Annotated in this window: 55 protein-coding genes (1 of these 55 only partly in view); 26 read left to right on the forward strand and 29 right to left on the reverse strand. The window is 64.3% G+C overall.

Annotated features, from left to right (window positions below; translation table 11 throughout):
• Window positions 1-133: 133 nt before the first annotated feature.
• The 7 genes from CH292_RS25165 to CH292_RS25195 form a co-directional block, all read right to left on the reverse strand.
• Window positions 134-1537: an NAD(P)/FAD-dependent oxidoreductase gene (locus CH292_RS25165; RefSeq protein ID WP_094655967.1), complete on the reverse strand. Its 1404-nt coding sequence runs from the start codon at window positions 1535-1537 to the stop codon at window positions 134-136.
• A 168-nt stretch (window positions 1538-1705) separates the two neighbouring features.
• A complete protein-coding gene (locus tag CH292_RS25170; RefSeq protein WP_094655968.1) occupies window positions 1706-2506 on the reverse strand; it encodes an HpcH/HpaI aldolase/citrate lyase family protein in 801 nt (266 codons plus the stop codon).
• Window positions 2491-3276: a 2-oxo-hept-4-ene-1,7-dioate hydratase gene (gene hpaH / locus CH292_RS25175; protein WP_094655969.1), complete on the reverse strand. Its 786-nt coding sequence runs from the start codon at window positions 3274-3276 to the stop codon at window positions 2491-2493. The genes CH292_RS25170 and hpaH overlap by 16 nt, the downstream gene beginning before the upstream one ends.
• 34 nt (window positions 3277-3310) lie before the next feature.
• A complete protein-coding gene (gene hpaD, locus CH292_RS25180) occupies window positions 3311-4462 on the reverse strand; it encodes a 3,4-dihydroxyphenylacetate 2,3-dioxygenase (RefSeq protein ID WP_094655970.1) in 1152 nt (383 codons plus the stop codon).
• A gap of 46 nt (window positions 4463-4508) precedes the next feature.
• Window positions 4509-6041, reverse strand: a complete 1533-nt coding sequence (gene hpaE / locus CH292_RS25185; protein ID WP_094655971.1) for a 5-carboxymethyl-2-hydroxymuconate semialdehyde dehydrogenase — start codon at window positions 6039-6041, stop codon at window positions 4509-4511.
• Window positions 6042-6074: 33 nt separating this feature from the next.
• Window positions 6075-6773 (reverse strand): GntR family transcriptional regulator, encoded by a 699-nt coding sequence (locus CH292_RS25190; protein ID WP_094655972.1) that lies wholly within the window; start codon window positions 6771-6773, stop codon window positions 6075-6077.
• Entirely contained in the window at window positions 6770-8239 is a 1470-nt protein-coding gene (locus tag CH292_RS25195; protein ID WP_094656006.1) for a fumarylacetoacetate hydrolase family protein, read from the reverse strand. Before CH292_RS25195 ends, CH292_RS25190 begins: the two co-directional genes overlap by 4 nt.
• Window positions 8240-8516: 277 nt before the next feature.
• Between CH292_RS25195 and CH292_RS25200 the strand changes: the two genes are divergently transcribed.
• Window positions 8517-9986 carry an NAD-dependent succinate-semialdehyde dehydrogenase gene (locus CH292_RS25200; RefSeq protein WP_094655973.1) on the forward strand — a complete coding sequence of 490 codons (1470 nt, stop codon included), beginning with the start codon at window positions 8517-8519 and terminating at the stop codon, window positions 9984-9986.
• Between the two features lie 177 nt (window positions 9987-10163).
• Here the strand turns inward: CH292_RS25200 and CH292_RS25205 are convergent, their stop codons facing one another.
• Both CH292_RS25205 and CH292_RS25210 read right to left on the reverse strand, forming a co-directional pair.
• Window positions 10164-11465 (reverse strand): Glu/Leu/Phe/Val dehydrogenase, encoded by a 1302-nt coding sequence (locus tag CH292_RS25205; protein WP_094655974.1) that lies wholly within the window; start codon window positions 11463-11465, stop codon window positions 10164-10166.
• 81 nt (window positions 11466-11546) lie between these two features.
• Complete coding sequence (locus CH292_RS25210) at window positions 11547-12965, reverse strand: aldehyde dehydrogenase family protein (RefSeq protein ID WP_094655975.1); 1419 nt, start codon at window positions 12963-12965, stop codon at window positions 11547-11549.
• A 68-nt stretch (window positions 12966-13033) separates the two neighbouring features.
• Here CH292_RS25210 and hisC point away from each other — a divergent pair, with 68 nt between their 5' ends.
• Both hisC and CH292_RS25220 read left to right on the forward strand, forming a co-directional pair.
• Window positions 13034-14167, forward strand: coding sequence for a histidinol-phosphate transaminase (hisC, locus tag CH292_RS25215; RefSeq protein ID WP_143545790.1), 1134 nt, complete (start codon window positions 13034-13036; stop codon window positions 14165-14167).
• A 134-nt stretch (window positions 14168-14301) separates the two neighbouring features.
• Window positions 14302-15042 (forward strand): GntR family transcriptional regulator, encoded by a 741-nt coding sequence (locus CH292_RS25220; RefSeq protein ID WP_094655977.1) that lies wholly within the window; start codon window positions 14302-14304, stop codon window positions 15040-15042.
• Between the two features lie 26 nt (window positions 15043-15068).
• Here the strand turns inward: CH292_RS25220 and CH292_RS25225 are convergent, their stop codons facing one another.
• The 7 genes from CH292_RS25225 to CH292_RS25255 all read right to left on the reverse strand — a co-directional run bounded on the left by CH292_RS25225 (window position 15069) and on the right by CH292_RS25255 (window position 23805).
• Window positions 15069-16166 carry a hypothetical protein gene (locus tag CH292_RS25225; protein ID WP_094655978.1) on the reverse strand — a complete coding sequence of 366 codons (1098 nt, stop codon included), beginning with the start codon at window positions 16164-16166 and terminating at the stop codon, window positions 15069-15071.
• A gap of 462 nt (window positions 16167-16628) precedes the next feature.
• Window positions 16629-17477 carry an ATP-binding protein gene (locus tag CH292_RS25230; RefSeq protein WP_143545791.1) on the reverse strand — a complete coding sequence of 283 codons (849 nt, stop codon included), beginning with the start codon at window positions 17475-17477 and terminating at the stop codon, window positions 16629-16631.
• A 5-nt stretch (window positions 17478-17482) separates the two neighbouring features.
• Window positions 17483-19087 (reverse strand): thiamine pyrophosphate-dependent enzyme, encoded by a 1605-nt coding sequence (locus CH292_RS25235; protein ID WP_094655980.1) that lies wholly within the window; start codon window positions 19085-19087, stop codon window positions 17483-17485.
• On the reverse strand, window positions 19084-19962 hold the full coding sequence (locus tag CH292_RS25240) for an MBL fold metallo-hydrolase (RefSeq protein ID WP_094655981.1): 879 nt from the start codon (window positions 19960-19962) through the stop codon (window positions 19084-19086). The genes CH292_RS25235 and CH292_RS25240 overlap by 4 nt, the downstream gene beginning before the upstream one ends.
• 39 nt (window positions 19963-20001) lie before the next feature.
• Window positions 20002-20784 carry an SDR family NAD(P)-dependent oxidoreductase gene (locus tag CH292_RS25245; RefSeq protein ID WP_143545792.1) on the reverse strand — a complete coding sequence of 261 codons (783 nt, stop codon included), beginning with the start codon at window positions 20782-20784 and terminating at the stop codon, window positions 20002-20004.
• 52 nt (window positions 20785-20836) lie between these two features.
• On the reverse strand, window positions 20837-22168 hold the full coding sequence (locus CH292_RS25250; protein WP_094655983.1) for an MFS transporter: 1332 nt from the start codon (window positions 22166-22168) through the stop codon (window positions 20837-20839).
• Window positions 22169-22221: 53 nt separating this feature from the next.
• Window positions 22222-23805, reverse strand: coding sequence for an FAD-dependent oxidoreductase (locus CH292_RS25255; protein ID WP_094655984.1), 1584 nt, complete (start codon window positions 23803-23805; stop codon window positions 22222-22224).
• A gap of 490 nt (window positions 23806-24295) precedes the next feature.
• Here CH292_RS25255 and CH292_RS28690 point away from each other — a divergent pair, with 490 nt between their 5' ends.
• Window positions 24296-24934 (forward strand): hypothetical protein, encoded by a 639-nt coding sequence (locus CH292_RS28690; RefSeq protein WP_143545793.1) that lies wholly within the window; start codon window positions 24296-24298, stop codon window positions 24932-24934.
• Window positions 24935-25138: 204 nt separating this feature from the next.
• Here CH292_RS28690 and CH292_RS25265 read toward each other — a convergent pair whose 3' ends face one another.
• Window positions 25139-26170 (reverse strand): saccharopine dehydrogenase NADP-binding domain-containing protein, encoded by a 1032-nt coding sequence (locus CH292_RS25265; RefSeq protein ID WP_218830199.1) that lies wholly within the window; start codon window positions 26168-26170, stop codon window positions 25139-25141.
• A 3-nt stretch (window positions 26171-26173) separates the two neighbouring features.
• Here CH292_RS25265 and CH292_RS25270 point away from each other — a divergent pair, with 3 nt between their 5' ends.
• From CH292_RS25270 to CH292_RS25280, 3 genes are all read left to right on the forward strand, one after another.
• On the forward strand, window positions 26174-27133 hold the full coding sequence (locus tag CH292_RS25270) for a GlxA family transcriptional regulator (protein ID WP_094655986.1): 960 nt from the start codon (window positions 26174-26176) through the stop codon (window positions 27131-27133).
• A gap of 97 nt (window positions 27134-27230) precedes the next feature.
• Window positions 27231-27641, forward strand: a complete 411-nt coding sequence (locus CH292_RS25275) for a VOC family protein (RefSeq protein WP_094655987.1) — start codon at window positions 27231-27233, stop codon at window positions 27639-27641.
• Between the two features lie 322 nt (window positions 27642-27963).
• Window positions 27964-28863 (forward strand): hypothetical protein, encoded by a 900-nt coding sequence (locus CH292_RS25280; protein WP_094655988.1) that lies wholly within the window; start codon window positions 27964-27966, stop codon window positions 28861-28863.
• A gap of 412 nt (window positions 28864-29275) precedes the next feature.
• Here CH292_RS25280 and CH292_RS29035 read toward each other — a convergent pair whose 3' ends face one another.
• Window positions 29276-29449 (reverse strand): hypothetical protein, encoded by a 174-nt coding sequence (locus CH292_RS29035; RefSeq protein ID WP_179278079.1) that lies wholly within the window; start codon window positions 29447-29449, stop codon window positions 29276-29278.
• A gap of 7 nt (window positions 29450-29456) precedes the next feature.
• Entirely contained in the window at window positions 29457-29783 is a 327-nt protein-coding gene (locus CH292_RS25290) for a hypothetical protein (RefSeq protein WP_256978565.1), read from the reverse strand.
• Window positions 29784-29999: 216 nt separating this feature from the next.
• Between CH292_RS25290 and CH292_RS25295 the strand changes: the two genes are divergently transcribed.
• From CH292_RS25295 to CH292_RS25310, 4 genes are all read left to right on the forward strand, one after another.
• Window positions 30000-30446 (forward strand): Hsp20/alpha crystallin family protein, encoded by a 447-nt coding sequence (locus CH292_RS25295; RefSeq protein ID WP_179278080.1) that lies wholly within the window; start codon window positions 30000-30002, stop codon window positions 30444-30446.
• A gap of 129 nt (window positions 30447-30575) precedes the next feature.
• Entirely contained in the window at window positions 30576-30797 is a 222-nt protein-coding gene (locus CH292_RS25300; RefSeq protein ID WP_094655990.1) for a hypothetical protein, read from the forward strand.
• Window positions 30798-31009: 212 nt separating this feature from the next.
• On the forward strand, window positions 31010-31303 hold the full coding sequence (locus CH292_RS25305; RefSeq protein WP_143545794.1) for a hypothetical protein: 294 nt from the start codon (window positions 31010-31012) through the stop codon (window positions 31301-31303).
• Between the two features lie 266 nt (window positions 31304-31569).
• Window positions 31570-32373, forward strand: a complete 804-nt coding sequence (locus tag CH292_RS25310) for a GAF and ANTAR domain-containing protein (RefSeq protein WP_256978566.1) — start codon at window positions 31570-31572, stop codon at window positions 32371-32373.
• Between the two features lie 341 nt (window positions 32374-32714).
• Here CH292_RS25310 and CH292_RS25315 read toward each other — a convergent pair whose 3' ends face one another.
• From CH292_RS25315 to CH292_RS25335, 5 genes are all read right to left on the reverse strand, one after another.
• Entirely contained in the window at window positions 32715-33074 is a 360-nt protein-coding gene (locus tag CH292_RS25315; RefSeq protein WP_094655993.1) for a hypothetical protein, read from the reverse strand.
• 33 nt (window positions 33075-33107) lie between these two features.
• Window positions 33108-34871, reverse strand: coding sequence for a hypothetical protein (locus tag CH292_RS25320; protein WP_094655994.1), 1764 nt, complete (start codon window positions 34869-34871; stop codon window positions 33108-33110).
• 297 nt (window positions 34872-35168) lie between these two features.
• The gene (locus tag CH292_RS25325; RefSeq protein ID WP_033188236.1) at window positions 35169-35381 is read right to left on the reverse strand and encodes a hypothetical protein; all 213 of its coding nucleotides are present in this window, start codon (window positions 35379-35381) and stop codon (window positions 35169-35171) included.
• 115 nt (window positions 35382-35496) lie between these two features.
• Window positions 35497-36564 (reverse strand): acyl-CoA dehydrogenase family protein, encoded by a 1068-nt coding sequence (locus CH292_RS25330; protein ID WP_179278081.1) that lies wholly within the window; start codon window positions 36562-36564, stop codon window positions 35497-35499.
• 47 nt (window positions 36565-36611) lie between these two features.
• Complete coding sequence (locus CH292_RS25335; protein WP_094655995.1) at window positions 36612-37649, reverse strand: DUF3068 domain-containing protein; 1038 nt, start codon at window positions 37647-37649, stop codon at window positions 36612-36614.
• A 72-nt stretch (window positions 37650-37721) separates the two neighbouring features.
• Here CH292_RS25335 and CH292_RS25340 point away from each other — a divergent pair, with 72 nt between their 5' ends.
• Window positions 37722-38321, forward strand: a complete 600-nt coding sequence (locus CH292_RS25340; RefSeq protein ID WP_094656009.1) for an isoprenylcysteine carboxylmethyltransferase family protein — start codon at window positions 37722-37724, stop codon at window positions 38319-38321.
• On the opposite strand, the gene CH292_RS25345 is transcribed toward CH292_RS25340, so the two are convergent.
• The 5 genes from CH292_RS25345 to CH292_RS25365 all read right to left on the reverse strand — a co-directional run bounded on the left by CH292_RS25345 (window position 38311) and on the right by CH292_RS25365 (window position 41830).
• Window positions 38311-39255 carry a hypothetical protein gene (locus CH292_RS25345; protein ID WP_094653475.1) on the reverse strand — a complete coding sequence of 315 codons (945 nt, stop codon included), beginning with the start codon at window positions 39253-39255 and terminating at the stop codon, window positions 38311-38313. The genes CH292_RS25340 and CH292_RS25345 overlap by 11 nt on opposite strands.
• Window positions 39252-39863 (reverse strand): hypothetical protein, encoded by a 612-nt coding sequence (locus CH292_RS25350; RefSeq protein ID WP_094653474.1) that lies wholly within the window; start codon window positions 39861-39863, stop codon window positions 39252-39254. Before CH292_RS25350 ends, CH292_RS25345 begins: the two co-directional genes overlap by 4 nt.
• Window positions 39863-40315, reverse strand: a complete 453-nt coding sequence (locus CH292_RS25355) for a hypothetical protein (RefSeq protein WP_094653473.1) — start codon at window positions 40313-40315, stop codon at window positions 39863-39865. The genes CH292_RS25350 and CH292_RS25355 overlap by 1 nt, the downstream gene beginning before the upstream one ends.
• Before the next feature lie 92 nt (window positions 40316-40407).
• Window positions 40408-41094: a helix-turn-helix domain-containing protein gene (locus tag CH292_RS25360; protein ID WP_094653472.1), complete on the reverse strand. Its 687-nt coding sequence runs from the start codon at window positions 41092-41094 to the stop codon at window positions 40408-40410.
• A 259-nt stretch (window positions 41095-41353) separates the two neighbouring features.
• Entirely contained in the window at window positions 41354-41830 is a 477-nt protein-coding gene (locus CH292_RS25365) for a helix-turn-helix domain-containing protein (RefSeq protein ID WP_094653471.1), read from the reverse strand.
• Between the two features lie 1654 nt (window positions 41831-43484).
• Between CH292_RS25365 and CH292_RS25375 the strand changes: the two genes are divergently transcribed.
• The 14 genes from CH292_RS25375 to CH292_RS25440 all read left to right on the forward strand — a co-directional run.
• Window positions 43485-45035: a cutinase family protein gene (locus CH292_RS25375; protein ID WP_256978567.1), complete on the forward strand. Its 1551-nt coding sequence runs from the start codon at window positions 43485-43487 to the stop codon at window positions 45033-45035.
• Between the two features lie 27 nt (window positions 45036-45062).
• Window positions 45063-46277, forward strand: a complete 1215-nt coding sequence (locus CH292_RS25380) for a hypothetical protein (RefSeq protein WP_094655998.1) — start codon at window positions 45063-45065, stop codon at window positions 46275-46277.
• 165 nt (window positions 46278-46442) lie between these two features.
• Window positions 46443-47420: a hypothetical protein gene (locus CH292_RS25385; protein WP_094655999.1), complete on the forward strand. Its 978-nt coding sequence runs from the start codon at window positions 46443-46445 to the stop codon at window positions 47418-47420.
• Entirely contained in the window at window positions 47417-48361 is a 945-nt protein-coding gene (locus CH292_RS25390; RefSeq protein ID WP_143545795.1) for a hypothetical protein, read from the forward strand. The genes CH292_RS25385 and CH292_RS25390 overlap by 4 nt, the downstream gene beginning before the upstream one ends.
• Window positions 48358-48948 (forward strand): DUF6668 family protein, encoded by a 591-nt coding sequence (locus tag CH292_RS25395; RefSeq protein ID WP_094653465.1) that lies wholly within the window; start codon window positions 48358-48360, stop codon window positions 48946-48948. The genes CH292_RS25390 and CH292_RS25395 overlap by 4 nt, the downstream gene beginning before the upstream one ends.
• Entirely contained in the window at window positions 48945-49265 is a 321-nt protein-coding gene (locus tag CH292_RS25400; protein ID WP_094653464.1) for a hypothetical protein, read from the forward strand. The genes CH292_RS25395 and CH292_RS25400 overlap by 4 nt, the downstream gene beginning before the upstream one ends.
• A gap of 215 nt (window positions 49266-49480) precedes the next feature.
• The gene (locus CH292_RS25405) at window positions 49481-49774 is read left to right on the forward strand and encodes a hypothetical protein (RefSeq protein WP_008720862.1); all 294 of its coding nucleotides are present in this window, start codon (window positions 49481-49483) and stop codon (window positions 49772-49774) included.
• 21 nt (window positions 49775-49795) lie between these two features.
• A complete protein-coding gene (locus tag CH292_RS25410) occupies window positions 49796-50185 on the forward strand; it encodes a hypothetical protein (RefSeq protein WP_249300178.1) in 390 nt (129 codons plus the stop codon).
• Between the two features lie 48 nt (window positions 50186-50233).
• Window positions 50234-50923, forward strand: a complete 690-nt coding sequence (locus tag CH292_RS25415; RefSeq protein WP_094653463.1) for a hypothetical protein — start codon at window positions 50234-50236, stop codon at window positions 50921-50923.
• Window positions 50920-51801, forward strand: coding sequence for a hypothetical protein (locus CH292_RS25420; protein ID WP_094656001.1), 882 nt, complete (start codon window positions 50920-50922; stop codon window positions 51799-51801). The genes CH292_RS25415 and CH292_RS25420 overlap by 4 nt, the downstream gene beginning before the upstream one ends.
• Entirely contained in the window at window positions 51792-53363 is a 1572-nt protein-coding gene (locus CH292_RS25425; RefSeq protein ID WP_179278082.1) for a hypothetical protein, read from the forward strand. The genes CH292_RS25420 and CH292_RS25425 overlap by 10 nt, the downstream gene beginning before the upstream one ends.
• A gap of 103 nt (window positions 53364-53466) precedes the next feature.
• On the forward strand, window positions 53467-54960 hold the full coding sequence (locus CH292_RS25430) for an SCO6880 family protein (RefSeq protein ID WP_094656002.1): 1494 nt from the start codon (window positions 53467-53469) through the stop codon (window positions 54958-54960).
• Window positions 54961-55030: 70 nt separating this feature from the next.
• On the forward strand, window positions 55031-56941 hold the full coding sequence (locus tag CH292_RS25435) for an ATP-binding protein (RefSeq protein ID WP_094656003.1): 1911 nt from the start codon (window positions 55031-55033) through the stop codon (window positions 56939-56941).
• Window positions 56938-57204: the 5' portion of a hypothetical protein gene (locus CH292_RS25440; protein ID WP_256978568.1), read on the forward strand. 123 nt of this gene lie beyond the right edge of the window; 267 of the gene's 390 nt are visible here — the first part of the coding sequence; its start codon is at window positions 56938-56940; its stop codon lies off the right edge, out of view. Before CH292_RS25435 ends, CH292_RS25440 begins: the two co-directional genes overlap by 4 nt.

The raw sequence follows: 57204 nt of genomic DNA on the forward strand, positions 1-57204 counted from the left end.
AAGAGTCGATTGATGCCGTCAGCTTGAGGATACGTCTTTTGGCGACTTCGCATCACTACCTGGCCGCCGATACACCCACAGATCAGTCACAAGGGCCAGAGATCTTGACGGACTGGGTTGACATAAAACCGGCTTATCGGCGGCGTTGCGTCAAGTTGTCTTGACGGTGCGGTAACAAGTAGACCATCGCGGCTCGCGCGTCCACCTGTTGCTCGGTCATCGCAAGCTGGCCGCGGCTGCGGGAGAAGAACGCAGTAAGCCACGAGATGACTGTCGTCAAACGGCTACGAAAGCCGACGATGTACACCAGATGCACCAGCAGCCACATCATCCATGCAATGAAGCCGGTGATCTTGATGGGCCCGACCTCCGCGACGGCGCTGAACCGCGAGACCGTCGCCATGGAACCCTTGTCGAAGTACTTGAAGTCTTTGCGCGCGGGTGCGCCTCGGCCTTCGCGTACGGCTTCGACGCCTGCGGAGATGGCGCGAGCGGCGTAGCGTCCGCCCTGTATAGCGACCTGTGCGACGCCGGGGAGCTTGTCGAGGCTCATCATGTCGCCGACGACGAATACCTCGGGGTGGCCCGGGAGCGTCAGGTCTTTGTTCACCAGTACGCGCCCGGCACGGTCGACTTCGGCTCCTGACTGATCGGCGAGTTGCTTGCCGAGGGGGCTGGCTGCAACTCCTGCGGACCACACTTTGGTGCGAGCGGAGATGCGTCGGATGGTGCCGTCCCCATCCTTGACGGACAGGCCGTCGGCGTCGAGATCGGTAACCATCGCGCCGAGTTGGATGTCGACGCCCATCTTTCTCAGGCGCTTTGCAGCGGCCTGGCCGAGGGAATCCGAGAACGGCGGCAACACTTTCGGGGCGGCATCGAGCAGGATGATGCGAGCGCTGCGACTATCGATGTGGCGGTAGGTGCCGTCGAGAGTCTTGTGCGCGAGTTCGGCGATCTGCCCTGCCATCTCGACTCCGGTCGGTCCTGCTCCGACAACGACGAAAGTGAGCAGCTTCTCGATCTCGGCCGGGTCAGTGGCGAGTTCGGCTTGGTCGAATGCGCCGAGGATGCGGCCGCGGAGTTCGAGGGCGTCGTCGATGGTCTTCATTCCGGGTGCGTGTTCGGCGAAGTGGTCGTTGCCGAAGTACGACTGACTGGCACCGGCAGCGACGATAAGGCTGTCGTAACCGGTCTCGGTGATGCGCTCGAGGAACTGAGAGGCGACGATTCGGCTCTCGAGGTCGACCGAGGTGACGTCTCCGAGGATCACCGATGCGTTGTGTTGATCCTTGAGGATCATGCGAGTAGCGGGTGCGATCTCGCCGTCGGAGAGGATTCCGGTGGCCACCTGATACAGCAGCGGCTGGAACAAGTGGTGAGTGGTCTTGGCGATCAGCGTGACGTCGACGTTGGCCTTGCGTAGCTGTCTCGCGGCGAATAGACCACCGAATCCCGAGCCGATGATGACAACGTGGTGTCGGTGGACCCGCTTGGCTAACGCAGGTGTGAGTTCGGGAGTGGTCGGTACAGACATCGTTGTATGCCTTCGTGTCGGGTCGTCCAGAACGATCAGCCAACTCGGAAAACGTGTTGTCCACAGGGGTGCGGAGCTGACGGCCCGAACGTGATGGTCCTGTGTCCGCGTCGCAGCGCACGACCATGCCGAATGACAGGCCGGGCTCCGCCGTGCGGTCGCGGCTGGTCAATAGCTGTCGGGAACGTCCTGGCTGCTGTCGATGAAGCGTTCGGCCAGTGCTTCGGAACCTCGGGCCAGGATGGCCGCGTCGGCACCGACGAGTACGAACGTAGCCCCCGCATGAACGTAGGACTCGGCTTGTTCGGCGACGAATGCGTTGACTCCATATGGCTTTCCGGTGGATGCGATAGCCGTGAAAGCGTCGTTCACGGCGACCACGACGTCGGGATGGTTCTGTTGGCCGAGTAGACCCATCGAGGCCGACAGGTCACTGGGTCCGAGGAAGACACCGTCGATCCCCGGCGTTTCTGCGATCGCTGCCGCGTTGGCAACGCCTTCGGCGGTCTCGATCTGGACGAACACCGACACGTGGTCGGCTGCGCTCGCCAGATAACCCTCGACCCGATTCCAGCGCGCCGACCGCGCCAGCGCACTGCCGACACCGCGCCGGCCCACTGGTGGGTACTGCGCTGCGGCGGCCACCTCGCGTGCCTGCTCGGCGGTCGAGATCATCGGGACCAGGATGTTCTGAGCACCCAGGTCCAGCACCTGCTTGATGATCACCACGTCGGCGACGGGTACGCGCACCACCGGCGTCACCGGGTATGCCGATACCGCATAGATCTGTGCGAGAACCGATTCGAGACCGTTGGGCGCATGCTCCATGTCTATGAGCACCCAGTCCAGACCCGAGCCTGCCATGATCTCGGCGGCCACCGGGGATCCGGTGGTGATCCACCCGCCGTACAGCGGCCGGTCCGCCGCAGTCAAGGCGTCACGGAAGGTCGTGTTCAGTCGAAGCGGCATGAGATCGTCCCCATCGGTCCGTAATCAGCAAGCACACTGTCTCCCTTGTGCACCCACATCGGGCGGGTGAACGAGCCGGCCAACACGATCTCGCCGGCTTCGAGGCGATCGTCGTGCTGAGAGAGCTTGTTGGCCAACCACGCCACACCTGTCGCCGGGTGGTTCAACACCGCGGCAGCAACCCCGGACTCTTCGATCGTCTCGTTGCGGTAGAGCAGCGCTGAGATCCACCGCATGTCGACAGTGGCCGGGTCGGTCGGGTTGCCGCCGTAGACCATCGCACCCAGTGCGGCGTTGTCGCTGATGGTGTCGACGATGGTGCGGCCTTCCATCTCGATTCGCGAACTGAGAATTTCCAGGGCCGGCACGACGTACTCGGTTGCCTTGAGAACGTCGAAGATCGTTGCGCGGGGACCGGTCAGTGGGCTACCGAGTACGAACGCGAGCTCGACCTCGATTCGCACATTGGAGAAGCGTCCGTGCTCGATGACCGATCCGTTTTCGAAGACCTGGTCGTCGAAGATCGCACCGTAGTCGGGCTCGGTGATGCCGGTTGCGACCTGCATCACCTTGCTCGTCAAGCCGATCTTTCGGCCGACCAGGCGTCGACCGGACTCGACCTTGCGTCGACGCCACTCGTTCTGGACCGCGTACGAATCCTCGAAGTTCATGTTGGGATAGCGAGCAGTGAGCCGCGGAATCATCGTCCGCGTCCGTTCTGCTTCTTCGAGTTGGTCGGCGATGTCCGTGATGGTATTCGGGGGGAGCATGAATTCTCCTGTGCCGTAGGGGAATGCGTCGTTACTACAGCTGTGCGCCGAGCTTGAACTCGCCCTTCTTCCAGTCCGGCATCTCGTCGGTGTCCTCTTTGCGGGTGTACGAGAAGCCGTCCGCACCGATGGTGACGGCCATTTCGGAATCGTCGGTGCGTTCGATCACGGGCTTGGGGTTGCCGTCGAGATCCAGGACGATCGAGGCGTCGGTGTACCAGCTGGGGACAACCGGGGTGCCCCACCAGTCGCGGCGCTGGTTGTCGTGGACGTCCCAGGTGACGACCGGGTTGTCGGGATCGCCGGTGTAGTAGTCCTGGGTGTAGATCTCGATGCGGTGGCCGTCCGGGTCGCGGAGGTAGAGGTAGAAGGCATTGGAGACGCCGTGGCGTCCCGGGCCGCGCTCGATGTGGTCGGACATCCGCAGGGAGCCGAGTTTGTCGCAGATGGCGATGATGTTGTGCTTTTCGTGCGTCGCGAAGGCAACGTGGTGCATCCGTGGTCCATCGCCCCCGGTCATGGCGGTGTCGTGCACGGTGGACTTACGGCGCATCCAGGCCGCGTACGTCGTGCCGGCCTCGTCCTGGATGTCCTCGGTGACGCGGAATCCGAGGTCCTCCATGTACGCCACGGCGCGGGGGACGTCGGGGGTCACCTGGTTGAAGTGGTCCAGACGCACGAGCGCGCCCGGGGTGTACAGGTGGTAGTGCCACGCGAGCCGCTCGACGTGCTCGACGTCGTAGAAGAACTCGTACGGGAAGCCGAGGGGATCCTCGACGCGCACCGAATCACCGATGCCCCTGTTGTGTCCGTTGGGGTTTCGCTCCACGCGGCAGCCGAGTTCGGTGTAGAACGCGACGGCTTTGTCGAGATCCTCCGGGCTGCGTACCCGATAGGAGAACGCTGCTACACCGGCGACAGGGCCCTTGCGCAGGACCAGGTTGTGATGGATGAACTCCTCGAACGAGCGAAGGTAGACGGCGTTCTCGTCTTCCTCGGTCACGACGAGGTCGAGCACGTCGACGTAGAACTTGCGTGAACGCTCGAGGTCGGTGACGACCAATTCCATGTAGGCGCAGCGCAATACATCCGGGGGAGTGGCCCGCGGGGTGGGAACCGGGTTGGCCGAGCGAATCGGGCTGGTGCGCGTCACGACGGGCTCGGGCGCATCGGGGGTGATGGTCATGTCATGGTCCTTGTCGAAAGGTGAAGGGAGTCAGTGCTTGTCTGCGTCAGTGCTTGGCCGAGTCGGCTTTGCCGAAGGTCGGGTTGTGTACCTCGCCGAGCGTGATGTGCACGGCTTGCTGCTGGGTGTAGAAGTCGATGGAGCGGTAGCCACCCTCGTGCCCGAGCCCAGAAGCCTTGACGCCACCGAACGGGGTGCGTAGGTCGCGGACGTTGTTGGAGTTGAGCCACACCATGCCGGCATCGATGGCCTGGGCGAAGTTGTGCGAGCGCTTGAGGTCGTTGGTCCAGACATACGCTGCAAGACCGTATTTGACACCGTTCGCCAGTTCGAGCGCTTCGTCGTCGGTGTCGAACGGTGTGATCGCAACGACCGGTCCGAAGATCTCTTCCTGGAAGATGCGGGCGTCCGGTGAAACGTCAGCGAATACGGTGGGGGTCACGAAGTTGCCCTGGTCGAAGCCCTCGGCCCGGCCGCCGCCGGCAACGAGGCGCGCTTCGGTCTTGCCGATCTCGATGTAGCTCATCACCTTGTCGTAGTGCTCCGGGTGTACCAGCGCACCGACCTCGGTCGCGGGATCGTGCGGGTAGCCCACCTTCACCCGCTTGGCCTGTGCTGCATAACGTTCGACGAACTCGTCGTAGATGGACCGTTCGACGAGGATGCGGCTGCCCGCGGTGCAGCGTTCGCCGTTGAGGGAGAACACACCGAAAATGGTGGCGTCCACTGCCGCCTCGAGGTCGGCGTCGGCGAACACGATGACCGGGCTCTTGCCCCCGAGTTCCATCGACAGGCCCTTGAGGTAAGGGGCGGCGTTGCCGAAAATGAGCTGGCCGGTGCTGGATTCGCCGGTGAACGAGATCAACGGAACGTCGGGATGCTTGACGAGAGCGTCGCCTGCGTCTTCGCCGAGGCCGTTGACGAGGTTGAACACACCCTCGGGAAGGCCGGCTTCTTCGAAGATGCCCGCCCACAACGATGCCGACAGGGGAGTGAACTCGGCCGGCTTGAGCACGACGGTGTTGCCGGTGGCCAGCGCGGGGCCCAGCTTCCACGATTCGAGCATGAACGGGGTGTTCCATGGGGTGATCAGGCCGGCGACCCCGATGGGGGTGCGGTTGACGTAGTTGATCTGCCGTCCGGGGACCTTGTAGGTGTCGTCTGCCTGAGCCACGATGAGGTCTGCGAAGAAACGGAAGTTCTCGGCCGCGCGGCGAGCCTGACCGAGAGCCTGGGTGATGGGCAGGCCGGAGTCGAACGATTCCAGTTCGGCCAGACGCGCGTCGCGTGACTCGACGATGTCGGCGATGCGGTGCAGGATCCGGGAGCGTTCCCGCGGCAGCATCCGCGGCCACGGGCCGTCCTTGAATGCCTTTTGGGCGGCCTCGACAGCGCGGTCGATGTCGGATATCTTGCCGGCGGCGGCCTGCAGGTAGACCTCGTTGGACACGGGGTCGAGAACGTCGAAGGTGTCGCCGTCGATCGAATCGACGAATTTGCCGCCGATGTAGTGCTGGATCTTGCTGGGCAGGTCCGCCGGGGTGTGGCGGATGGAGGTGTCGTCGATGGTGTTCGTCATGTTCTTCTTCTCTCCAGCTCGTCGATAGGGGTGTCAGAAGGCCGGTAGGCCGGGTGTGTCGTGCGGGTGTTCGTGAACGAGGTAGGCGTCCAGCGTTGCCGAACGGTGTCGGCGCGCAGCTCGGTCGATGTCGTCGAGCGGTGCACCGGTTTCGATGAGCCGCACGATGTTTTCGTGCTCGCGGACCGATTCGCGTGCGCGACCAGGAACGAAGGAGAACGTCGATGCGCGCAGGTGCGCCAGCCGGGCCCACTCGGAGTCCACGAGGGAGACCATGCGCGGATTGACGCATTTGGTGAACAGGACGGCGTGGAACTGTTGATTGAGTGCGGTGAACTGACGCGGATCGAAGTGATCGAGGGACTCGATCATCTGTTCGTTGACTGCCCGGGCGCGGCGGATGTCGGTCTCGGACAGTCGGCGCGCGGCCATGGCGGTGGCGGCACCTTCGAGGACGGCCAGGGTGGCCATGGAGTCCCGGTACTGGGTGTCGTCTGCCATGGACACGTGCGCCCCGACGTTGCGCTCGAAGGTGACCAGGCCTTCGGCTTCGAGCTGGCGGATTGCCTCACGCACGGGGACGACGCTCATGTCGAGTTCTTTGGCGATGGAGGCCAGGACGAGCCGATATCCGGCGGTGTATTCCTGGTTCGATATCCGGTCCCGGATGAAGTGGTAGGCCTTCTTCGGTTTGCTCACCGTCGCAGGGGCGTAGTCGGTGGTGATACTCATTGTGTCGCAAGCCAGGTCTGGTACTCCGCTTTCCAGGCCGCGTTCGGGGGGAACAGTCCGTCTACGGGGTGTCCGGCTTTGACCTGCTCGGCGACCCATCCGTCCTGGGTCTCTTGCGCGGTCGCAGCGTCGACGACCTCGACGACCATGGCCGGGGGGATGACGATGACGCCGTCGCTGTCTCCGACGATGACATCACCGGGTTGCACCGTGGTGCCGCCGCAGGCGATCGTGATGTCGGAGTCCCAGGGCACATGTTTGCGGCCGAGGACCGCTGGATGCGCGCCGACGGTGAACACCGGGATCCCGATGTCTGCGACGGCGTCTCGGTCACGGACTCCACCGTCGGTGACGATCCCGGCCGCGCCTTTCGCTTGAGCACGTAGTGCGAGGATGTCGCCGAGAGTGCCCGATCCGGTTTCGCCGCGGGCTTCGATGACGATGATCTCGCCCTCTCCCACGGCATCGAAGGTGCGCTTCTGTGCGTTGTATCCGCCGCCGTGCGAGTCGAACAGATCCTCGCGGTTGGGAACGAAACGCAGGGTCTTCGCCGTGCCGACGATCTTGGTTCCCGGATGCAGCGGCTGTACACGGTCGATGGTGACGTTGTTCAACCCGCGCTTGCGGAGTTGGCCGGACAGTCCTGCCACCGGCACGCTGTGCAGCTTGGCGCGAAGTTCGTCGGTCAGAACGCCGCTGTCCTGGTGCGGCAGGCCGGCTGCCTCGCGCGATCCCCAGGCTTCGGCTCGCTGTGTGTCGTCGACAGCGGGCAGTGAACCTACGCGGGCGTCGAAGTCGTGATCGCCTTGTACGACGGTGGTCACCAGTCTGCCCGAGGTCGGGGTTCCCGGAGAGTCCGGTGCATCGACCTCGACTTCGACGACATCGCCCGGAACGATCACCGAGGATCCGGCCGGGGTACCGGTGAGGATGACGTCTCCGGTTTCGAGTGTGAAGTGCTGCGAGAGGTCTGCGACCAGCTGAGGCAGGGTGAAGATCAGGCCGGCTGTCGTATCGTTCTGCGCGAGTTCGCCGTTCACCCACGCCCGTACACGCAGAGCCGAGGGGGCGACGGTGCGGGCGTCGATCAGCTGCGGCCCCAGGGGAGTGAATCCGTCACCGCCCTTGGAGCGGACGTTGGAGCCTTTGTCGTTGGCTCGTAGGTCGTAGAGGCCGAGATCGTTTGCGGCGGTGACCGACGCGACGTGATCCCACGCGTGGTCGACGCTCACCCGCCGTGCGGGCTGGCCGATCACCAACGCGATCTCGCCCTCGAAGGCGAGCAGTTCGGTCCCTGAGGGGCGCTCGACCACGCCGCCGGTTGCTGCCACCGAGCTCGATGGCTTGAGGAAGTAGGACGGGTGCGCAGGTCGGCGACCGCGTTGATCGGCCCGGGAGGCGTAACTCAGGTGAACCGCGATGATTTTGCCTGGCCTGGTGGACGATTGCGCACTTGGGACATTCATGTCGTCCTCCTCATGTGACGTCGGGGAACTCCAGATCAGGAGCACCCTTGTATCGTATAGTAAATCGTATAGGATCAGTGATGCAGATCGCAATACCCTCATGACATCGACCGGCTCGACGGTGATCCTCCCGATGCATCGACGCTGTCCTGCTGTTCGATATCGCTGTCACGCAGACTCTTTCGGATCGCTCGACATCCGCCAAAGCCGGACGTCGGCCTTACCTCGACGACACCCCACCGCCGAATCCCGGGGCGTACCCGGAGAAGGAACTTCCATGACCGACGCTGAGAAGACCCTGCTCGCCTCCGTCCCCGACGGCTTGTTCATCGCCGGGCAATGGCGAGCTGCCAGCTCCAATGCCACTCTGACAGTGGATGATCCGGCCACCGGCGACGTCGTCGCGACCATCGCCGACGCCACACCCGAAGACGGAATGGCCGCACTCGACGCCGCGGTGTTCGCGGCACCGTCGTGGGCCGCCACTCCCGCGCGAGGACGCGGTGAGATCCTGCGGCGAGCATTCGACCTCGTGCAGGAACGCAAGGAGGACTTCGCGTTGCTGATGAGCATCGAAATGGGTAAGCCCCTGGCCGAGGCTCGCGGTGAGGTCGCCTACGGAGGCGAATTCCTTCGGTGGTTCAGCGAAGAGGCTCCCCGTGTGCAGGGCCGTTACGGTGCGAACCCGGAAGGTACCGGCCGCACCATCGTCTCCCAGCATCCGGTCGGGCCGTGCTTCTTGATCACCCCGTGGAACTTCCCGTTGGCCATGGCAACTCGCAAGATCGCCCCTGCCCTCGCGGCAGGGTGCACCGTGGTGATCAAGCCGGCCACCCTGACACCGCTGACGACCCTGCTCCTGGCCGCAGTGCTCGACGAGGCAGGTCTGCCTGCCGGCGTGGTCAATGTGGTGACCACCACCGCGACAGCCGAGCTCTCCGAACCGATCATCGCCGATCCTCGCCTGCGCAAACTGTCCTTCACCGGCTCCACTCCGGTGGGACAACGATTGATGGCACAAGCGGCGAAGAACGTGCTGCGGACATCGATGGAACTCGGCGGAAACGCCCCGTTCGTCGTCTTCGACGACGCGGACCTGAACAAGGCGGTCGACGGTGCGATCGCGGCCAAGTTCCGCAACATCGGACAAGCCTGTACGGCAGCGAACCGGTTCATCGTCCACCGCTCGATCGCAGACGAATTCACCCGCCGGGTCACCGAGAAGGTCGCCGCGTTCACCATCGGCCGCGGAGCCGAGGCAGGGGTGACGATCGGTCCGCTCATCGACGACAAGGCCGTCGGCAAAGCCCGCACCCTCGTCGCCGATGCCGTCGGCCGCGGTGCCACGCTCGTCACCGGAGGTGAGCGCCTCGACCGCAGCGGGACGTTTTTCGCACCGACCGTCCTGTCGGACGTCGCTGCCGGTAGCGACATCCTACGGGAGGAGATCTTCGGGCCCGTCCTGGCCATCGCGCCATTCGACACCGAGGACGAGGCGATCGCTCTAGCCAACGACACCGAGTACGGGCTGGTGTCCTACGTGTTCACCGAAAGCTTCACCCGAGGCCAGCGCATGATCGAGCGGCTCGAGACCGGGATGATGGGACTCAACGTCGGTGTCGTCTCCAACGCCGCAGCTCCTTTCGGTGGCTGGAAGATGTCCGGTCTGGGCCGCGAGGGCGGTGCCGAAGGCATTCACGAGTACTTGCAAACGAAATACACACTGACCCCGTCGCCGTTCGCCTGACACGACCAGAACCCGGTATCGCGCGGCAAGTGCGATACCGGGTTCTGCTGTCTGCGTTACGTTGTCGTCCCTGGCGAGTGGCCGCACCGCGTACATCAGGTGCGGCGCGCCTCGGGTCCGACCCAGTCGACACTGGAACGGACCCGACGTGGACCGATCACCCTCGGGCCGTCGCCTTTACGGGTAGAGCCCGCGGGTGAGGTGCGCTTGGGCCACTCGTTTGACCGCGGAGCACGTGGCGGCCTCACGCAGGCTCACCTTGTGCTCTGCTGCAGACTGCGCCACCTGTTCCCAGGCCGCGATCATGCGAGTCGAGAGTCGTTCGTTGACTTCCTTTTCCGTCCACCAGTAGGCCTGGTTTCCCTGCACCCACTCGAAGTAGGAAACGACGACCCCGCCTGCGTTGGCGAGAATGTCGGGAACCACCACCACGCCCTTGTCGGCGAGAATCCTGTCCGCCGCGGCTGTGGTGGGCCCGTTGGCGCCCTCGACGACGACCCGTGCGCGGACGCGGTCGGCATTGCCCGAGTTGATGACGCATTCCACCGCTGCCGGGATGAGAACATCGACGTCGAGTTCGAGCAGTGCCGTCCCCTCGAGCTCGTCGCCGCCGCTGAATCCCACTACCGATCCTGTCTCGGACATGTGAGTAAGCAGAGCGGGGATGTCGAGCCCACTGGCGCGGTGCACTGCGCCGTACTGATCCGACACCGCGACGACCGTGACGCCGGCGTCGGCGAGCATCGCGGCCGCTCCGGCTCCGACTTTTCCGAAGCCTTGGACGGCTGCGGTCAGTCGGGAGACGCCCACTCGGCCGAGGCCGAGGTGTTCGACTGCAGCGAGGGCAATCTGGACGACCCCGCGCGAAGTGGCGGACGCCCGCCCGAGGCTGCCGCCCACAGAATGCGGTTTTCCGGTGACCACGCCGGGAACGGTAAAGCCGGCGCTGACAGAGAAGGTGTCCATCATCCACGCCATGGTCTGCTCGTCGGTACCGATGTCCGGTGCAGGGATATCGCGTTCGGGTCCGATGATGGGGAGGATCTCGGAGGTGTAGCGGCGGGTGACGCGTTCGAGTTCTCCGCGTGAATACAGGCGAGGATCGATGGTGATCCCACCTTTGGCGCCGCCGTACGGAACGTCGAGCAGAGCGCATTTCCAGGTCATCCACATCGCGAGAGCACGTACCTCGTCGATGTCGACCCCGGGGCTGTACCGCAGCCCTCCTTTGGCCGGTCCGCGGGAGAAGTTGTGCTGTACCCGGTATCCGGTGAGCACCTCGATACTCTCGTCGTCGCGTCGCAGCGGGATACTGACCGTCATCTCGCGACGTGGTCGCGACAGTATGGCGTGCAAACCGCTGTTGTAGCCGAGGGTGTGGATCGCCGACTCGAGCTGCATCTGAGCGTCCTGCAACGGGCTGTGTCGGCGCGACGATGAGCGGCTGGGGGTCGGGGCGGTGAGCATGTCCTGGGTCATGACGTGTCTTCCGGTGGGTGTCGTGGTGAAGCCTGTGGGCAGAAAGAGATGGACGAGGTGTGGATGGCTGCAGGCGTTGTGTCAGTAGTGGATTGCCCGTGTGGTCAGGAATTCGCTGATGCCGTGAGCGCCGCGCTCGCGGCCGAATCCGGACTGGCGGAAACCGCCGAACGGAGCATCGGGGTGCGTCTTGGCTCCGTTGACACCGATGCTGCCGGTGCGAATTCGAGCGGCGACAGATCCGGCGTGATGCGGATCGCCGGCCCACACCGCTCCGCTCAGGCCGTACGGAGAATTGTTTGCGATCGCGACGGCGTCGTCGATATCGGCGTAGCCGATCACGGCGAGGACCGGTCCGAATACTTCTTCCTGCGAGAGCAGATCGTCCGGTCCGGTGAGATACGCCTCGGCGGGGACGTAATAGCCGTACTCGTCGCCCGTGACCGCGCCAGACGCGAGCAGCTGCGCGCCTGCCGCGCGGGCTCCGATGGTCAACTCGCCAACCTTGGCTCGTTGCTCGGCGGTCGCGACCGGTCCGAGAACGCTTCTCTCGTCCCCAGGGTCCCCGACGAGATAGGACGGCACGTGGCGTTCGAGGAGCGCGGCAGTCTCGTCGAGTCGAGAGTTCGGGACCAGCAGCCGCGTCAGTGCGGCGCAGGTCTGCCCGGAATTCTGGAAGCTCTTGGCCAGCGTCTGCGGCACAGCGACAGTGAAGTCGGCGTCGGGCAGGACCAGGCTCGCCGATTTGCCGCCAAGTTCGAGCGAGACCTGTTTGATGCAGGCTCCTGCAACCGTAGCGATCCGCGCCCCGGCGCGGGTGGACCCGGTGAACGAGACGAAATCCACGGCAGGGTGAGAGATCAAGACCTCGCCGGTGGTCGGTCCGTCGCCGAAGACCACATTGAACACCCCGGCTGGTAGGCCCGCCTGGACGCAGAGGTCGGCGAGGATGGCCACGCAGGTCGGAGCGACTTCGCTGGGCTTGAGCACGACGGTGCAGCCGGCGACGAGCGCCGGTGCGAGCTTGGTGGCGATCTGAAACAGCGGGTAGTTCCACGGGGTGATGCAGGCGACCACACCCACCGGGACCTGCTGCACCACAGTGTCATCGAGTCGCCCCTCCAGCAGTACCGCCTCTGCGAGGCGAGCGGCCGAGGCGAATGCGGTTGTGGCCGGAGCGATTTGCATCGCGGCGCACTTGTGTCGGGGGGTGCCGACCTCGGCGGTGATGGCGTCGGCGAGCTCGTCGGATCGGGCAGTTAGACCCTCGGCGATACGCGCCACGATCTGGGCGCGTTCGTGCGGCGCAGTCAGACTCCACGCATCGAATGCCTGCGCAGCTGCGGTACACGCGGTATCGACGTCTGCGGCGCTGGCGGATCGAACCTCACCGCGGATGGATCCATCGGAGGGGTCGAAGATTTCAAGCAATCGATCGCCGCTGGCCGGTATCCAGGTGCCGCCGGCGAAAATACTTGTCAGCTGTGTCGCTTGGAGCATTGTAGTTCTCCCTGCTTACGTCTAGGATCGTATAGGAAATGCTATAGGACAATGAAAGGTTTGTGAAGATGTCATCGGTATCTATCGAATCGACCACCTCAGGGCCCTACATCCGGACCGCGATCGATGACCTTCCGCCGTACTCCGCCGGCCGAAGCGTCCGCGACGCCGCCGGAGAAGGAGCCGCTGCACGCACTCTGCTGGGCCTTGCCGCCAACGAAGGCCCCTACGGGCCCTTCCCCGCCGCTACTGCGGCCGCCGCGAAGCAGATCGAGAACGCAAACCTCTACCCGGAATCGGGCTTCCGGTCGCTGCGCCGCGAACTCGCCGAATTCTTGGGCGTCGACGTGGCCAGGGTGGCCGTCGGGGCCGGCGGCATCGGCCTCATTCACCACCTGTCGGTGGCTCTGCTCGACGAGGGCTCGAACATCGTCACCTGCACCCCGACGTTCCACGCCTACGCACTCGATGCACGCAAACAAGGCGCCACGACACGCACCACCCCAGTGCGCGCGGACGGCAGCTACGACCTGGCGGCGATGTTGGAGTTGATCGACGAGCGCACTCGCATCGTCTACGTCTGCAACCCGAACAACCCCACCGGCGGTATCGTCGGCCGGCAGGAACTGCTCGACTTCATCGACGCTGTGCCGGCCTCGACCACCGTTGTGGTCGACGAGGCGTACTTCGAGTACGCACGATCGGCCGGGTACCCCGACACCATCGCCGACGCTGCGTTCGCTCGACCGAACGTGGTCACCTTGCGTACCTTCTCCAAGGCCTACGGTCTGGCTGGACTGCGCGTTGCCTACCTGGTCGGTTCCGAGGCCCTGATCGGTGCGGTGCAAAAGGTCCAGAGCAACTACGAGGTCACCAGTGTCGCGCTCGCTGCGGCCCGCGCGAGCCTGCCCGACACCGAGGAATTGGCTCGTCGGATCGAGCTCAATGCCGATGGCCGCCGTCGACTCGTCGAGGCATTGGACCGCCTGGGATTCGAGCCCCTCGAGCCGCACGCCAACTTTCTCTACCTGCGTCCCGGCGACGGCAAGGCCTTCGCGAAGGCACTCGAAGCCGAAGGGATCATCGTGCGACCGGCCAACGCGATGGGCGACCCCTCGGGCGTGCGTATCACCGTCGGATCGCCAGATCAGGTCACCGAGACCATCGAGGCACTCACCCGCATGGTGAACGCGTCGTCGTAGTCGCGCACGTCGTGTCGCTGGTGCCGGCTAGGGCCGGCCACCAGCTCACCCGCAGTAGGGCCCTATAGTTACCCATATAGGATTTGCGCACGACCGATGTGCACACCGGAGATCGATCTGCAGAGGGAGCGTCGATGGCATCGGACAACGGAGCCCCACAGTCCAAAGTCGACTTCGCCTTCGACATCCTGCGGAACCGGATCATCAACTCCGAATACTCTGCCGGCCAGCGGCTGGTCATCGAGACCCTGGCCAAGGAAGTAGGGGTCAGCCCCGCCCCGATCCGAGAGGCACTGCGCCGCCTCGAAGCCGAAGGACTCGTCGAGTACAGCACCAACTCGGGCCCCTGCATCGCTCGGTTGAACAAGCAGGACTGGTTCAACCTGATGGAGATGCGTGCCGTCCTCGAGGCATACGCGACCCGCGCGGCCGTCCCGACGATGACCGCAGACGACATCGCAGAGCTACGCCGCCTCAACGCCGAAATGAAGGACGAGCTCGAACGCTACGACTTCGAGTCCTGGAGCGGGCTCAATCGCGCCTTCCACGGCCTAATCCGCTCACGTTGCCCCAATCAGCGCCTGGTCGACGAACTCCGTAGCCTCAGCCAATGGGCGGATACGGTCAGCAGGCTGGTATTCGCCCGTGATCGCGGCATCATCATCCAGATGCTTGGCATGTCGGCTGGCCGAGAAACCCTATCGGCGCACGAGAAGATCATCGACGCCATTGCCTCCGGTGCAGCCGACGGCAGTCTCGAAGAGATCAGCCGCGAGCACACCTTGGCGTTGGTCCGCCAGGTGCAGGACAAGTTGCGCGCCAGCGAAACTGGGGACGAGCCCGACTCTCGAGCACGCCGAAAAGTGCTGCAGTAGCACCGCGGTACGGCGCAAGGCCTGCATCAAGCGAAGATGGCGATCGGCAGAACAGCGAACGAGCTGCCAGGGATCAGCGCCGAAAATTCGAGATCGACACCGATTCCGGTCACCCCACCGCCCACGATCTGCTGCGCCGGCGATTCTTCCGAGAGCTCCGTCAACTTGTCGAACACCCCCGACAGCAGGGCAGGATCGATCCTGTCGAGCAGCTTGTTGCGGTCGAGGACTGCAACATCGTCGGCCAGAGGTGAGATGACTTTGCCCAACACGGTGAAACGACCGTCGAGAAGTCGGTCCGGGTCGGCGGTACGGAAGTGCGCGGTTTCGCAGATGGTCACCGCGGTCAGTCTCCGGTCACCTTCACCATCGTCATCATCAGTGTCCTCGACGTCGTTGGCGGACAACGGTTCAGTGGCGATGTGACCGTAGAACTCGCGTGTGTGGTCCGAACGAAAGTCTTGCCGGAGCGCCGAAGCGATTGCCGATGCCAGCTCGGCAGCGTCCTCTGCATGATGGATCCCGAGCTGGCGATGTTTGGTGATCTCGGTGACATCGTCGATCTCGCGTAGTTCAAGCCGATTGTTGCGCAGCATCACGTATTTGGTGACGGTGGATACCAGCTCCGGGGTAGCGATGTCCAATACTGCATTGATTTCGTTCGCACGAAAGGTGCTCGAGTACTCGATGATGTCACCGGCCTGGATCGCGCGCGCATCGGCGAGGGTCCGTACGGGGGTCACAGTGTGGTTCGTCGCGAGTAGGTACCGCAGATAGTTCAGGTAGTACGCCTGCGAGAAGACGTACGTCAGTCGTTGTGCACGGTTCGTTTCGTCGGCGTGCACATTGTCACGTACTCGCTGGAGATCACCGTGTGCATCGATGCCGCCGAAACCCGGAAAGTTCACCGAGGCAACGACCTTCGCGCCGGTGGTGTTCCCCGCGGTCGTTGTCTGCGATGCGCGACCTTGATCCTCGGTCTCGGCCGACTCCAGCAGCCCCGCCCCGAGAATGGCTTGGAGTAGCCCCGACACGAAGTCGGGGTTCTGATAGATCACAACGGCTGGGTGCAGCTGCGCGGTGCTCGACGAGGTGTCGTCGTGCGCGGCCGGTGACGTACTCATCACCCCATCCTGACATTGATACCTGCGGCGAGGGAGGTTATCGCGGACCGTGTCCGGAGATCGGAAGGCACACTCGCCCGATATCGACTCGGACCCCATTTCGCCGGAACGGCGTTTCACCCCTCGGGACGGTACCGGATCCCGTACGGATCAAGGGATCCCGAGGTAGGTCTTCGACGCGGTTCGTTCATGGGTTGTCCAGGTGCCAGCGCTGTACCCGATTCGCCGATACGGGTGAGGCCGGAGCGGACCCGGTTGTCGCACACAGGTCCTACCCCGGCCTCGTTCGGCACCGGCAGTGGGCGGACGACGTTGGCCGCCGCACCCGGTGTCGTCCTCGTTCTCGTGCCTAACGGTTCGCGGCGCGGCCCCTGGTCCGCGACGTACCCGGTGGGATCGAAAACGAGTAGCTCTGTCGAAATGCCCACGTTCGGAACGAATCCGTCGACGACGACACGATGATCAGGTCTGGTGCCATGTGCGGACGTGTTCGGCGAGATCGGCGGCGCTACGTGCTTCGACCTCTCGCAATGAGCGTTGGACCGCGAACGCATCCGGCCACACTCGCTCGATGTCCTCACCCAGCTCGTACACCGATCCGGTGACCTTCATCAAGCTGTCCGGCCGGATCACCAAGGTGCGGCGATGCCGAAGCACGGTCTGCATCAGCTCGGCATAGAGCTCGCCGTCGTAACCCGAGTCGGTGCGGGCCTCGATACCCAACTCCTGCGCCGGGCCGCGCAGCGAGTCGGTCAACTCGTCGAGCAGATCTGCGGAGGCATTGTGTTGCTCGGGAGTGCCGTCGGCGGCTGCGTCCATGTCCTGCGCCCGCTGGGCGCGGAGCCGGTCACGTAGCTCGCCCACCGGTGCGATGACCACGAACAGCGTCGTCGCATCGGTCAGGGACTGCTCGGCGTTGTCCTCGAGTGCAGATGCCAACTCGGAGAATCTGCCTCCGATCAACGGCGCTTCGACCACCAGGAGGCCATCGCCTTCGCCTGCTTCCCCATTCCACTGCGCGATCGCCGAGCGAACCCACATCCCCATGGCGGTACGGATACCTGCGTGGGTCACACCGTCGATCTCGGGGAACTTCTGCTGCGCGACCGGTTCGCGGTCCCATGCGCGCCGGCTGATGTCCCACTGCAGGATGCGGGTGGGACGGCCTGCGTTCACGGCTGTGTTCGCGAGTTCCTTGACCAGCAAGCTCTTTCCGGTACCGGGCAGTCCGACCAGAACGATTCGGCGCAATTTCGGGAGCTGATCCCAGAGCTCGGTCAGGTACGGAGCGGGAGCAGTCGCCGATGTCATGGCGGTCACCGGAACCTGTCGACGCTGACCATGTTGCCGACGGTGACCTCGACGACGGTCGGTCGACCGGAACGGAACGCGGCATCGAGCGCGGGAGCGAGCTCGGCGGGAGACGAAGCGTGGGCGTAGTCGGCACCGAACGAGGTCACGAAGCCCTCAAAGTTGGGGTTGCGTAGATCGGTGGCGATGACACGGCCGCCGTAGAGATCTCGCTGCATCTGCTGCACGTTTCCATACTGGCCGTTGTTGAACAGCACCGTCACCAGACCGATGTTGTGCTGCACGGCGGTGGCGAGTTCTGTTGCGGCGAACATGAATCCGCCGTCACCGGTGACCGACAGGACACGGGTGTCGGGCTTGGCCGCTTTGGCTCCGAGCGCCGTGGGGAAGCCGAAGCCGAGAGTGCCCATGTATCCGGTGGAGATGAAGGTGCGAGGGGTGTGCACCGGGAGCAGGATTCGGCTGGCGAACCCGATCTGGGTCAACTCGTCGACGAAGATTCCGTCCCGCCCGAGTGCCTCTCGGATCACCGACAGGTAGGCGGTCTGCTGGTCGAGGACAGCGCTGCGCTCTTTCCAGTCGGCGTGGATCTGCGCCATCTCCTCGGTGCGTTCGACTCCGCGGACGCCTTTGGTGCGCAGAGCCTCCAGCAGTGCCGGCAGGTGCGATTCGAGCCGGCCGGTGATGGCGACGTCGGGCTGGCCGTAGCGCCCGTGGACGGTCTGGTCGACATCGATGCGGATCAGGGTGCGCTTGCCCTTACCCCAGCCGAGGAGCGCCGAGCGTGCACTGCCGCCGAGCGCGATGATGACGTCGGTGTCTCCCCACAGCGGCTTGGCCTCGGGCAGGAAGCAACTCAACGGGTTGTCGCTGTCGACGATGCCGCGGCCGGTGCGGTAGCCGACGACCGGTGCCTGCAGTAGTTCTGCGAGTTCGGTGACCTCGGCCGAGACGTCTTGAGCGCCGTTGGCGACGAAGATCATCGGGCGTGCGGCACCGGCGAGTACCGAGACGGCCTTCTCGATGCCTTCTTCGTCGACGACGTCGTGCGCCGGGGCGGCGACGGGGGTCTGGTCGGCGACCGGTGCGCGCTGTTCGAGGACGTCCATCGGGACCTCGATGGTCGCAGGCCGCGGACGGCCGGTGTTCATTGCTTCGACGGCGGCGGCGATCGTCGCGCCGGCGTTGGCGGGGTGGGTGACGCGGTCGTAGAACTTGCTCAGTGACCGCAGCATCCCGGGCTGATCGGGAACCTCGTGAAGGGTCCCCATCTCGCGGCCGATCAGCTTCTGCGGGATCTGTCCGGTGAGGAAGAGCATCTTGGCGTTGAGGCCGTAGGCCGTTGCGAGCGCTGCCCCGGCGTTCAGTGCGCCCGGCCCGGGGACGACGTTGCAGACGCTCGGTGTGCCGGTGGCCATGGTCGCGCCGAGGGCCATGTAGGCCGCACCCTGCTCGTGGCGGGTATGGATGATTCGGAATTTGTCGCCGGCGTCGTAGAAGGCGTTGTAGAGCCAGTCGTTCTGCACTCCGGGGAGCCCGAAGACGGTGGTGAGCTCGTGTGCTTCCAAGCTTGCGACGACAGCTTCGCCGCCGGTCTGGTATTTCGTCATGATGGGGAACTTTCCTGTGAGAGAACGGGGACGCGTAGAAAGTCGCGGCCGACCGAGATCGGGCCGTCGTACCGTGTTCGCGCGTCTGCGATGATGTCCGCATCGGAGGTCGGGCCGAAGGCGCCGACCGGGCTGAGCAGTAGTTCGCGGGCCCGGGCCGATGCCGCCACCACACCCGCCCCGGCCGGTTCAGTGTGGACACTGCGCATGCGGGGAAGGACCCGTTCTGCGCGGGCTGCGGGCAGGAAATCGAGTGCGTTGTCGAGGTATGTCGTCTCGTGGACGAGCAGATCGACACCAGCAGCAAGCGTCACCACGGCAGCGCAAGGACGTGTGTCACCCGAGAAGGCGACACTGTATCGGTCGACGTCCACTCGGTAGCCGAACGCCAACTCGATCGGTGGGTGTTCCACCAGCGCCGCGGTGATCGTGGCGTTACCGCTGTGCACGGTCGTGGCGGTATCGATCTCGGTGATACGCACCATCTCGCGTAGATGCGGCTGGGCCTCGTCGTGCATCCGGCTTCTGATGTCGAGATCGAACGCCTGATAGTGCAGCTCGAACAGTTCCTTCAGCGGCGGCGGCCCGATGACGTGTACCGGTTCGGTCAGTTGGGTCCACGCGAGGTGGAGCAGCAGGGCGACGTCGGCGACGTGATCGATGTGGTGATGGGTGATCAGGATCCGTCGCAGCCGGGCCAGATCGAAGCCGGCTTCGACGAGTTGGCCGGCGACACCGTTTCCACAATCGATCAGGGTCAGGCCGTCACCGGCATCGAGAACGTGCGCCACCGGGCGTCGGCCGGCTTTGGGGGTAGGACCCCCGGCCGATCCCAGAACCACCACTGCTGGGGCTGACTCGCCTGCTGTGGTCATGGTCGTGGTCCTGTCGGTTCGATGCGGCCGGTCTCGGGGTCAGGCAATCCACCCTCCGTCCATCAGCAGCGCCGCGCCACTGGTGTAGCTGGACTCGTCGCTGGCCAGGAACAGCACCGACTGCGAGACCTCGGCATAGGTTCCTTCGCGGCCGAGGGGGACGATCGATTCGGCCTTCTTCGACCGGGCTCGTAGCGCATCGTCGGGCACTCCGGCGCGTCGGTCGGAGGGCATTTGTTCGAGGAATCCGGGGCAGATCGCGTTGGACCGTATGTTGGAGGAGGTGAAGTCCCGTGCGAGGGAACGGGTCAACGCGATGATCGCTGCCTTGGATATTCCGTAGGCGGACTCCTGCGGAGAGGCCTTCATCCCGGCGGAGGAGGCGGTGTTGATGATGGCACCGCCGCCGTTGGCCTGCATGACCGGAATGGCTTCGCGGACGAACAGAAACATGCCCTTGAGGTTGACGCCGAGAATGCTGTCCCACTCTTCCTCGGTGGTCTCGACCAGCGATCGAGCATTCATCGGGTCGATACCGGCATTGTTGAACAACACGTGGACCGTCCCGAAGTGTTCGACCGCATCTGCCACGGCGCGGCGGGCAGTGTCGGGTTGAGAAACATCGCCCTGTACCCCGATCACCTTCGTGCCCTGCAGTTTCAGATCGGCTACGCAGTCGTCGAGGACCTCTTTGTTCCAGTCGACGATGACCAGGTTCGCCCCTTCTGCGGCGAACCGGCGGGCGGTGGCCAGGCCGAGGCCGGAGGCACCTCCGGTGATGATCACGGTGCGGTCGGTGAAGCGAGCTACAGGGCGGTTCATGGCATTACCTTTGGATAGATTGTTGTGCGACAACTGATGTAGAACGTTTCGATCAGACTCGGGCCGGTGCGTCGGCCATGTTCTCGTCGTTCATGTCTCGTTTGAAGGTTTCCGGCAGACGGGTCATGGCGATGAGTCCGATCAGACCGATTCCGACGAGGTAGAACGCCGGGGCGAGCTTGAGTCCGGATGCGGCGACCAGTGCGGCTGCGACGTAGGGTGCGGTGCCACCGAACAGGGCGTAGGCGACGTTGTAGCCGAATGCTGCGCCGGAGTAGCGCACTCGAGTGGGGAACAGTTCGGTTTGCGCGACGACGACGGCGACCGAGATCGCCGTTCCCGGGATGATGGCCAGCATCTGTCCGAAGATGGCTCCGAACAGGCTGCCAGACGAGATCAGCATGAATGCCGGGATCGCAATGACGATCAGACCGATGGTTCCACCGAGCAGCAGGGGCTTGCGACCGATACGGTCGCTGAGGACTGCGAAGAACGGGACCAGTGCGGCCGCAATCAGCAGCGTGATCGAGGTGGACAGCAGTGCTGCGGTGCGTCCGAGTCCGACGGTGGAGATCAGGTAGGTCGAGGCGTAGGTCTTTGCGACGTAAGAGGCAACTGCTTCGACCATGACGATGGCGATCAGCAGAATGAGCGATCGCTTGTGTCGTGCGAACAATTCCATGATCGGGACGCGTTCTTTTGCGCTGGCTTCTTTTTTCGCAGCAGCCTGGAATGCGGGGGTCTCTTCGACCTTGAAGCGCAGGTAGAGACCAACTATCGCGAGGGGCAGCGAGAGCAGGAACGGCAGACGCCAGCCCCACGATTGCATGGCTTCGTCGCCGAGAATCGCGTTAAGGATTGCAACCAAGCTCGCGGCACAGACGAAGGCAATGATGCCGACGGCCTGGATGCTCGAGGTCCACAGCGCACGGCGACCCTTCGGCGCCGATTCCGACAGGAACGCTGCGGCACCCGAGGTTTCGCCGCCGGCGGACAATCCCTGCAGCAGCCGAAGCGCGATAAGCAATGTTGGAGCAGCGATGCCGATGGTCTCGTAGGTCGGGAGCAAACCGATACAGGTTGTAGCGCCGCCCATCAGCAAGATGGTGGTCGCCAGGATCGTCCGTCGGCCGAGCTTGTCACCGAGATGGCCGAAGAACACCGCTCCCACCGGCCGTGCGAAGAAGGCGACGCCGAAAACGGCAAGGGCGGAGAGTACCGAGGTGGTCGGGTTATCACTCGGGAAGAAGACATGTCCGAGAATGGTCGCAAGGTACCCGTACACCCCGAACTCGAACCATTCGACGGCGTGGCCGAAACACGCGGCCACGACGGCTTTTCGGTTCGGTGGCGCGACGTGTTCGCCGGTGGATTGAGTGGCCACGCGTGGCCCCCTTTCGAAGAATGGAACGCGGTTGCGTTATGCGGATTACTTGATCAGTGGTTCAGTTCGGACAGTGGTCGGGAGATGGCGGCACCGACGACGTACCCTGCCATCAATGCGGGCCCGAGGGAGGCTCCGGATCCGGCGTATCCCGGGCCCATCAACGCTGCAGCGGTCTCGCCGACCGCGAACACCCCGGATATTGGTTCGTCGTGGCCGTCGAGCAGACGGGAGTACTCGTCGACGACCAGCCCGCCCTTGGTGCCGTTGACACCGACGTCCACCTGTACTGCGTAGTACGGTCCCTGGTCAATCGGACCCAAACAGGGGTTGGGAGCGTGGTTTTCGTCTCCGTTGAAGCGGTCGTGCGCGTTGTTCCCGCGCCCGAACTCAGGGTCTGTCCCGGTCTGTGCGTACCGGTTCGTAGCGGCTACCGTCTCGGCCAGGGTGTGGGCGTCGATGCCGGCTCGCTGCGCGAGGGACTTGATGCTGTCCGCCTCGATCATCCAAAATGGCGTCGGCATCGTGGGCGAGACACCTGCCACTGTTCTGCACTGGCGGAACGCAGAGTCGAAGACGAGCCACGCCGCGGCATTGGGGAATTGGTGGTTTCGTGCATCGAACTCCATCATTGCTTTGGCGGAGTCGTTGTACGAGCTAGCTTCGTCGACGAATCGTCGGCCCGCTCCGTTGACGATGATCGAGCCTGGGAATGCCAACTCTCGCACGATATTTCGATACGGAACTTTACTGGTCGGGGTCGCCGCCGAGGGTGTCCACCATGCTTCGGCCATATCGCGTAATTGTCCGCCCAACCGAATACCGATGTCGATTCCGTCGCCGTTTCCACCGGGAGGCCCGGTGGGGTTCATCTTCACCAACGGTAGTAGTCGCCGTCGCCACTGCTGGTTGTGAGCGAATCCGCCGGCGGCGAGGACAATGTTCGTGGCGTCAGCGACGGCGTTGCCGGTGTCGTCGAACAAGCTGAAGCCGTCCGCGGTGGATAGGACCGAGGTGATCCTCAGTCCGGTGCGGAACTCGACGGCTCGGGCCAATGCTGCCCGGACCAGGCCCGCTGCCAAAGCTGACCCCTGAGTGCGAACATCCTCGAACTCACGTTCCTGCAGGACCTGGGGGTCGATACCTGTGCGGGCTTCCCAGGATGTGGTGGGGCGGCGAGTGGGCGAAGAGTTGGTTCGTTCCGCCCACTCGCCGAGTTCTGCTGCCGGGACCGGGTGCGGTTCCACGGTGCGGCCAAATCTGGCTCCGGCCCAATCGGGGTGGTAGTCGTGGCGTTCGATACTCGCCATCGGTATCGACAAATCCGATTCGAGATAGTCGATCATCTTCGGTGCCTGCGCAACGAAGGCGTCGAGCAGTGGCCCTGGGGTGCGTCCGAGCGTGACCCGATCGAGGTATTCGCGGGCAGCCTGGGCGTCGTCGTCGAAGCCGGCGCGGCGCATCGGCGGCGAGTCCGGCACCCACATCTGCCCTCCGGACCACGATGTGGTTCCACCCAGGGTGTCCTGGGCCTCAACAACCATCACCTGCAGTCCTGCGTCGGCGCCGCGGCATGCTGCCACCAGACCCGCTCCGCCGGAGCCGATGACAACGAGGTCGAATCGATCTGCGTTCATCAGTTGGCACCGCCGAGTGACTGCGTGATGCGGATTTCATCCACTGTGTGCATGTCTCTCGTACCTTCCTGTTGCCAGTGTGCTAACCATGTGATCTAGATCATCCTATTGGAAATCCTATAGGGTGTCAATGAAAGAAACTACGATCCGATTGTTTCGAGAAGATTGCACCGCAGTGACCGAATGTAACCGTTAGCAGGTACGCCCCGGAAACGCTTCCCGCTTATGTGAGCGGGATCCTTGGAGGCTTGCCCCTGCGCCGATCACACGGCACGCTGGCCCGAGCCAGACTCGCTCGCAGACGCGCTCTTCCAGAGGTAAATCCGCGCATTGTCGCGCGGCCCGACAACCGAGAGACGCCAGCTTTGTCAACCTTCCTTGACGAGCGGAACAGTCATAAGAGCGTTGTGCAACACCCAGTTGATGTTGTTGACACGGTAATGAACGCCAGTCGAGCGCGCTTGGTGATCCTGCGAAATAGGCTGCACTCATGGATGAGTCGTTGCTGGTATCGATTTTCATGAGGGAGCTGCGTACCCAGGCCCATACCGCCCGAGGTGCAGCCCTGCGTCTCGGCGATCTAAGGGAACGTGTACTCGCGATAGAGCTGAGAGGCGCCGAAGCCGCCGATGACGAAGCCCGCTACTTCGACGACCTCAAGCACCAAGATGCTGATGATGCGTTGGCAGACGAATGTTTCAGTACTGTTCAAGCAATCCTCACTGCAGCGGCGCTCGCCTCGAAATGTTTGTGGAGCCCTCGAAGGACGACGGCATCACGTCGACGAGGTACGCGCCTTCGGGAATTGCTCGCCATCGCCGAGAATGAGCAGGGTTTCCCTAGACTGTTGCGTAGCCGAGCAGTGCGCAACGCCTTCGAACACTTCGACGAACGCGTTGAGGACTACCTCGAACACAGCAACTTTCTGGTAGATCGCTGCGTCGGTTCGCGTGACTGGGCTGCCGGCATCCGATCCATGCGGCTCGTCAATGTCACGACATGGGAAGTTTCGGTGCTTGACACCGCAGTTGATCTGCAGGCGCTCCTGCGAGAGATGGAAGAACTTTCGCTTCGAGCGACCACCTGGTTGAACGGTCACTTCGTGTCATCGCGGCCACTCACTCCATAGAGGTTCGATGTGGTGCTGGGGTGTGACATTAGATACAGACGTTAAAGCGTTGCGCAGCAGATAGTTCGACACCAGGGCGACTTTGCCGATAATTTACCTTATGACAAGTAGAAGTCTGCATATCGTTCTGCTCCAATGTGTTTGGTCCAAAATTGCCCGGGACGACGTTCGGTGAACAGCGCGAATCATCACGTATCCGGCAACTTAGCCGAGCTCGAGGCTGTCCAACGGTAGGGCTCGCAGGAAATCGGCAGCGTCGAACGCCTCGGAGACGGTGGCCAGACCTGTTGCTCTCGACTCACCGCGCAAGAGACGGTCGATCGCTTCCCCTGCCAACGCGGCGCTGAACCCGTAGATGTCGCGGCCTGCAGCCCAGACACGGGTCTGCTGCTTGCCCCACCTGACCGTGACCTCGGCCAGGAACCGCTGCGTCGAGGCGGCCTCGCCGGGTGACTGCACGTGGATGTAGGCGTTGATGTCCTGGGTTGGTAGGTGTCGAGCGATGGTGACGACGTCGGCCGTCGGGAACTCGCCGGTCACCTCACGCTGGCCGAACGGCGGTGGAAACTGCCACTTGCCAAAGGGTTCCGGGGTGCCGGCTCGTACGTCGAGGTGCCCGTCGACGTACACCACACGTCGACCGGCGCGTAGCACCCCAGCCCGATCCGATCCGGCTGTCGGCGTCCAGCCGTTCAGCGCGATGGCCACGCTCACCTCATCGGCCGGTGACGGTGCGCCAGCGTAGGCGACGCTCGCGAGAAGGTCGCCGAGCGCCCCGAAGAAGCCGACCGCCGGTATGACCAGCGTTCCGTCCGATGGTCGGAAGTCGTTGAACGTCCTCCACGCCACAAGGGCTTCACCTGCGACATCCAAGTAGTGCACGCCTGCCCGCCGGGACGCGTCGAGCAGGCTGGCTGGTGGGGTGTCGCCGAACGGGCCTGCGCAGTTGACGACGGCAGCGACGTCGGTCAGCGCACGATCCATCTCGGCGGGCGCATCCAGCGACGCCGGTCGCATATCCGAACCGGGGTACTCGTCGACGAGAGCCTTCAACCGACGCGCGTCGCGGCCGCTGAGCACCGGCAGGTGACCGCGTCTGTTCAGTTCCTTGACGAGGAGTCGGCCGGTATGGCCGTAGGCGCCGTAGACAGCGACGGGGAGCGATTGCATTGCTCGACTATGACGGCCGGTCCAGATGATCGGGAGTGTCGTGAACGACAGTTTCGCTAGATTCACGACATGAGCACCCATCGGATCGTGATGGCGATCGCGCCCGGTATGCCGATCTTCGAGGCGGCCGTGCCGTGCATGATTTTCGGCGTCGACCGCTCACACGTGGTGTCGCCCTGGTACGAGTTCTCCGTCGTCGCCGTCGGCGGTGAACCGGTTCCGCTGCTGCCCGCATTCCAGTTCGACACTGCCACACCGTCGGGCGACCTGGAGCGCGCCGACACTCTGGTTGTGCCTGCGTGTCTCAACGTGCACGACTGCCCGCCTCCCGAACTGGTCGATGTGGTGCGCGACGCCTACCGGCGCGGCGTTCGCATACTGTCGATCTGTTCCGGCGCGTTCGTGCTGGCCGCGGCCGGTATTCTCGACGGTCGCCGCGCCACAACGCATTGGGTGCATGCCGATGAGCTCGCCCGCCAGTACCCGTCCGTTCGAGTTGACCCGTCGGTGCTCTACATCGAGGACGGCAACGTGATTACCTCGGCCGGAACCGTGGCCGGAATCGATGCGTGCTTGCACCTTGTCCGGTCCGACCACGGCGCAGCGGTCGCTGCCGAGGTCGCTCGCCGCATCGTCATGCCCCCACACCGCGATGGCGGGCAAGCCCAGTACTTCCGGCCTATCACCGCCCCTACCTCTGGTGACAACTGGTTAGCTCCGCTGCTCGATTGGGTGACCGCCGAACTGCACCGCCCGATCACCAACGCCGACCTAGCGGCTCACGCACGCGTGAGCGTCCGTACGATCGAGCGGCGCTTCGCAGACGTGCTCGGACTGTCGCCTCTACAGTGGGTACTGAGCCAGCGGGTCCGTCGAGCCCAGCAGATGCTCGAAGACACCGATCAACCTGTCGCACGGATCGCGGATGCCTGCGGGTTCGGCACGCCCGCCGGTTTGCGCGCACACTTCACCCGCGTTACCGGTGTATCGCCCACCGTGTACCGCAAGACCTTTCAAGCACGTGCCTGAAGTTCTCCATCCACCTGGCGAGAAGTCTGCAAACCAGGGCTGGCCAGAGGCGCTCCGCTATGGGACCGTCGAGGCACGAAGCGGACGGAGGCCACCGGTGTCCCAATATCCCGAGCTACTGCACACTGTCATCGACACGACAGATCCTCGCGCACTTGCCGAGTTCTACCGGCAACTCCTGGGATTGAGATACCGACCAGGCGACGAGCCATCCGAAACCCCCGAATCCCAACCCGGATGGTTGGTGCTCATGGACGCGACCGACGTCCGGAAATTGGCGTTCCAGCGCGTCGACACGCTCACGAGGACCACGTGGCCCGCGCACGACATCCCGATGCAGATGCACCTCGATTTCACCGTGCCCAACGTCGCGGAACTGCAACGACAGCGACAACGCGCCCAGTCGCTCGGTGCGCAGGTGATGTTCGATCGGACCGACGACGCCGAGGAGCCGCTCTACGTCTTCGCCGATCCATCAGGTCACCCGTTCTGCATCTTCGTCGCGTGAACTGTCGGTTGCGGTCATGTCCCGGAGCGCTGGACGTGCGGTGCACCGGCCTGGGTCGACTGTCAACCCCCGGTCCTGCCACCTATCTCCGAACCAAAATCAGTTTCGAAGCAGAGTCGACACGCGCGTCGCTCGGGTCGTCTGGTAGCTCTCACCGCAGACTCGCTTCATCAACGATAGGGAGGCCGATGTTCAGCAGTTCGATGCATACTGCTTGTCGCATCGGATGAGTGAAACTGGCTGCAGCTACCAGTTGAATGCGGCCCGATGCCTTTCAAGTGACATAAGTATCTCGACACTGTCCAGCGGCTAACGTGACGGCATGACGCGGCGGTGGATCTTCCTGCTCGCGGTCGCTGGGATCGCACTGATAGTCGGGGGCGGCTACGCGGTCTGGGTGGCGAACGCTCCAACCCGTGCCGTCGCGCAGATCGGGTCAGCGGAGTCGTTTCGATGTGACGACAGCCTGCCGCCGGGCCGGCCCCCACCACCCAGCCGTCCGACATCGGGAACAGTTCCCGTCGACTTCGTACCGGTCGCTGCGGTGATCTGCTCAACCGACTTTTCTGGAGCCCTCGAACTGGACAACGGCCGCGGCTACGACGAAACGAGGTACGAGGGCGATTTCACGGAGGTAGTTCGGCTCCTGAACGAACCAACGGCGCGCCGGTCACCTCTCGCCGGAGGATGTCCGAGCTACAGTGTCGTGCCGACGCCCGACTTGTGGCTACTCGACGCACATGGCCGCGCGATAGCTCCGACCTTTCCTTCCCACGGATGCGGCCTACCGAACATCGCCGCGCTCTCGGCTATCGGCAACATGACGGTCGCATCGTCTATCGAATATCGCATCACACAAGACGAGCTGAATCTCCGCCTAAGACTGTCGAGTTGCGCCCCGATCCTCGCACCCCCGCGCGGAGGTTCCACCGTCCCGGGTGTGCTCACCGTCGGCAACATTTTCTGCCGTTTCGTCATCACACCGGAAGGTGCGAACTTCGTTGGGACCGACTACGTCGAACCCAGTTTCGACACCGCCTCGTTCACCCTGGCACCGGACTGTGTTGACACGGCGTCGCGAATCGCCTCCACGGTGTACGTAGAGGGCGCAGCGACGGATCAGAGGCAGATACTGGTGGAGCTGGACGGTTGCCGACGCGTCATCGCCGACGGCTACCTGCCGCTGCAGGCACCGGAGAACTTGATACGTGCGTTGTCATGAACACAATACGAGATGCCCGGAGCGGATCAACTCTAATTGCACGCACCTGCAGACCGTGGCTTGTGCAGTCCAGGGGGTAATACCGGACCTGCCGCAATACGACCAGTCTTGATATGCAGGGTTACCAGTAAAGCTGAACTACGTTGTTCTGCAACATGTTTCGACTTGTCCGGGAACCCGATACTCGTGTCGCCGCGGCATCCAACGGTAAGCGTTTCACTCAGCACGACGGTCGTCGTCGCGGCACCGTTCACATCGCCGCCGCAGCGGGTGCCAAGACGTGCTGGGTGCACGTGTGCATTGGCGGTAGGTCTGCACTCGATGCCGAGCAGCGTCGAGGAACCCAGAGTCTCCTTGTATTTCGTCACCCGTGACGAAATGCAAGGAGGGGGAGACAGTCATGCATTGCGTCTCAGAGCCCGCGGCGACGAAACTCCTCCAGCAGTCGGCGCCTGGCCCGCTCCAGCTCCGCGATATCCGCCGGGGTCGCGTCGTCTCGGCGCGCGGTTCGCAGTTGGTCGTCGGTCTCGGCGAGCGCGGCGTCGAGTTCGGCGACGCTCAGCTCACGCAGAATGTTCTTCGCCACGGCCAAGTCACCAGTTCGGAAGAACCATGGCCAGAAACCCGGCCCCCAGGATGATTCCGAGCACGCCGGCGCTGTAGGCGAGCGCGGCGTCGGCGCGCGGTGCGGGCGGCCCCGACAGCATCGGGCTCCGGTCCGCCCACAGCGCCGCGAGAACCGCGAGGATCCCCAGTGCGACCCCGAGACCCGGGGCCCAGAAACTGATCATCGACAGTGCGCCGATCATCAACGCAGAGTCGGTGTTCTCGGCTCGGCTGAACGCTCGCCGGTTCCACCACCGTCGTGTCCCCGGCCGGCCGCCGGCACCGGTGCTGCCTCTGTTCATCGTCGTCGTCATCGTGTTGCTCCTCGACTCGTCGCGTACTGCTCGATGTGGTGCTCGCGCAGCATCCTTGGCCATCTTCATGAGACGGCCTCTGCCCCGGAATTTTCTGAAAAAAGTTGTACATCCATCTTGGCACTCCTGGGTCGAGAGTGCTAATTTTTGTGGTGCACAGTGAAGGGCAGCCCGCTACAGGGGCGGGTGCATCTGGGAACTCAGGAGGTGGTTGCTGTGCTTCGCTTCGATCCGTTCCGTGACCTCGATTCGATCACCTCGGCGATGCTGGGGACCTCGAGCGGTTCCGATCGTGCGCCCCGGTTCATGCCGATGGACCTGTACAAACTCGACGATCACTATGTCCTGTCGGCCGACCTTCCCGGTGTCGACCCGGGTTCGATCGATGTGGACGTCGACCGCGGCACCCTCACTCTCACCGCCCATCGCACTGCGCCCGATACCGATGGGGTGCAGTGGATCTCGTCGGAGCGGTTCGCCGGAACGTATCGCCGCCAGATCACCCTCGGGGACGGCGTCGACTCCGAGCGGATCGCCGCGTCCTACGACAACGGTGTCCTGTCGGTGACCATCCCGCTCGCCGAACGTGCCAAGCCCCGCAAGATCGAGATCAGCGCCGGCGCCACGTCCGGTCACCGGTCGATCGAGACGCAGCAAACCTGACCATCCGCCTTGTCGTGCCGTTTCCCGGGCGCTCGCGCAGAGATGCGCGGGCCCCCGGGGACAACGACCGACTGCACTGATGTTGGCTCGTTGAACGACTGACAGTCGCCGAAAGGTCAGGTGAGAGAAATGGAATTCGATGTGATGGATCCGGTGGTGTGGCCCGACGAGGACCCGGATCGGCAGCAGTGGTGGGCATCGGTTCTCGGAATCGGCTCCACCGGAACCGAATGTGAGACAGCAGATCTGATCGAGCAGCACCGCGAGGTGGTGTTCGACGACGTGGTCTTCGACGACGATGGCTACCCGCCGACCGCACACTCGGCGCCCGCCGCCGCGGCAGCGGCGTAGACCCCCTGCCATCCCGGCGGGACTACGGGGCGCCTGCCGGGACCGGTGGGCGGTGGCAGGTGTCGTCGTCCCTGCCGCCGCCCCGCTGCGGCTGCCCGATGTTCGTACCCGCGTCCGGGTTTCGTCGCGAAACGGTGTGTCCGGCAATCACAAACCGGGACCGTACGTCTGAACAGAAGACCCGACGACAAGGCGATCGGCAGGTGAGAATGGTGGCACAACGTTCCGAACAGGAGTCGGTGCACAGAGGTAGTGATGGCGATGATGCCTATTCCGGGCCCGATCACACGATGATCGACTATGCGCTGCGGTGGGTGAACCACGGCGGCGGGCCAGAAGAAGACATTCACACCCGTTTCGACACGACAGCGCGTGAGTTCTACCGCACTGTCCTGGACATCCTCGAGCGCGATCCAGGAAGGACGTTCGGGGAGTTCGGGCTCAGCCCGGTGATGGTGACCCGCAGCAAAGCGGTTGCGCGTCGCCGAATCTGGATCACCAGCTGACACACCCGAGTCACGGAATGCCTCGGGATAAGAACACGGCGTCGGAACATTCAGCCCGCGGCGCGGTAGGTCGGCGGAGGCACGAGGGCACTGCCGGTTGCTGGACAACGCCCCCGCGCCGCGGCACCGTCCGTGTAGCGGGGTACCGAAAACGTCGGATGCCACTGCCCTCGCCGATCGAAACCTGGTCACTCCGTCTCCGCGCAGCGGCTGTGTGCCACAGATACCGCCCTCACCCCCGCACGACGGTGTGGTCGAATCTGTGGGTGAACGACTCCGTCCCCCACGATGACACCACGACACAGCACCCGGGCACCCTCGCCGATGCCGACGACCTGACTCGCACCGCCGCCGCCCGTTTCGGGGCGGTGGTGGCAACGATCGGTGACTCGATCCGCGACGACGATCATCTGCTCGAGCTACTAGACCGCCTGATCGCTGCAGCATGCGAGAACATCCGCGACGTCGATCACGCCAGTGTCACCATCGATATCGACGCACGAACGTTCACCGCCTGCTCCACCGACGAATCGACCCTGGTGATCGACACCGAGCAGTACGACCTCGAATCCGGGCCGTCCCTGACGGCCGCACGGACACCGGGAACCGTGGTCGCCGATTGCGATGTCCTCGATCAGCGGTGGCCGGACTTCGGGCCCACGGCCCGGGCAGCGGGAGTGCACTCCATCCTCGCCGAACCCATCACCTCCACTGACACAACCTTCGGCACAGTCAACCTCTACAGCCGCACCGCGCGCGCGTTCGACGATATCGATCGATCACTGCTCACAGCCCTGACGACTGCCATCGGCGCCGCCGTCGGCGACTTCGCCCGCTACAGCACCGCCCGCGACACCGCGGACGGATTGCGTACCGCGATGGACAACCGGGCTCCGATCGAACAGGCGAAGGGAATCCTGATGGCGCTGCACCGGATCGGCCCCGATCAAGCGTTCACCATTCTGTCCACGCAGTCGCAGCACGCCAATCGTCGACTTCGCGAGATCGCCGCCGAGTTCGTCGCCGACGTCAGCTTCGCCGCAGCATCGATGACCGATTCACGGCGGTGACGCGGAACGGCCGACGAAGAGGTTCTGCTTCGGCGAGTTCGGCTGCGCGTCCGGCCGGCGCCGTTCGATACCGGTGTTCGAACACCGTGCGGCAGCATCTGTGCTCGGCCCCGCGCCCCGAACACAGATGCTGAGCCCGGAGTCACCGCGATCCACGACATCCGTATCTCGATCCTGACAACAGGCGACCCGGCCTACACAGCGGCGGGCACTGCTCGGGTGGTGTGATCGGCGGCCCGATGAAGAGGGATGGCCCGCCTCCCCCTCAGACGGCGGACCATCCCTCCACGTGGTGGATGCGCGCCGGCGCCGAATGGTTCCCGCCGATCGGAACAACCGTTTTAGAAGATGGCGAGCTGGTTCGAATCCACACTGCGGCGACGGGCTGTGCGGGCGCGCGGGGGCGGCGTGGATGCACGTTCGGGACGGATCGGCGCAGTAGCCTCCGCGAGACCGATTCCCGCGCGGCTCGCCAGGACCGCCCGGATGTAGACCCGCCGTGCGTGCTGCTGGCGTCCGGTGTCGCTATCGCGGCCCATCCACTGTTGGCGCCATGCCGGTGTGCCCGCATCGGGGACGGTGAGGGCGCGGTCGGTCAGACGATCGAGCAGGACGTCGAGTTTCTCGGCCAGGGTTTGCGCGAGCTCGTCGAGGACGTGTTCGGGGACGCCGGCCACCTCCGCTGTCTCGCTCTCGCGCATGCCCGCACACTAGACCGCGCCACCGACAGCCCTTCAGAGCGGTTCGGGTGGACCGGTGTTCATCACTGCGGCGATGTATTCGGGTTCGGGCGCGTCGGCGGGGTCTTCGCCTGGGACGGTGAACAGCGCTAGCTCGGGTTCAGGCGGGGTTCGGGCGTCCTCGCGGGCCGCGAGCCATTCCCGCCAGACGATGCGTTCGGCGCGGTGGCGCACGATCCGGGCACGAACCGCCGTGGTGAGACCGTGGCGGTGCCCGATGTCGTCGAGCTCGACATCCCCGATCCTCACTCGAGTGTTTTCGACGGTCAGCAGTCCCGCGATCCGCAGATCCAGCAGGGCCTCGTAGCCGCTGGTGCGCCCGATCCCGACTGCGGTGAACAACTCCTCCGGGGTCATCGGCTCCGCTGCTGTGTCGGCGGCCGCGGCGACGGTGTCGTAGAGGATGCGGTGGCGCCATCCGATGACGCTCCACGCCGGGTGTACCGACTCGACCTCCACGAGATCCTGCGCCGTCTCCGGCGCAGGTGCCGCCGAGCGTGCTGCCGGGGTGGGAACGAGGGCGTATCGGTCGGGGTTTTGTCCAACACCACGCTCGATCAACAACAGCGGAGATCCCTCCATCTCCCGCAACCGTTCCAACGCCGACCACACCGTCGACTCCGGGAGCATCCCTGCCGCGATCGACAGAGATCGTCCCCCCACCCCCACCGTGGGTACACCTTCCACGTTCTGACCTGATACCGCCGCAGCCCACGCGAGCGCCTGCACAACCGCGTGAGTAGTCCACCGATCTCGCCTGTGAGAGAACTCCGATGCAACCCAAGTTTGCGCATGGATAAGCCAGGAACAAAGAACCGGATCGTAGGTACCCCCTGTGTGCTTTTGCTTGTGCCCTGTATCCCGAACTGGATCAGGGAGGGTCGATGCCGCCCAGTGGAGCGCGCGGGCGGCGTCGCGGCGGAGCGCGCGGGCCGGTTCGGCGTAGTGGGCGTAGGCAGCGCGCACGCCGGCCCAGTCGCTCGCGGCGACGCGGGTGAGGATGTCGGCGGCGCTGGCGCCGCCGAGGACCGCGTGCGTCAGGACGGACTGCCGGGCTTCCGACCGTGAGGGCCAGCGGCTGGTGTCGAGGCGACCGGCGGCGGCGAAGTCGACGACGGCGCGCGGCGGGGTCGACGAGCGGCAGAACCGCGGGTGCAGCCGTGCATCGTCTCCGGCGCCGACGATGCGTTCGGTTGCGGTCTGGGTATGGATGTGTGTGTCGACCGGGTTGGCGGTCCCGCGGCCGGTTCCGCCGAGGAGAGCTTCAAGGCGTGTCAGGGTGCCGGCGTCGGAACCGACGGTCAGGATGTCGAGTGCGGCTGCGGGATCGAGGTCGACAAGCTCGCGGTGTCCGCCTTCTTTGCAGGCCGAGCCGGGCACGGTAATGCAGCCGGCCTTGGCGTTGGTCATCGGTGTGATGTCGAGTGTGGGCAGACGCACAGCGAGTTGTCGAAGGAGCGGCCGGATCTCCTCCGCGGACACTGTTTTGCCGGGAGCGAGGGGAATCAGGACGTGTTGTCCGCCGCTGGTCGAGCGGTCGACGACAGCGCGGCCACCGCACTCAGCGAGCCACGACAGCACACGCGAGACGTCGGTGTCGACAGCGGCGTGACCATGAGTTTTGGTGTCGAAGTCCAGCGCGACGACGCGGGCGCGTCCGCGTACGAACAGCGGAACGGCGGACGGAAGCGCCGGCCTCTTGATCGTCAGCGGCCCCGCTGAACCATATTTGCGCAGGGTCGGGTCGTAGAGACGCATCGAGGAACGCGCCGCCAGGACCGGGGCGAACCTACGCCACAGCCGATCCGGCGTCGTATCCGGTGCGACGACACGAGCATCAAATCTTGTACCTACTTCAGGGTGCGATGTACCCTGAGACATGTCCACCAAGACAGTCCCTTCGGGGAAGAGCACCACAAACGAGTAGCGAGCTAGTCACTCGCTTCTCCGACTTCGAAAGCCCTCGGCCCGCACGCCGGGGGCTTTTGTCGTTTCGTGGTGCTGCGCAGATTCAATTTGGACGTATGACCCGAATGTCGGTTCAGGCCAAAACGGCTACGCAGTCAAGGGCAGCACCCCCTGCTCATGCGCGCCGTTAAGTTCGCGCGCGAGATCTTCACGGTCACTGGCGATCGCGATGAGATCGGCGACATACTGACTTAGAGATGTCGCGCCAGCCGAACTCCGCTGTGCCTTGAGCGTGTCAATAAGCTCGGACGGGAGTCGGACAGTCAGCGACGTCCGGTCACCCTTACTGGGCATCGGCATGGCACGGCCTCCTTCGTCTACGTCTTCGGTCCCAACCGCAGTCCATCCTGAACCAGATTCACCTTCAGGGTGCGGTGACACGCCGACAAGAGGCCCACTAATTACATTCATGTCGTTAGATCACCACACTCGCCTGATGATCCCCGTCCAGAAGCTGAGGCAGTTGCTGGTGCACGACGCCATCCAGTACGTGAGCCTGGATCTCAGCCGTGGTGGCGCAGACAAGTGAGAAGTTTGCCTCGCGAGCGGTGCGCTCGGACAGCTCTCCGCGCTGTACTGCTCGACTACCAGTGATCGCCGTGTAGTAAGTCGATGCATCGACGGCGAAGCGACTGGCATCTGCACGCGCGCCGTAGATGTCAATAGTCGTGTCCCCAACAGCGTGGTCCAGCGAGTTCTTGACCGCGGTGAACTTGTCGGCCAGTGTCTGACTGCCCTGCCCTGACGCCTCCAGGGCTGTCAGGCTTCGACGGGCTAGCCCCAGGGCAAGCGAACCATTGATGCGAACGATCGCTCGATCAAGCAGTGACATGGTTCCCTGCCTGCTTCGAACTCGTCGCGCGACATGCATTACATCGGCTTCATTCACGCAATAACCGTCGAAATCCAGTGCGACAGTGTGAGAAGCGTTGGCCGCCGCTAGATCTAATCGCTCCGACGAGAGGCCAGAGTTCTCAGATGCAGGCGCAAGGAACGTCACCGTTTCGTCGTTTGTCTCGTCGTACGCAGAAACTCCCAGGACGTCGACGAAACCCCACCCGGTTACGAATGGCGCCGAACCTTCGATCGCGTAACCGCCCGAGGTCCGGTAAGCCTTCACCAGAGGACGCTGAGGTACGGCGTAACCCCCGCCTGATACTCCCGCGCGAACCGAACCTATTTGCAAAGCGGTCAGGTACCGTTCTTTGAGCGCTTGATTACTCGACATGGCGAGTCTGAGCAGGGTTCCATGGTGCTGCGCCCACACGAACGCTGTTGATAGACAAGCGCTCACCAGAATTTCTCCCACCTCCGACAGTGCCTTCAAGGGACTATCACTGGCGAGAGCGACTCCATAGAATCCTTGCTCAGCTAGTTCGTCGAAATGCGTAGTCGGGATTGTTGCAGTTCGATCAATCTGTGCCGCAGCGGGTTCTAGTACGCCGGCGCTGACTTTCTTCGCCTCAACGATCCAGTCGGTCACGTTTGCTGTTTGCTCCTCCGTTGTTGGTTCGGAATCTGATGTTTGACTCACTGGACGTTCGTCTCCTCATGTGCATGGGGCACTCTGCTGTCGACCTCACTCGTCGCCCCGCACAGTCCTTCTGTACCCCTGCGCCGAAGTAACACCACTCCCGTAGGCAGCGCCACGAGACCAACTACCCCGAGGCTAAGTGGGCCGTAAATCTCGGCCCAGTCGATGAGACGTTTGGACTTGACAGCCCGCTGCACCTGCTCGTCAACGGTGGCGGCGTCGAGCTCCGGCGACATTTCCACGATGGTGACGGCCGACGGGTCGCCGGCGGTACGTCCGTAGTACTGGTAAACCGCTTGTTTCCCGAAGACGACTGCACCTGTCGTGGGTTCGACCAGCAATTCACGGCGCGCCTGGTAGAACCGGTGCATCAGGATTTCTTCGTCCCCGTCGATACCCCAGTAAGACGCGGGAAGGCTGAGCTTGCCGCCGGTGTCGAGAGGCGCGATGTCCTGGACAAAGCGGTAGACGTCCAAGCCGCTGAGTGTGGTCTCGCCGGCGAACTCGATGTCCTGGCTACGGCGCGCGGTCGTGTCGAAGTACGGATACGACTTCGGTTCGACGTGGAACGGAAACTTGAGCGAAAGGCCGTCGTGGGCAACCTGGTCGGCTGGCTGGTCGACATACTTCTGGATCGACCCGATCGGATCGTCTGTCGGCATCGCTGTTCTGCGGTCGGCGGTGAATCTATCGACGGTCGCGTTGACTGTCCCTCGTTCACCCGGCCTATCGTCTCGCTGTAGCAAGACAGCGGATTGCATCGTGATCTTGTTGCTGTCCGACGGTTCTTCCACGGTGACCTGTTGCAAGACCCGAATAGGAACGTCGCGATCGACTTTCGAAACGCCCTGAATGAGCGCTTCGGTGTCGAGCAAGGTGGCGCTACCTGTTGCGACTGTTGCGGAGTCGACGTCGAGGGGCGTCTTTACCAGCTGCGGAGCCATGTAGAGGGCCATCGTTGCCGAGGACGCGGCGAGAAACGCACCTACGCCAACCAATGCCAGGCCCTTGATCGGTCGTATCGCCGTGGTCACGCTTTAACCCTCGAAGTGGCTCGGTGCATAGCACGTCTTGAAGCGGGCGCGGAGTCTGAGATGCTGTGTCGCATGAGCGTCAAGAGGCTGCCTTTGTTCGTGACCAGTCGACCGGCAGCCGCGGTGTTGGCCACCGCATTCGCCGGATTCGTGTTGTCGGAATACAAGATGGGCAAGCGGAGGCCGCGTGTGGGCTCCGTGAATCGGGATAACGGGTCAGGTCGAGCCGTTGGCCGTGGTCTTGCACTGGCGTACGGCGGTGGCCTCCTGCTCAGCGTGGCCTCCCCGGCAACCGTCGTTACGCGGCGGCCACGAACGATTTTCGCTATGGGATTGACCACGGCGGTGCTCGGGCAGGCGCTCCGGTTGGCTTCGGCACGGAGGCTCGGGGAGTCCTTCACGTTCAAAGTCCACACACACCCAGAGCAATTGGTGGTGCAGACGGGGCCGTACCGGTTTGTCCGGCATCCTTCGTACACCGGGGCATTGATCTGCGCACTGGGCTTCTGCACCGCATACGGGAACTGGCTTGCTCCTGTCATGGTGTCATTTCTGGCGGGCGGATACATCCGCCGAATCCCGTCGGAAGAGACAGCAATGCTTGAAGGCCTAGGAGAGGGGTACGCCGAGTACATAGCGGGCACCAAGCGCTTGATCCCGTTCATCTTCTAGCCGCTCCCGCGGATGTTGCCTTGCCGTCTTCTCCGTCGACCATCTCGACCATGAGTCGGGTGGACGCAACGGAATTTCTGCTGGCTCGCCAGGCAGCCCGCTTGGAGCTCGGAATCAGGGTGTCCGCGAGAATGGCGTTGCTTCGAGCAGCCAAGGCCTGCCACTCATCCATATACGCAACGATGCTGCGGTACCGCTGGATGCGGGGAAGCAGTGTCGTCCAGATGTACACCCACGCAACGTATCCGGCGACAAGTAGAGGTGACATGATGAGAAAAAGAGATATCTGAACAGTGTTAGCGGTGTACCAGTTTTCTACACCGCGGGCGAACGCCACTAGGTAAACGATCTTGTGAACTGCATAGAGCAATATCATCCCGCACGCCACCGCAGCGGCGGTCAAGACCCGTGCTAGTTCTCCGGTCTTCACAATCAAAGCAATGCGTGCCAACAGGTAGAACGGCACCGCCACGCACAAAGACAGGCTTCCGAGAAAAATGACCCAATAGACCAACATCCAGCCTTCGGCTGCAAAAGTCTGGCTGAGGTAGTAGGTAGGTCTGGACGGTGCGGGTGAGAGCAGAAAAGAAACGACGAGACCGACGAGCAGCGCCATCGTGACGGCATAACGAGTGCGACGTGGAAAGCTACGTTGAGTCGAATGAGCCACAATCCCGACCCACTGTGTCGCGGCGCAAATCGCCAGTGCCTGAGCTATCAGGACGGACACGTTCCACAGGCCTGTTGCGTCATGGATGACGGGATCAAGCTTGTCGTCTGCCAGCGCGTGAATTCTGAACATCTGCGCAATACTGAGAGTGAGTAGTAGCACGGTCATGGGGCGTGTTTTCGGCTTCCGCTTGTACAGCGGTAGGCGTTGAAGACCGAACACCAGCAACACTATTGGCAGTACTGCCTCGAAGAACGTGCTCACATTTGCCACCCGAAAACTGTGGCCACCCGGCGCAGGGTCTCCTTGTCTTTCGAGTCGATGCTCTCCGGGTAGAAGGGCTTACGTAGGGAGTCGGCTCGGGCGAGCATGAGTGTGCCGAGCCATTCGGCCTCCGCTTCGATGGGCTGAAGGAAGTCAGGAACTCGTGTGAAACACACTTTCGCACGCTGCTCCTCAGCAAGAGCACTGATCATTGTTCTGGGGATGGCGGGGGCCATCCTCATGAACGACTCCACCAGAATGTCTTCGGTGACAACAACATCGGCTTCGTGACCAAGGAGGATGTGTGCGACTTCGTGGAGGACGCATTGTTCACGGAACAGCGGATCTACATCATCTCGGACGTAGATCACATCTACCGGCGCAGTTCGTACCCAGAAGCCGGATACTTCCCCGCTCTCGCTCAAATCGTCAGGTAGATCGAGCACCAGAATTACGCGACCGATTCTGAAACCGACCTCTGCGACGAATCGGTCGATCGACCACGGTCTCGCAAACGGAAGTTGCAGCGCATCGAGAAAGGACCTTGCACGCAGCTCGGGGTCTTCGATTCTTCTTGCTGCAACGGCGGCATCATGAACCGAGCCCATTACGCCGATTCGCCGGCCTCGGCGGGCGCATGCCGAGGAGCTTGCGTCTCAAAACGTTCATGGGTGTCGCGGACCAGCTCACTCAGACGCTCCGCAATCGCCGGGGTCAGTTGCGGTACGCGGGTTCGTAGTGCGAAGACCGTCGCCTGCGACTGCCGCACATTGTCGAAGTAATCGAGCTGAGCGTTGTAGTCCATCTGCTGAGCAACGGTGCCGACCAGGTAAGTTACCGGCGCTTCGAAAAATGAGGCCACCGCCTCGAGTACGTCTCGATCGGGGCTGTCTGCTGCTTGACTGCGGAGCGCTTTCACTTGTTCAACACTGACTTTGCGTCCGACGTTCTTGCCTACATGTGCCGCGACCCGTTGATCCAGCTCATCTGGTGTTCCCAGATGTCGAAAGCCCTCGAACAGCCTGCCGATTCGATTGTGTAGCGGTAGCTGGCTGTCCATCGTGATCTGTTCCTTCCGAATGTTCTCTCCCCGCGGAGTACTGCAGGACGCTTGGCCCCGAGCAAGCACCCTTTCCCATTTCCTTCGCAACTTCAACTGCTTCGCTCGCGCTCTGCCCATCGGTCCCTGAACCTGGCGTCCATCTCGTCGTCGATTTCGTCGCGCCTTCCGGCCAACCAGCGGCGGTAGAGCTGTTCCTCGTGCTCGACCGGGTCGTAGTCGACAGTGGGTTTGTCGAGGAGAGGACCGAAGGCCATCTCCGCCATCGGAGGAAGGGTCTTTCCAGGGCCTCCACTTCGCTCTAAAACTGCAGTGGCATAGCGACCGGCGACCCGGGATACGAATGCGTTGAAACCTGCAATGACCTGGTCGAAATTATCTAGCGGGGGATCAGCGCCGCGACAACTTTCGTGCACGGCGTTGAGCTGCCTGTGCAGCCCGAGAAGATTGTTGACTTCATCGAGCGGAAGCACGATCGCGTCGGGCTCTGTGCCGGGAACGCTCGATCCCGAGTTGCGATTCGACAGGCTCTCCAGCGGGACTGGATCGCCGCCGGCAAGGACGTCAGCCGCGCTCCCTTTGCTCCATCGCAGCCCTTGGTCGAGTTTCCTGAGCACGGCCGGACTGGGTGCCCGACCAAGAGTGTCGTTTTCGATATTGCCGAGTGTGGTGTCCGATGGTCCACCGGCGTCACGTACCTCGAATCTGGTCAATGCGAGCCTCGCCCGGCGCGCCGCCACTACCTTCCCGAAGCGAGCCAGGTCGTCTGTCTGCTGCATTGCCGCATCCTATGCCAAATATGCAAAATATTCGCAATTGCTGACTCTAAAATCCCAGTTCGATGCGAAGTTAGCTGGACGAACCTCCATCTAGTCGCAGCAGTGCCGTTTTTTGCCATGATTTTGCTTTTAAGTTGCTCTGCTTAGAATCGGGGTACATACTGCACCCATGCCGTCGCTAGTCGCTCCACTCTTACCTCCGCCGCAGCCCAGGCCGTCGGTTCAGGTGAGACCCCTGTTCAGAGGCGAGCAAGCATCCTTATGCCTGCACACCAGCCGGACGGTCTCTCGCTCGTTCGAAACTACGCACGAGCTCGTCGACGTCGATTTCGAGCGCCAGAGCGAGGCGACGAGCGTTCTCGTCGGTCAGCTTTACTTCACCACGCTCGATCCGGGCAACCATCGACGTACTTATGCCCACCTGCTGACCAAGCTGCGGCTGAGTAAGCCCAAGAAGAACTCGCCAATCGCCAGGGAACCGCTGATCCCGAGGTACTTCCACAAGCGCACTCATAGGCAGGTCCAGGGTCTTCGCAACAAGGGCCAGTGTGTCGACCTGAGGGCTCCGAGTGCCGGCCTCCCACTGCTGGACGGTGGCGCCTCCGAGCCCGGCCTTTCGAGCGAGGTCTGCACGGCTCATGCCTTTTTGTTCTCGCAAGGACGTCAGCCGTGCAGGGTCGAACCCCCGCAAGACACGTCGGCTCACTGTCGCATTCCGTTCATTGCTAGACACCATGCCGCACCTCCACTAAGGTCTGGTCTATGCATGACATTAAACGATGCAAATGTCGTGATAGGCGGGAGTCATCAGGGCTCGCGATGCCACCTCAGCCGCTCAACGTAGCGGTGCAGACAAACCTGGTCGGCGTGGGACGACGAAAGGAGAAAGCCCCGGAGACGCCACTGAATGGCGCTAACCGCCCCGGGGTTCGCGTCTGCAAACGACAACTGCACCTAAACGCCCGCCACCCACAGGCTTCCCCGCCCAAGCGTGCAGCAGCAATCCCAACGCCAGGAGCTCATATGCGATCGCTAACGAAATTAGAGCCGGTTCGAATCTGGCCTCTCGCTTCCTTGTCGCCATACGGCGCCCCCTTCAAGATGGGTGACCAATTTGCTGGCAACTTGTTATCCGAGTTCGCGCGGGTCCGCACCAATGGTCACGTAGGAGCTGTACCGAACGCTGGATCCAGACGAATGCCCGCAGAAGGACTCGCTCCCACGAGTACTTGTCGTGCGGGCTACACGCATGTCCGGATCACGCTAGCTCTGACGCCCAACAGCGCCCGACCGGTCGGTACGACATATAGCTGTACGCGGGCGAGCCCCTGAACGTCCGCATATGGAAAAACCCCGGGTGCGTCACGACGCCAATCACGCCACACCCAGGGCCTTTCATCACTACCCGCACCACCAGCAAGCCGTAGCTCCTGTACGGATGCGGGGCTCTTCCAGCCTAGCCGCGTCCGTCAGTAGGTGCGTCTAGATATGGAGGACATTCATGCAATCTTCAATCGACAAGATTGTGTTACACCTCGGTCAGGACGAAGCGCCCGCGAAACTTTGCCCATCAGTGAACGACAGGGTGCCCGGCCTCGCGACCTGTTCACTCCGTGTGTCCGAACCGCATGTGACGCATCAGATGCGATGCGAGGACACCGGCGCGCTTCTTGGCGAATGGTCCGACTCTGACATGACTTTCAGCGCACCTGTGGGCGATCCCCGTCGTGACGATGCACTCGGGCGCGCAGCCTGAGTGCATCGTCACGGCGGGTGGTGGGCTGCACGAAAGATCGACCATGTAGCGACGCTTGTTCGTCGTACGCCGATTGTCTTGCCACACCTCGACCCGGCGGTACGGGTCCATCCCCCGGTCTCGTATAGCCGCAGTCCGCGCGAACGTTGTCTACCAACCGTTCGCACGGCAACCGGCTGGGGTGAGGGCCGCGACGCAGGGCGTTCCGTCATTTCGCCCGAGTTCCGTCCCCCATCCCGGCCGTCGAATCGCAGTTGTCCAAAACCACACCAGCAGAAAGGAAATAGGGTGCCGTTCTTCTTGCAGTGGATCATCTTCCTGGGCCAATTCATCCGTTAGCAGAGCGGAGTTAGTCGTGGTGCTCGGATCGGGGCCTGCATGTCCCGATCCGAGCACCACGAGAACCCAGTAACGCTCTCCAAACGCGCTTCTCTACCGCTCTGTCTCTACTTGCAGCCCTAGTTCTGGTTCATCCCCTCGGCTGTCCCTTCGGTCGAGTGACGCTCTTCACTCAGGGTCACCCTGCCGTCTACACCTGACATCCGCCTTCTTGACAGGAGCCGAAATATTGTCCGCCAGAGATCGTTTCAGATCGATCGGCGTGGTAACCGCCGTCTTAGGGTGCGCACTGTCGGTGACCGCCGCCCAGACTCTCACGTTGTCACTCACTGCATCGGCCAGTCCGGAGCAGCCGTGGCTCGATGACTTGGTCACCGAGTGCCCGGCACTGTTCACCCTCGCCGTCCAGGGCACGGGTGAATCGTCACCCGACGCTCCGATCAAAGCGGACACCGGAATGCTCGGAACCGTCCTCGGCCCGGCTCTCGACGCTGCCCGTGTTCTGGGTTCGTCGCTCGATCGGGCCTATATGCCGTACCCGGCCGCATTCGGTGGTGCGGTTCCAGGAGGAAAGCAGCCCTACACCGTCTCAGTAGAGGAGGCTGCAGCAAACCTCGAAGCCGCCGCCGAGAAGGTGATATCCGATTGCCCTGCAACTAAGTTGGCGATCGTCGGCTACAGCCAGGGCGCGCACGCAGCATCGAAATTTCTCGAAGCGGTCGGCGCCGGCACAGGAGCGGTGCCAGCCGACCGAATCGCAGCCGCGGCCTTGTTCGGATCCCCGACGCGCGCGGCCGGATCTCCGGTCTTTCCCGGCAGCAGCAACGACACTCCGACGTCGGCCCCCGGATCCTCCAGGGACCACGTCTCGGCGCTCCCTCCAGTGTCTGCACCGGCACCGGCCGGGGCCGGAATCGGCCCGACCAGCGACGTCGCCACCAGTTTCGGGTCACTCTCGGGCCGGGTGGCGTCCTTCTGCCAAACAGGAGACCTGGCCTGCGACGCACCGGCAAATGCCCCCATCGCACGCGCAGTGACCAACGTCGCAGGTCAAGTCGAGGTCGGGGGCGATCCCTTCCGCGCAGTGCAATCCATCGGCCTCGCGTTGGCCTCGACATCGTTCGGTGTCGCCGTCGACGTCGTGAACGAGGACATCGCGGTACCGAAGAACTCTCTGGAGAACCTGTCCATCACACCGAAGAAGACACTCTCGCAACGCTTCGCCGAAGCCTCCGACCCGGCAGCAAAGCCGCCGACCGGACAAGAAGCCATCGCCGCCCTCACGAAGATCGGCCTCGTCGCAGTCAACGCTGTGGTCTCGGTGGCGAAGAAGGTCATCACTCCACAGACCATCGCGGAAGTGTCCGCTGCGGGATTGTCCAATCCCGCAGCAGCATTCGCCGTGATCGCAGCCAAGACCGCCAAAGCAGTGATCGAGCTCGTACCACCGGCGACATCGAAGAGAGTGATACAGCAGGCCTTCAATGTCGTCAAGAGCGAGGTCAGTGCCAACAAGGACCTGTTCGACCTCGCCGCCCTGACGTCCTACGCCAATACCATTGCCGCCCACACCGGTTACGCCTCCGCCGTGGCGACACCCCAGGGAGAGTCCGCGACACGCTTCGTGGCGGACTGGCTCGCCGCCGCCGCCGCAGATGTCGGTGACACCACCGCCACCGGCCCCTCGTCGACGACGGCGACATCCCCGACAGCGACAACGTCGGCAGTGACCACTCCCCGCACCACGACACCGAGCGCACCATCCATCACCACCTCTGTATCGCCATCCACCCCAACAACTTCCGCCAGTACGACTCCGCTGCCGGACCACACCCCCATCCAGTAGCTCCACCGACTCGAAAGGCTCTCTTTCATGGGCAAGCACCAGATCCCCACCCGCTCCTTGACCCGCATCGCAGCAGGAGCGACCGCGGCATCGGCAATGGCCGTGTTCTGCTACGGAACCGCAGCAGCAGCGCCGGGCGACGCACCGTCGACACAGGGCGACGTCACCACCGCAGCACCCTCGACCCAAGGCCCGCTGACCTCGGATGCACCGTCGACTCAGGGCGAGTTGACCGCACCCGCACCCGCACCGCAGGCCGAGCGTGTGTACTGGGTTGCTCCCCCTGTTCAGTACGACCAGAGCGAATGGCAGACCTGGGACGCCTACTACGACGACGAGACCACCGGGGCCTACACCGACACCACCCCAGCTGCTCCGGCTGTAGACGTCGAACCGGCTGCGCCGCTGGTTGTGAACACCTTGCACGGCCCCGTCGCCGTCGAGGACCCCACCGTCCCGACCGCAGCCCCGGCGAAGGTGCTCAAGATCGGAGACTTCTACGACGATCAGCCGAGCTGGCTCTCCGATGAAGACCTCGAACGCACCAACAACTCCACCGCCGTGATCCAAGCGCAGGTCACCGACTTCTGGCGCTCGATCGGAGTCCCCACCGATCGCGCCCAACGCCTCGGTGCCTCCCAGATCGCCGCAGGCGGGGCCGGTTTGGTCACCGGAGCAGTCGCACTCGGTGCACCCGCGACCATCGCAGGTGCACTCGGCGGCGGCACCATCGGCGGCATCGCCGGCGCCCTCGCGGGCGGTCTCATTCCCATCGCACCCGGTATCGCACCGATCACCACGGGCATCGCCGGAACAGCAGGCGGAGCCGCCCTGGGTGCTGCGGTCATCGGAGCCCCGGCGACCGCACTGGGAGCAGCGACCGGGTTAGCAGCTGGCTTGGCACTGGGAACCACCTACGGTGCAGGCGATCTCGGAGAACCGCAGAAGATCGACCTGCCCGACTTCCCTCAAGCAGAACCTGCCCCCGCTCCGGAGGCTGCACCGCCCGCAGCTCCGGCCCCGCTCGCACCGACCCCCGCCCCCGCGCCAGTAGTGCAGACGGAATCGGTGTGGACGGAGCCGACGAACCCGGTCGAGACCGCCCGCGGGTTCGTCACCACCCAGATCGGTGGCCCGCAGGTCCTCGACGCGGTTGACCAAGCGACTGCTGCCGCTGCACCCGCATTCGCGGCTATCGACGCCGCGATCACCGCCGCCTTCCACCCGGCTGTCCCTGCCTGACCGATCCACACGACCCGCTTCGGGGAGGGCTGCGTTCCGACCGTCCCGCACGCGGCCGGAACGCCGCCCGCCCCGAAGCACCACCGACCCGGCAATCCCACGACCGAGACACAGTGCCGAACTATCCCAGCTTCGCCCAGCACCGAAGGGGCACAGGAGAAAACAATGGCGACCGACAATCACCGGCAGACCGCGGTGCTGTTCCCGGACCCGCAGGAATACTTCGACCCCCAGTGGCAGATGGCCGCCGACCACGAAGCATCACCTGTCATCGAACCCACTGATGACACTCCCACTGACGACATGCCTACTGATGATCCCTTCGTCGACAACACCGACGAGGACGCCAACGACGGATATGCCCCCTCGACCGGCGGTGGGGTCGACTCCGACGTGTCCGGCTTCTACCCACAAGGCGAGGTGGACGAACCGGCACGGGTGCCGTACTGGGTGAGCGCGCATGTGCCGGCCGACAGGCTCGTGATGGACGAGCCGAACCGCCGCTTCCGTCGACGCCGCCCCACCGCACCTCCTCCACCTGCCCCCGACACCTCCGCCGCAGTACCGCAGACGCCGCCCCCAGCCCCCCTCCGGCCACGATCGGTTCCCATCGGCTGGATCGCTGCTGGAGTCCTCGCCGCAGCGTCACTGATCGGTGCCGCAGTCGTCGTGACCGGACACGACGAAACACCAGCTACCCCGGCGGCCGCCGCACCGGAGCAGCCGCCAGCTCCGCGCACATCCGCCACTACCGCCGCCCCGACGACGCCCGCGGCCGCGCCGTGGTGCACCACCGCCGCGACAGCCGACGCGACGACCACCGACGACGCCGGCAACCGCGCGAGCGCCGTCGGTGTCATCGCCGCATTCGAGCATGCCTACTACGTACAACGCTCCGGGACAGCGGTCGCAGCGTTGATGACCTCGCCGGCCCCGGCGGAACGCATCCAGGCCGTCATCGACCGCACCCCCGCAGGAACCGAGCATTGCGTGACCATCGCCGCCACCGACATCCCCGATGTCCACGCCGTTGCACTCTCCCTGCGTACCCCGTCCGGATCGGAGTCGGCTATCGCCTCACGCATCACCACTACCCGCACTGGCGAGAGCTACGCCATCGCGAACGTCGAGGAGGTCCGATGAAGCAACGCCGACGACCACCGGTGAGCGCCGTGACACCACTACGCCCCACAGAGTTTCGGGCCCCCGAGTTGCGGTCCGCATCAGCGTCGACGGATGTGGCACCTGAGCGGGTCAGCATCGTGATCGGTGCCGGATCCGGCGGTGCGGGAGCAACGACCATTGCTCTCGGTGTGGCCCACACCCTCGCCGAGCTTCTTCCGGTCGCGGCGGTCGACGCCACCAGTGACGGCGGAGATCTGTTCGATCGTGCTGCAGCCCGGCCGCTGCCCGATACCTCGATCACCGCCGCGATTCCGGCCTCCTCGGCTGCAAGCACTGGGGGCATCGTGCTGTGCGGATCAGCGTCGCTGTCCACCAACAGATTCGGCGACCACCACTTCGATGCTGGCGAGTTCGACCACGAGCCACACGCCCGCCGCGCAGACCCTGCGCAGAGCAGCGACCTGATGTTGCTCGATTCGATCCTCTCCTCCCGTGGGGTTGCCCGGGTGTTCGACCTCGGAACAGCCGTCGACGCACCCCGCGCCGCGGCTCTGCGCCGACACGCACTGTTGGTGCTGGCCGCGCCGGTCCGGGCGCAGCCCCTGACCCGCCTGCGCACGGTCCTCGACCGGTTGCGCTGGACCCACGGCCCCGAAGCCCTGGCCGGGGCCGTCATCGTGCTCACCCACACCGTTCCCGGATCGGTCGTGGATCTGGCGCCGATCCGTGCCGCACTCACGCCCCTGGTGGCCGGGCTGATCGAAGTTCCGTTCGACCCGGTCCTGGCCGCACCGGGCCTGCTCGATCACCGGCAGATCGCACCGGCCACCGCCCACGCTCTGCACACGCTCTCCGACCTGGCTCTGCACCGAATCGCGTCAGGCCAACACCCGGCACCGCGCCGCCGCACCCACACAGGGATCGAGACCGACGACCAGAGACGAAGGGAACAGGCATGACCGCCCACTACACATCCGATCCCGCGCCACACCCAGGCGATACCGGTACCGACCGCCGCGACACCGACTGGATCTCGCCGGCGCTGTGGCTACTCGGCGCCACCCGCGAAGCCGGGGTCAGCACGTTGGAACGGTTCTGGGCGTTCACCGCCGACAGCGAAGGTTCCTGGCCACCGGGCGACGACCGCGACCGCGTCTCCCCGTACGTGGTGCTCGTGGCCCGCGAATCGTTCAAATCGCTTTCCGCCGCCCAGAATCTCGCCCTCGCACATTCCCGCGGAGAAGTCGGGGCAGGGTCGGAGCTGCTCGGTCTGATCACCGTCGCGGCCGCACCGAACCTGGAGAAACCGATCCGCCAGCACCGCGACGTCGTGGCCGCCGCGTTCGAGCAGGTCTGGCACATCGGCTGGCACAGGCACCTGCTCTCTGCCGCCCTCGGCCGACTTCCTCGTTGGCATCCCCTCGACGCGGGCGCGCTCGCACCGGTCGATGGCCTACCGGTTGATCTCCAGCACACCGCGATCGACCTCACCAACACCATCCACGCTCGCATCCCCACACTGTTCATCCCTGGGGTGTCCGCATGAACGCGCTGGCGATGACCGTCGATGCGGTCGCCGCCGCCCACTCGTCGAGTCCCGATGGCACACCGGATATACCGCCGGTCGGGCCACTCCCCCTCCGGTCGGTCTTGGGTCTGGTTCGTGTGTTGATGTTCGTGGTCGCAGCGGGAGCTGCGGTGGCTGTTGTGGTCTTCGCAGTTCGCACGGCCACATTTGCGGGGATCTGGAACGAGAGCATCACCGCAGGACCAGCCGGAAAACTGTTCAGGGCCATTGCTTCTCTAATCCTGGCCAGCAGCATAATCGTGGTCCTCGGTTGGCTACGAAGTGAGCTGTCGTGAGGAACAACGACGTTGTGGGCGGACCGATCCGGGTCGAGTGCATCGGAGCGATCCTCCCCGGTAGTGCCAACGCCAGCCTCAACGCCGTCACCGGTAGTGGATGAAACACGGTGCGTCCCTACACGATCTGTCCTCTTCCCCCTGTTCGGCCCCGTCTCAGCGAACGCTCTCGCTGAGCCTCGTGTCCACTCCACCACCGAAAGGCCCTCGACATCATGATCCTCGCTACCGCACAAGCAGTGCAGGACTTCTCGGTCCAAGCCATCGAATTCAACGTCACCGCCGAACTTCCACCGGGCGCGAACGGCCTGCTGAAACTACTGAACTGGTTGCTGTGGGGTGTCCTACTCGCGTGCATGGCCGCCATCGTCTTCTCCGGCGGAAAAATGGCGTGGGAAAAATGGAACCAAGGCTCGATCCAGGCTCCGAAGATCCTCCTCGGTGCTCTGGTCGGGGCGATCGTCTCCGGCAGCGCAAACGCCATCCTCAACGCCGTCGCCGGCGGATAGACCCATCGGGGCGAGAACACGATGAACACAGCACCACCCGCAATCCCTGCCCCGGACATGGTGGCCGCGCTACCGCAGCAGGTGGTCGCCGATATCAACACCGTGCTCGGGTGGATGCTCGCCCTCGTCGCGGTCGCGTGCGTCGGCAAGATCGTCTTCGTCGGGGCTCGTCTGGCTTGGGATCACCAGCACACCCCTGGTGTCGAATCCCCGGTGGCCGCCGAGTTCTTCGCCGCGGTCATCGGCTGGATCCTCGCCGCCGCCGCCGCCGGCGGTATCGCCGCAGTAATGCTCGACACCGCCGGGACCGCACCCGCTGAACCCGAACGCGGCAACCTCGTCGAACAGATCGAACAGGTCAACCCGCCTCTCGGCGGTGAGCAGCCATCCGGGGAGCAATCCCCACCCTGACAACCGTTGCCGCAGAACGTTTCGGCCCGAATCGAAGGACATACGATCATGACACCCACCAGCATCCGCACCCGCACAGCGATCGCCGCGGCCACTGCGACAGCAGTAGCGCTTCTTGCCGCAGCCTGCGGCTCCGGCGATCCCGCCCCCGATGCGACAGCAGAGGGTCCCGCAGCGGTCGATCTCGCCCAGCCGCCGCAGATTGCGTCGTGGACGACGTTCGGTGGTATCGCGGTCCCGTTGGGCAGCCAGGACGGTCCGACGTCGACGCCGGGGGCACCGTTGACCGGTTTCACCCACACACCGCAGGGAGCAGCGCTCGCTGCGATCGGTCAGTCCGTGCAGCTCGCCACTGCCACAGACAGCACATGGTCGACGATTTTGCCCGCTGTCACCGTCCCGGGTGCAGGGCGCGACGCCTACGCCGGGAACCGGGCACTGATCCAAGTCAGCGGCACCGACCCGGCGGCTGCCCCGTCGATCATCGGCTACACCCTGCCCGCCTACAGCCCCGATGCTGCGACGGTCTCGATCGTCCAGCAATTCTCGGACGATTCACTGGCTGCGGTCGCAGCCAAGGTGGTGTGGTCGGATCAGGATTGGAAGCTCGCCCTCCCCGAACCCGCACGCGAGCCGGTCCCGCAGGATTTCGTGACCGCCGAAGTCGCCGGTAACCCGGTCACCGCCCTCGACACAATGCCGACCGACATGGTCGCACTCGGCGGTGCGCCCCGATGAGCGAACCCACCACACCAGCCGCCGAGCCCCAGGCATCACCCCCAGAACCCGAAGGTAAAAAAATCGGCACCGTCGGCCTGATCGGCGTCGGTCTTGTCGTGGTCATCATCCTCGCCGGAATCGTCGTCAGTCTCGTTGTACTGCAGAGGGATCAAGACACTCCCCTGGTCTCGGTCGACGCCGGTGGATCATCGGCCCCGGCCACACCCGGCCCGGAGGCGGAACTGTTCGAACCCGATCCCGAGTTCGACACCCTGGGCCGAGTGACCTACGTTCCGAAAGATCCCAACGGGGTCATCCTCGAGCAGATCACCCCACCCGCCGGACGAGCTGCAGATGCCGCGCCGTCCGGTGTGATGCTGCAACGCATCCACGAGAACATGATCCTGCCGTTCTCCACCTCAGACGGTCCTACGGCCATCGATTCATCCGGTGTGGCAACGGGATTCGCGCACACCCCGCAAGGTGCAGCACTGGCCGGGGCGCACTACATGGCATATCTGGCTGCCGGAAACGATCGACTCGCCATGATCGCGGCATCGCAGCAGATCGACGACGCCGACTCCGACCTCGAGGTGCGCCGGCAGGCGAACGATCTCCGCGGCCGCGGATCGGTTGCAGACGGCGCACCCGCCGTCGCATTGCCCTCGGTGCGCGTGGACTACACCGATGCCCTCACCAGGGTCTGGTTCGGATACTCGGCCAACCTCGATACCGGCGGCACGCAGTACCGGCGGCTCTACCTCGACGTGATCTGGCGCGACGACGGCCGCGGGTGGGTCGTGCAGGGGAGACGAGACGGCGACCAGCGCGGCCCGACGATCGGAGTGCAGCTCGATTCGACGCCCTTCGAACCGGGGTGGCACAAGTGGTGGTGAACCCGCGTAGCGGACGGACGGCGCTGGCATCGATCCTCGCGGCACTCGTCTCGATCGCAGTCATGCTCGCGTGCGCTGCTCCAGCGGCAGCGCAGGATCCGGAACCGGCACCCAGCGAGGATGATTCGTCGATCGTCTCCGACATCGCGGACACCGCCGCGGGTGTAGCACAATGCACCTCCATTTCCGGACTCGCCACGTCCGCGATCACCGAGATCGCGGGTGCCGCCGGTATCGATACCGGTATGCCGAGCTGCGTCGACGGCGCAGCCAGCGTGGCCAGCGCACCACTCGAGGCCGCCAAGAACGTCGCCGAAGGTGCGTGGGAGCAAGCGGGACTGTCGTTCGGTGAAGCAGGCGCTGCCGGGCTGAAATTCGCTCTCGGCTGGTGGATTTCGATTCCAGGCCAAGACGAGGCCGCGTATCAGACGGTCCTGTCGAAGGTCGGCTCCTACACCTACGACGTACAGCTGGCGTTTCTGATGGTCTCCATCATCCTGCTCGGCGGCAAACTCGCCCTCGCCCGGTCGGGGGCGATCCGGCAGGTCTCGGAGGAGGGTTTCCGCCAGCTCGCCCGCGCCACCGTCATCGCAGGCTCGATCGGGTTCTTCGTCGTCGTCGGTACTCGGATCTCCGACGGGATCTCGACGTGGTTTCTCGATTCGACCGTCGGCGACGACCCGGCCAAGCTCGTGGAAGCAATGGTGCGGATCACCACCTTCGCCACCCCGGGCGGGATCGCAATGCTCTTCGCGATCGGGTTGATCGGCATCATCGGCGGACTGTGCCTGGTGTTCCTGCTGTTGATGCGCATGGGCATGTTGGTGGTGGTCTCGGCGTTCCTGCCGATCGCTGCAGCTGCGGGCGGCACTCGTATTGGAGCCAGCGCCTACGAGCGGCTCATCGCCTGGACGTTGGCGTTCCTGTTGTTCAAGCCCGTAGGAGCGTTCGTCATCGGGATCTCGGCGATGCTGTTCGCGCAATCGGCACCCTCACAGGATCAGGACGGCGGCATGATGACCGCCGTCGTTGGGGCACTTCTGCTTGCGTGCACCGCTCTGGTGTTGCCGTCGCTGATGAAACTGCTGATGCCCGAAGCCGCCGGCGGTGTCGGTGGTCTCGCGGCCGCGGGCGCGATGATCGGCGCCGCTGTCCAGGTCGGATCGATGGTCGCCACCGGCGGCGGGAGCGCAGCAGCCGAAGGTGCAAGTGCTGGCGGTGCGGCATCAGGGGGCGGTGTCGACGGATGGGCTCCCTCGTCGTCGTCCGGATCGGTTCCTGCTTCCTTCGGCGTCGGCCCCTCCGGTGGAGGCAGTAGTGGCGGCGGAAGCGACAGCGGCACCAGTGACGGTGGTCCGAGCGGCGGTTCGATGCCGTCGGGTAGCGGCGGCGCGGACACCGGGGCGCAGAGCGCGGGCCGCTCCGCGGACGCCGCAGCCCCGCCGGCCGCCTCCGGTGGCTCGGCTCCGGATTCGTTCGGATCCGGTGCGGGCGGCCCCAGCAGCGGACCAGTGCCGGACAGCAGTGCAGGCAACGACAACAACAGGGGATTTCAGATATGACACAGCAGTTTTCACACCGGACGCAGACACCGACCCGGCCGTACGAAGCACACCGTAGTGCGGCCGCAGTCGACATCGAGCCACGCACACACCGGTCGATCCGATGAGCAGCGAGCACAGGGCGCCGACCACCTACGGCGCATGGCGACTGCCGCGCTCCGGTGGTGCATTCGGGGTGAGCTTCGCGGTCACCATCCTCGGGATGGGGTTCGCGGTGGCCATCATCGGCACCTATGCGGTCACCCGGTCGCTGTCGGCATCGGGGTTGGTGCTCGCGGTCGGCGCGGTGCTGATCGTGCCGATGGTGATGAACAAGGACGGCCAGAGCGGTCACCGGCGTTTCTCGGGCTGGCGGACCTCGCTGCTGTCGAACAGGCGCGGCGAAGACATCTACGCCTCCGGCGCGTTCTCCAAGGTCCCCGGCGGCGTGCTCCGTCTACCGGGTGTGTTGGCGGGAACCGATCTCTACGAGGGCATCGACTCCGCAGGTCGCACGTTCTCGATGATCCATCTGCCCGACACCCACTACTACACCGTGCAGCTCGCCGCGGAACCTCAGGGCGGGGAGAACTTCGACCAGGAACACTTGGACCGGGCAGTGGCGAACTGGGGCCAGCAGCTCGGCGGGTTCGGCGACGTCGCCGACATTCCCTTGGTTGCCGCAGTCCTCGAAACCGTGCCCGACACCGGAACGGTGTTGATGGAAACCGTCCGTGCTCGTGTCCGCCGCGACGCACCCGAGCTCGCGCGGCAGTCGATGTACGAGACCGCGACCGGCACCGCCAAAGGCGGCGTCCGGATGGCCGCACGATTGGCGATCACCTTCCAAGCCCAGACCGACGAACGCCGCAAAGACCCCATCGAGCAAGCCGTCGAGATCGCTCGCCGACTGCCCGAGATCACCGCGGCCGCAGCAGCAGCCGGGGTTATCTGCACCCCCATGACCGCCGACGAGGTCGCCGGGACTGTGCGCCGCTCCTACGATCCCTCAGCTCTCGAAGCGGTCGAAGCGGCCCTGTATTCCGGACAGGGAACCGGCCTGTCGTGGTCTGACTGCGGACCACGCACCACGTTCCGCAAACGCGACCGCTACTTCCACGACGGCGCAGTGTCGGTGACCTGGGAAATGCGGGTGGCACCGAAACGCGCTGTGACAGAGCGAGTCCTCGAACGCCTGATCCGCCCGCACGCCGAGCTGCCGCACAAGCGGGTCACGATCCTCTATCGCGTCCATCCCGCCGGGGAAGCCGCCGACGTCGCCGCCAGCGACTACCGCAATGCCCGCGCCCGCCGCTCGGGCCGCACCGGCCTGGACAACATGAGCGATGTCAACGACGAACGCGCCGCGAGCCTGGCCCAACAAGAGCAGTCCCTCGGCCACGGCATGACCCGCTTCGCGATCCTGGTCACCGTCACCGGGCCCGCCGAGACCACCGACGTCCCACGCATCGACGCGATCCTGCGTGACGTCTCCGTCCAAGCGCTGCTGTCGGTGCGCCGAAGCCACTACTGGCAGGACGCAGCCTTCGCCGTCGGACTCGGCATCGGGGTGTCCGCTCCCGAGCACACCTCCCTGCCCCGACTGGCCGACGGATAACACCCCGCGCCGCTCGTCACCCCGCACCAGCCCACCCGCCGATCCTGCCCCTGCGAGAGGAACACCCGTCATGCCCGGCACTCTCACCCAACGCACACCCCGCCCCGCCGACTCGAAGCCCGCAAAGCCAGTGAAGGCAGACAAGTATCGGGTGCTCTCCGACGAGGGCCGCAGCGCACTCGAAGCACGCGCCGCGGCCGCGACCGGTGTCAAAGCGCGCTGGCTCCAAGCACTGCTCAACCGCGATGACAATCACCGCCGCAACCGAGACCGCGACCGCGCACTCCTCGGCGACGGCACGCAGCGCGGAGTGTTCACCGAATCCGACGAACGCGGCTTCACCGGCGCGGGCAGTGGCCGCATGGCCACCGTCCTGCCCCCGGTCGAATACCGCGGCACCACCAAACAGGTCGCCGGGCTGTACCCGTGGATCTTCGGTGCATCCGCCCCGATCCTGGGTCCGATCCTCGGACCGCACCTGTCCACCGGCGCCCCGGTCGGCTTCTCCCCGCTCGCCGCGAAGGAGCGGGGCGCGATCACCGCACCGGCGTGCATCATCATCGCGCTCAACGGATTCGGTAAATCGACGCTGCTGCGCCGCATCGCGTTGGGGGACATCGCCGCCGGTATTCGGGTGATGTGGCCGGGCGATGTCAAACCTGACGGTCGCAAGCTCACCGAAGCGGTCTGCACCACCGGTGTCAACGAAGTCGGTTACGGCACAGGTGCACTCAACCCTCTCGATCCCGGACCGATCGGGGTCGCACTGGCCCGCTACATCACCATCGATCCGGACCTGCGCCGCCGCTACGAGTTCGCGCTGCACTTCCGCCAGGTCAACCTCGTCCTGGCGTTGTGCGAGATCGTGCGCCGTTCTCCGTTGCAGGACTACGAGGAAGCGGTCATCGACTCCGGTATCCGCCTGCTCTACACCCCCGCCGCAGATGGTGGCCGCGGACACGACGTCGAGCGGCCCGCGCGTCTGTCGGACCTGCTCGACCTCGTCGACAGCTGCCCGGACGAGCTGCAGAACGATGTCGTCGCCGACAGCCCCGAGGAGTACCGCGGACAGGTCAAGCCGCTGCTGCGCACTCTGCGCGCGCTCACCAAGGGCCGGTTCGGGGAAACGTTCGACTCCGCCACCACCGTCCGGATCGACATCGACAACCCCTCGACCTGCCTGGACATGTCCGCAGTCCCCGAAGGCGACTCCCTGATGCGGGCCGCTGTGCTGGTCTCGGGCTGGTCGGAATGCTTCGCCGCGGTCGATGCCGCGCACCTGCGCGCCACCAGCGGCAACGGCCCGCACCTGGCGTTCTCCATCCTCATGGACGAGTTGTGGCAGGTCCTCTCGTGCGGTCCGACGATGGTCGACCGCCTCGACGGTGTGCAGCGCCTGCAGCGCACCAAAGGTGTCGGCGTCATCGCCGTCACTCACTCGGTCGCCGACCTCGAAAAAGTCGGTGCGTCCGGGTTCTTCGAACGCTCCCGCGCCCGCATCATCGGCCCCATTCCCCGCAGTGAGGTCGCCCGACTGTCGGAGGTGATGCAGTTCTCCGAACGCGAGAAGACGATGCTCACCAACTGGTCCGACTCGGCCGACCTCGGCTCGGCGGCCACCGCTATGACCGCAGCCCGGATCCGCTGCAAGCATTGCTCGAGGTCGCTGCTCTTCCTCGCCGGTACGCAGACCCCCATGTGGGTGCACCAGGACAGCGAAGCGCGGCACTGCGACGCCGTCGACCCGCACGAGAGCGTCGAGGACCTCGACCCCAGCCGTATCGCCGAACCATTGGAGTCGGTCAAACAACCCCCCTCCGGCATGGGGCACTTTCTGCTCAAGCTCGGTGAAGGTGGCCGCCCGGGTGTCCCGTTCCGGGTGTGGGTGACACCGGCAGAGAAGAAATCGGGAATTCACGACACGGACGAGCGTCTGGACGCCGCCACCGAAGAGCAGCGCCGTGCGGCGGTCACCCGATGAGCGCCCACCTCGCCCGGCACACCAGCTTCTCGCCGACCGAACCCACTGCGATGGCCACCCGTGCGATGGACACTGCCCGGGCAGAGTCCGCTGCGGGTGAGCGTCGCAAGTACCGGCTCGTCGACGACGAGACCCGCGATGCTGCGATCGGCACCGTCTGCACAGCGATCGAGCAAGGAACCTCGTTCACCGCCGCATGCGCAGTCGTCGCCGCACACATCGGTGTCGCCGCGACCACCGTCCGCGGGTGGGTCAACGACTCC

Source organism: Rhodococcus sp. 14-2470-1a (genome assembly GCF_002259425.1).
Lineage (GTDB): Bacteria > Actinomycetota > Actinomycetes > Mycobacteriales > Mycobacteriaceae > Rhodococcoides > Rhodococcoides fascians_E.

Excerpts from the sequence above, each read along its gene's own strand:
- CH292_RS25165 (WP_094655967.1), bottom strand. The coding sequence starts at position 1,537 with ATGTCTGTACCGACCACTCCCGAACTCACACCTGCGTTAGCCAAGCGG.
- CH292_RS25170 (WP_094655968.1), bottom strand. The coding sequence starts at position 2,506 with ATGCCGCTTCGACTGAACACGACCTTCCGTGACGCCTTGACTGCGGCG.
- hpaH (WP_094655969.1), bottom strand. The coding sequence starts at position 3,276 with ATGCTCCCCCCGAATACCATCACGGACATCGCCGACCAACTCGAAGAA.
- hpaD (WP_094655970.1), bottom strand. The coding sequence starts at position 4,462 with ATGACCATCACCCCCGATGCGCCCGAGCCCGTCGTGACGCGCACCAGC.
- hpaE (WP_094655971.1), bottom strand. The coding sequence starts at position 6,041 with ATGACGAACACCATCGACGACACCTCCATCCGCCACACCCCGGCGGAC.
- CH292_RS25190 (WP_094655972.1), bottom strand. The coding sequence starts at position 6,773 with ATGAGTATCACCACCGACTACGCCCCTGCGACGGTGAGCAAACCGAAG.
- CH292_RS25195 (WP_094656006.1), bottom strand. The coding sequence starts at position 8,239 with ATGAATGTCCCAAGTGCGCAATCGTCCACCAGGCCAGGCAAAATCATC.
- CH292_RS25200 (WP_094655973.1), top strand. The coding sequence starts at position 8,517 with ATGACCGACGCTGAGAAGACCCTGCTCGCCTCCGTCCCCGACGGCTTG.
- CH292_RS25205 (WP_094655974.1), bottom strand. The coding sequence starts at position 11,465 with ATGACCCAGGACATGCTCACCGCCCCGACCCCCAGCCGCTCATCGTCG.
- CH292_RS25210 (WP_094655975.1), bottom strand. The coding sequence starts at position 12,965 with ATGCTCCAAGCGACACAGCTGACAAGTATTTTCGCCGGCGGCACCTGG.
- hisC (WP_143545790.1), top strand. The coding sequence starts at position 13,034 with ATGTCATCGGTATCTATCGAATCGACCACCTCAGGGCCCTACATCCGG.
- CH292_RS25220 (WP_094655977.1), top strand. The coding sequence starts at position 14,302 with ATGGCATCGGACAACGGAGCCCCACAGTCCAAAGTCGACTTCGCCTTC.
- CH292_RS25225 (WP_094655978.1), bottom strand. The coding sequence starts at position 16,166 with ATGAGTACGTCACCGGCCGCGCACGACGACACCTCGTCGAGCACCGCG.
- CH292_RS25230 (WP_143545791.1), bottom strand. The coding sequence starts at position 17,477 with ATGACATCGGCGACTGCTCCCGCTCCGTACCTGACCGAGCTCTGGGAT.
- CH292_RS25235 (WP_094655980.1), bottom strand. The coding sequence starts at position 19,087 with ATGACGAAATACCAGACCGGCGGCGAAGCTGTCGTCGCAAGCTTGGAA.
- CH292_RS25240 (WP_094655981.1), bottom strand. The coding sequence starts at position 19,962 with ATGACCACAGCAGGCGAGTCAGCCCCAGCAGTGGTGGTTCTGGGATCG.
- CH292_RS25245 (WP_143545792.1), bottom strand. The coding sequence starts at position 20,784 with ATGAACCGCCCTGTAGCTCGCTTCACCGACCGCACCGTGATCATCACC.
- CH292_RS25255 (WP_094655984.1), bottom strand. The coding sequence starts at position 23,805 with ATGAACGCAGATCGATTCGACCTCGTTGTCATCGGCTCCGGCGGAGCG.
- CH292_RS28690 (WP_143545793.1), top strand. The coding sequence starts at position 24,296 with ATGGATGAGTCGTTGCTGGTATCGATTTTCATGAGGGAGCTGCGTACC.
- CH292_RS25270 (WP_094655986.1), top strand. The coding sequence starts at position 26,174 with ATGAGCACCCATCGGATCGTGATGGCGATCGCGCCCGGTATGCCGATC.
- CH292_RS25280 (WP_094655988.1), top strand. The coding sequence starts at position 27,964 with ATGACGCGGCGGTGGATCTTCCTGCTCGCGGTCGCTGGGATCGCACTG.
- CH292_RS25290 (WP_256978565.1), bottom strand. The coding sequence starts at position 29,783 with ATGACGACGACGATGAACAGAGGCAGCACCGGTGCCGGCGGCCGGCCG.
- CH292_RS25300 (WP_094655990.1), top strand. The coding sequence starts at position 30,576 with ATGGAATTCGATGTGATGGATCCGGTGGTGTGGCCCGACGAGGACCCG.
- CH292_RS25315 (WP_094655993.1), bottom strand. The coding sequence starts at position 33,074 with ATGCGCGAGAGCGAGACAGCGGAGGTGGCCGGCGTCCCCGAACACGTC.
- CH292_RS25320 (WP_094655994.1), bottom strand. The coding sequence starts at position 34,871 with ATGCGTCTCTACGACCCGACCCTGCGCAAATATGGTTCAGCGGGGCCG.
- CH292_RS25325 (WP_033188236.1), bottom strand. The coding sequence starts at position 35,381 with ATGCCGATGCCCAGTAAGGGTGACCGGACGTCGCTGACTGTCCGACTC.
- CH292_RS25340 (WP_094656009.1), top strand. The coding sequence starts at position 37,722 with ATGAGCGTCAAGAGGCTGCCTTTGTTCGTGACCAGTCGACCGGCAGCC.
- CH292_RS25350 (WP_094653474.1), bottom strand. The coding sequence starts at position 39,863 with ATGGGCTCGGTTCATGATGCCGCCGTTGCAGCAAGAAGAATCGAAGAC.
- CH292_RS25355 (WP_094653473.1), bottom strand. The coding sequence starts at position 40,315 with ATGGACAGCCAGCTACCGCTACACAATCGAATCGGCAGGCTGTTCGAG.
- CH292_RS25360 (WP_094653472.1), bottom strand. The coding sequence starts at position 41,094 with ATGCAGCAGACAGACGACCTGGCTCGCTTCGGGAAGGTAGTGGCGGCG.
- CH292_RS25365 (WP_094653471.1), bottom strand. The coding sequence starts at position 41,830 with ATGGTGTCTAGCAATGAACGGAATGCGACAGTGAGCCGACGTGTCTTG.
- CH292_RS25380 (WP_094655998.1), top strand. The coding sequence starts at position 45,063 with ATGGGCAAGCACCAGATCCCCACCCGCTCCTTGACCCGCATCGCAGCA.
- CH292_RS25385 (WP_094655999.1), top strand. The coding sequence starts at position 46,443 with ATGGCGACCGACAATCACCGGCAGACCGCGGTGCTGTTCCCGGACCCG.
- CH292_RS25390 (WP_143545795.1), top strand. The coding sequence starts at position 47,417 with ATGAAGCAACGCCGACGACCACCGGTGAGCGCCGTGACACCACTACGC.
- CH292_RS25395 (WP_094653465.1), top strand. The coding sequence starts at position 48,358 with ATGACCGCCCACTACACATCCGATCCCGCGCCACACCCAGGCGATACC.
- CH292_RS25400 (WP_094653464.1), top strand. The coding sequence starts at position 48,945 with ATGAACGCGCTGGCGATGACCGTCGATGCGGTCGCCGCCGCCCACTCG.
- CH292_RS25405 (WP_008720862.1), top strand. The coding sequence starts at position 49,481 with ATGATCCTCGCTACCGCACAAGCAGTGCAGGACTTCTCGGTCCAAGCC.
- CH292_RS25410 (WP_249300178.1), top strand. The coding sequence starts at position 49,796 with ATGAACACAGCACCACCCGCAATCCCTGCCCCGGACATGGTGGCCGCG.
- CH292_RS25415 (WP_094653463.1), top strand. The coding sequence starts at position 50,234 with ATGACACCCACCAGCATCCGCACCCGCACAGCGATCGCCGCGGCCACT.
- CH292_RS25420 (WP_094656001.1), top strand. The coding sequence starts at position 50,920 with ATGAGCGAACCCACCACACCAGCCGCCGAGCCCCAGGCATCACCCCCA.
- CH292_RS25430 (WP_094656002.1), top strand. The coding sequence starts at position 53,467 with ATGAGCAGCGAGCACAGGGCGCCGACCACCTACGGCGCATGGCGACTG.
- CH292_RS25435 (WP_094656003.1), top strand. The coding sequence starts at position 55,031 with ATGCCCGGCACTCTCACCCAACGCACACCCCGCCCCGCCGACTCGAAG.